Source organism: Flavobacterium sp. CF108 (assembly GCF_900129795.1).
GTDB lineage: Bacteria > Bacteroidota > Bacteroidia > Flavobacteriales > Flavobacteriaceae > Flavobacterium.
The window spans coordinates 1-57,671 of the sequence record NZ_FQWW01000012.1 but is presented as its reverse complement, the minus strand read 5'-3'; the positions used below and the strand labels follow the sequence as shown (position 1 = coordinate 57,671).

Sequence of the window (57,671 nt, the reverse complement as noted above, 5' to 3'; positions counted from 1 at the left end):
GTCATCAGCATCAGATACATCATCAAAATATAAATGATCGTTTAAAACGGTATAATTAACTTCGGCATTTAACCAAGGCGTATAAATATTTGCTCCTAATGTATTTATTTTTTCATTCTTAAAATCCTTAGACCAGTTGTATGATACATAACTGCTTTGGTACAAATTATAATTGTTGTTTGGCAGTTTATTAATGTTTCTGTATCTAAAATCAAACTGAATCTTGTCGTTTAATGTATAACGCAGTTTTGCATCAAGATCAGAAAGCGATTGATTGGTGATAGATCTTGTGTACAAAAATCTACCGTTCCATTTATTTTTTTGATATTCATACTGTCCGCCTACATTATTAATTTGTAGAAATAAATTATCCTGAATAATTCTGCCATCTTTAAAAACAATAATTTTATCGTATTGATAATTAGACCTGTAATCATCAACAAAGAAATTAAATTTTCCTAAAAGAGAATTTTCATAAGCTAATCCAACTTTATTGTAAAGTCTTTCAAAATGTGTTTGATCGTTTATATTACTCGTTACGTACGATTCACCAAAACGTTTTACCGGATCTTCGATTCCGTCAACTGCAGAAAGTACCGTTGGCTGGTTGTATTCGAAAAATTTGTTTTCGTAATTTAATTGATGGTTTACATATAAATTATTGTTTCCATGCGTAGGATTTATTCTAAAAGCGTGATCAAAAAACAAACGTCTTCCTTTTAAAAATGACTTGGCATCTGTTAAATAAACCTGCAGACGCTGACGGTTTTTAAAATCGGGATCGTCGCTTTCAAAATCTTCCGGAGTTGTAATTCCTCCGTTTTCTTCATTCGAATTATCCTGATACGTATAATGTGCATTCAATGCATACCTTCTGTTAGTAGTAGCGTAACTTGTTGTAAACCTAAAGTTTCCGGCGCTTACTAATTGGTTTATATAATCTCCTTCTGATCGTAAACCTCGGTATGCAATAGAAAAATTAAGGTTTTTAGACACATTCAGCGTGATGAACGAATCAACATTTTGTCCTTTATTGATAGTTGTATTAAAAAACAGTTCCGTAAAAGGTGTCGCTGCTGAGTAATATCTAACTTCGTCTGCTTGTATGTAATTAGAATGCATGGCACTAAAACCAATTTCCGGATACGGCGAAAAACTCGTTAAACTGTATTGCAATGTATTCAACGGCTGACCAATATTAGAAGATTCTAAAAGTCCAAAAAGATCTTTTCGCAGGTGATTTTGTTTGTAAGCACCTTTTATTGTCAGCGACGTATCGGCATAAATAGTATCGTGTTCCAGCGTAATAATTTGATATTGATCTATGGTTGCAATTTTTGCCTTCTTCTTTTTAACAGTGTCTGTTATACTAGAATATTGCGTATTCATATCTAAATTATTTTTAGAAGCTGGTTTAGGTTTTTCCTGAGAAAACAATAATGCTGGTACAATTAATAGATATAGAAAAATGAATATTCTCATTTGATGGCTTTATATGTAATTATTTCGACAAAATTTGTTGAGCAAAGGTAAAAGATAAATATGTATAAATAAAAAAACACTTCAATTTATACAATTACCTTGGCAGACAGTATGAAAACGAATATTTTTGTATAAAATTTTATGATATTTGCCTTTTAAAATTTCAAAAAAATGCTTGCAAAAAATTTCTCGGGATTTGTTTTAGAAACTGGAACTGATGAGGCCGGACGCGGCTGTCTTGCGGGACCTGTAACTGCCGCAGCTATAATCCTGCCTGAAGATTTTGAACACGAAATTTTAAATGACAGTAAACAATTGTCTGAAAAAATGAGGTTTTTTTTAAAACCAATTATCGAACAACATGCTGTTTGTTTTGCGGTAACACATTTATTTCCAGATGAAATTGACGAAATCAATATCCTGAATGCTTCGATGAAAGGAATGCAGGAATGTATTTTAAAATTAAAGCATGTTCCTGAATATATTATTGTGGATGGAAACCGCTCTATAAATGCAAAATTGGGCCTTAAAAACAGTTTTGGAAAACAATTTTCTAAAGAAGAGATTGCTTTACTAAAATCAATTCCGAATCAAAGTATTATAAAAGGCGATGCCAAATTCCTGAGTATTGCTGCCGCTTCTGTTTTGGCAAAAACGTACCGTGACGAATATATGGATCAAATTCACGAGGAATTCCCAATGTATAACTGGAAAAAAAATAAAGGTTATCCAACAAAAGAACATCGCGAAGCCATTAAAAAATATGGCCCAACAAAATACCATAGAATGAGTTTCAGGCTGTTGCCAGATCAATTAGAACTCAATTTTTTTGAAGAATAAAAAAAGGCTTATCTAAATTGATAAGCCTTTTTGGTTTTAAAAATCTGCCCCAACACATTCTTAACTAAAACTGAAATTTATATCCAAAATCTGGTGAAAAACCAATTTGATCTTTTTGGTTTACACTGTTTGTTAACCTATTATATTCTCTTGTAAACACGTTTGTATTATTGGTTACGTTTTGAAGATCAATATAAAACTGATGGAATCTCTTTTTGGTTTTGCTGTTTAATTTAATTCCGAATTTTACATCCAGTCTCAAATACGCATCGTATTGCTTGCCGAAAGCATTTGCATCGTCTCTAATTTCATAACCTGCATTGTTTGAAGCGACTAAATCAACAGGCGTATAATAACGTCCGCCGGCAGTTGTAAACTTGGTATCGATAGAAAATACATTTCTTTTTGCTTTTCCAACTTTAAACTCTTTTCCTCCTAAAAGATTGATTACATAACCATTATTAAAAGGAGAATTTCGTTCGATATTATCGCTTCCTTTATATTTACTTTCAAAAAGAGAAGTGGTAAACAAGGCATAATACCCTTCGCTAAAGAATTTTTCAACTGTAAATTCAATTCCCTGATTAAATCCCGTTCCTTTACTTAACAAAGAAGTTTTATCTATCGAATATCCAAAATCTGCGCCTTCTGTTAAAGAAGAATAACTGCTTGGAAACGATTCAACCGCAGCTTTGCTAATATCCTGATAATACAATTCGACTTTTCCGCGCCATTTATTGGCCAAACGAACATCATAACCTAAAACATAATGCTGACTTTGTACTAAATCCAGATTTTTATTGGTTTGAACCTGAACTCCGTTTACAAATTCATTCAAAAATAAAATAGGAACGGGAACACTTTGATGGTGAATTCCGAAACCAAAACTTACCGTGTTTTTAGGATTTAGGGCGTACGATAAAGCTGTTCTTGGTTCAAAAACAAACTGTTCATTGATCGAAAAATACTGCCCGTGAATTCCCGCGTTAAAAGTTAATTTTTCCGTCAAGCGGAATTGCCCCTGCACAAACGGCTGCACGACATTATAATTTCCGTTGTTATTAATTAACGGAACAAAATCTGGAAAACCGTCTCCGTCAGAATCCTGCTGTCTGTCTCTTGAAGACATTTTTGCATCGAGTGTATAATTTTCATACAATAATCCCGCTCTAAAAGTTATTTTTTTATTGATTTTAGAATTGAATAAAGTCGAAAACGTAAATCTATTTTCATCGTTTTTAATATCCGAAAACGGAAGTCTGTTTTCTGTTGGCGTACCATAATTGTAATAACGGAAATTTTTATACGAGTTATTGGCATTCGAATAACCCACAATTGTTTTTAAATATGATTTTGAGCCAATCTCTAAATTGTGTTTTAATCCAAAAGAAGCAAATCCAGAGGTTACATAACTGTCTTCATCCTGCGCTGCAAAAGGATCTTCTTTGTCAATTTTATCACCAAGAAAATCAATATCAGAAACGCCGTAAATTCCGAAAACAGAAAAATTCCCCAATTTGCTTTTCCCGAAATCGACATTAAAACTAATATCACTGTAATTGGGCTGTGCATCAGTTCCGGCCAATCCCGTAATGCCCACAAAACCATATCTTGCCGCGGCAACAAACGATCCGCCTTTTTTACCCAGCGGTCCTTCTGCCATAAATTCTAATCCCGGATAAGCTCCGGCACTAATCATATATTCGTATTCATCAGGATTTCCTTTTCTAAAACCTAAATCAAAAACACCTGCAATTGCATTTCCATATTCTGCCGGAAAAGCCGAAGTTAGGAAATCAGAATTTGCCAAAAGATTTGGATTTAATGCCGAAACCGGACCGCCTGTTGTTCCTAAAGTTGAAAAGTGATTCGGGCTTGGAACCGGCATTCCTTCAATTCTCCACAACATTCCCGATGGAGAATTTCCTCTCACAACAATATCATTTCGGCTGTCATCTCCGGTAGAAACGCCGGCGAAATTAGAAACCAAGCGCGCCACGTCGCTTCGTCCGCCCGCAAATCTGGTTACTTCTTCTGTAGTAAATTGTTTTGTCGAAACCAATGCCATTTTGTTTAACGGCTTTGCTTTGTTGGTTCCAGATGTTACGACGATTTCATCAAGTGTATTAAACTTTTCAATTAATGAAACAGTCAACAGATTATCTTTTCCGGTGGTTACATCTAGATCTGAAACTGAAGTGTTTTCATATCCTGTAAAACTTATATTGATACTCTGTCTCCCAAGCGGAATATTGATTAATCTAAAACTTCCTTCTGAATCTGATTCTGTTTGAATACTTTCATCTCCGGCTAAAGAAATAATAGCTCCTGCAATAGGTTTTTCAGATTGTTTGTCTATTATTTTTCCTCTCACAACGCCCGTTTGAGCGTAGGAAATCAAGCCCAAAAGACTTAAGACAATTGACATTATATTCTTCATTTTAATTTTGCTTTATTGGTTATAAAAGCAAAAATAGAATGCTGAGATTTCTTAAAAATTGACTTCGGTTAAGATTTGCTGCTTAAAGTAATTCGGGTTCGAATTCGACTTAAACTTTCCGGCTGAATTCCTAAATAACTGGCAATGTGTTTTAAGGAAACCCTTTCGACTACTTTTGGGCAGTATTTTAAAAAACGTAAATAACGTTCTTCCGGAGATAATAATGACATGGCCATATTTCTTCCTGTTAAACCTTTTATGGTGCGTTCCATCATAATTCGCAGAAAAGAATTAAAAACAGGATATTGTAAAACTAATTTTTCAAAATCTTCTTTGTAAGCCAAATAAACTACCGAATCTTCGAGGGCTTCAATGTTTAACAAAGAAGGTTTGCCGTATAAAAAACTTTCAAAGTCTGAATACCAATCGTTTTCAAAAAAGAAATTTCCGGTTGATTCTACACCGTCAACCAAATAATAATAACGAATACTGCCCTCAGCAATAAAAATTCCGAAATTACAAATATCTCCTTCTGCCAAAAGATGTTCGTTTTTTTTGACTGTTTTAAATCGGAGTATGCTTTCAAAAGCCAAGCTTTCTTCTTCATTAAATTCTATCATTCGGGATAAATCTGTAATAACACATTCCATATTATCAAGGTTTTAGAAATGAAATAGTTTTTGGTGGTTAAAATAAATAACTTAAACTATCGAAAAAAATTGCACTAAAAACTTTAATAAACAGAAACATAACATATTACACCGTTATTTAACTTCCTGTATGTTATTTTCTGCTTTTTAAGAATTCAGCAAATTGTTTAGTATCAAAATAAAATGGCCTGATTGCGGTAATTTTTCCGTTTTTCAAATCAAAATGTTCTGAAATGGGCATGGAAAGATATTTACCAGATTTTTTTGATTTGCATTTTATGGTAAAATAAATAATAACTTCATTTTTAGTTGCATCACTAAAATAAGTAGGTTCTTTTTCAATTTCTAAATCAAAAAACTCAGTAGATTTTGCATACATTTTGGTCCATTCGTTAAACCCAACATAAGTTCCGCCGTAAGGCAAACCTTCTGCTTGACTATAAATTGCTCCGTCTTCAATTAACGCCGCCATTTTTATAAAATCTCTGGTTTTAAAAAGGCAATCATAATATTGCGCTACAACTTTAAAATTATCGGCTTCAAGGTTTTGTAAAACTTCAGCATCAGACAAAGTAACTTCTGTATTCCAAAAACCAATAATTTTACTTACCTGACCTTTTCCATTTAATCTGGCAAAATCACGTCCGCCCATTATAGGCTCTTTTTTCTTGCCATCAATAATTTTCCACTCCCAGGTTACATAATTGTCTTTTACAACTTTTGCACCCGATGTCAATACAGCATCAGGAAACTTTTTATAAAACTCATTTATAACATTATTTAAGGCGGCTTGCCCTTTTATAGAAGCCGAAGGATCTTCAAAAGTACTGTCGTCCAGCCAGATCGATTTGATCAGTTTTAATCTTGCATCACTATTTTTTTCCTGCCAAACTTTTTCGTAAACCGCAATTGGATTTAATTTTTCTTTCTTTTGAGCAAAAAGACCATTAAGCATAAATAGGAAACATACAAAGTAGATTTTTCTCATAAGTTGTTAGATTAGATTTAGTTAAAAGCTTATAATTTAAGTGTAAAACCAAATTTACCATAAAAACATTAGAAAACCACGATAGTGCTGCAATTTACCATCAATTCAAAATCCTTAGCGTTTGCTGATCATTTTTAGATTTTTTGCAATTATTCTTTTGAAAAATAAATTTCTATTGAAAAACAGAAACTTCGTCAATCATTTTAAAAACATTTTTAAGTTCATTTTCCCATTCTAAAACGCTTTCTACCGAGGCTCTGTCTGCCTTGTCAAAATAAAAGTGCTGTTTGATTTCAAATCCGCAATATTTAAAAACTCCAATATCCGAAGTTAATTCCAAAGCTTTGTCCATTCCCATCGCTTCATACTCAGCATTCGATTTTCCATGAGAATTTACAATAATGGCTTGTTTTCCTGTCAGTAAACCTTTTTGAACGCCCTGATCGTATCGATACGCAAATCCGTAACTAAAAACACGGTCAATATAACCTTTCATAATAGCCGGCATTCCTGTCCACCAAATTGGGTAAACAAAAATAATTTGATCTGCCCACGAAATAAAATCCTGTTCTGTTTGGATATCTTCTGCAACTTGTCCCATTCTTTGTCCCTGCATGTCCTGCAAAGAAAGAACCGGATTAAAATTGATTTCGTTTAAATCACGGACCACAATTTCCTGTCCTGATTTTTCTAAAGATGATACAATTGTATTTTTGAAGAAATGGTTTAAACTTGCTTCGTTTGGATGTGCGTAAATAATTAAATTTTTCATGTTTTCTAGTTTTAAAGATTGAACATGACAAATGTATAACGCAGGTTTGGGCAGTAATTGTAAGAAAACGAAATCGGCTTTATTGCGGTTTTGAACTGCAGATATCGCTTTGAAATTTAAGAAATTTTGTTGGCGAAATATTCATGTAATATTTAAAGTCATGAATAAGCTGGCTTTGATCGTAATATCCGCATTGGTCAACAATCGTTAACCAATCTATTTTTAAGTCGTTTAGTATATTTTTCTGAATCTGATCAACGGCTTTTAAAAATCTTTCATAGCGATTGGCTTCTTTAACGGAATAACCAAAAACTTTCTTTTGATTGAGCTGAATATTTCTTTCGGTTTGGTTGATCTGTGAAGCAATCGCTTTTATGGGATTTAAATTCTGATCTTGAAAATCGTTTAAAAGGGTTGTAATTGCCGTTTGTTCCCGCAAATAAGGTTTGCAGAAATCTAAAATATAATCGACACATTCTTTTGGATCAGGAATATTTTGAAGTTCTTCCCATAAAACCGTAAAACAGTTTTCATTAATTAAATCATCGGGATGAATGGGCATCGAATCAAAAAGCGCATTGCCAAAGAATCTGTAAAAAGCATCTTCTTTAAAATTGGCAACTAAAATCTGTGAACCAGGTTCTAAAGTATAATCAAAAGCTTGTTTAATTGGTCCCAGAACAATACACTTTTCAACTTCTAAAAAAGTATTCTGCTGCGATTTTAAAGAGGATTTTGTTCCGAAGTTAAAAGCCAGAATGCTTTGAAAACTTGGCAATAAAGTTTTGGTTATGGGAAATTCTGTTTTGTTTTCGGCAAAGTAGAAATGCGAAAAAACAGTTTCAAATGCTGAAGGAACGGCAATTCTATAATTGTTATTTTCTTCAGCATTTTTCATACTATACTATTTTTAGAAGCTTATTTAATAAATTCCGCTTCAAACAAATTAGCTACATGTTTAATTATTTTAGACTTTACTTCTTCTTCGTCAACTTTTTCTACGCCAAGTTCTACGTTTAAAGAGGTAACCCCTTTTCCACGAATGCCGCACGGAATTATATTATCAAAATAACCTAAATCAACATTTACGTTTAAAGCAAATCCGTGCATGGTAACCCAACGTGAAGCGCGAACGCCCATTGCACAAATCTTGCGTGCAAACGGAGTTCCAACGCCAAGCCAGACTCCGGTTTCGCCTTCGCTTCTGCCCGACTCTAAACCGTATTCTGCTAAAGTTAAAATCATTGCTTCTTCCAGAAAACGCAGATATTTATGAATATCCGTAAAGAAATTTTCTAAATCCAGAATGGGATATCCAACAATTTGTCCCGGCCCGTGATACGTAATATCACCGCCGCGGTTGATTTTATAAAAACTTGCCCCTTTTGCTTCGAGCTGTTTTTCGTTTAATAATAAGTTCTCAAAATCACCGCTTTTGCCTAAAGTATAAACATGCGGATGTTCTACAAACAACAAATAATTTGGTGTTGGCAAGTCAAGTTCTTCTCTTCTGTTTTTGATTTTTAAGTCAACAATATCCTGAAAAAGTTCTTCCTGATATTCCCAAGTCGATTTATAATCTCGGTTTCCAAGATCTTGAAGTTGAATTTTTGTATTCATTTTAATTATTTTTCAAACTCAACATCAAAGTTGAGTTTGTCAGGATTCTCCATATAATCCGTGAAAGTGTATTGAATTGTAATTGATTTTCTATCGTCGCTGAATAAAGCATTCGGGTTCGATACTTTTTTTATTTTCTTCGGAAAGTGATATTTGATAATATAATTCGATGAAGCAAACATCATTTTAGACATATCTGCTGCCGAATCTTTTTTTACTTCTGCCAGTTTTTGCTGATCAATAGTGGCTTTTCTGGTAAATTTCTTTCCGTCGTAAGTATAACTTAGTTTGCTGTTATTGTTTCCAAAACCGCTTCCCATTGGACTTGCAGCTGCTGCTCCGCCTTCTAATTTTTGAAGTGTACTGGCAGTTTGCAAAATATCCTGAAGTTCGTTTACGCTTTTAAAATCAGTCTCTAAAGTCATTAAAAACTGTTTTTTCTCTGCGCTCATTTTAGTATGAACTACAAAATTTTCGAGTTTTTTAATTTCTTGCTGTGCTTCTGGAGACATTTTGGCGATGCTGTCTTTTTTATCGGCAAACAATTGTTTGAAGGTAAAAGTAGAATCAATGTCTTTTTTTGCGTTGGCTCCCATCTGGCTGCCAACTTGGTCGCCCGCCATTTCCATCAAGGCAGAACCATCCATGTCTACAGAGAATTTTCCGCTTCCGTTATCGTTAATGTAAATATTTTCAGTAAAAGTACAGCTTGTTAATGTCGCTATTAAAAAAGAAAAACTAAATAGTTTGTATAATTTCATCGTAGTATAATTTTTTATCAAATATACAAACTCTATTTTTAAAATTGACCACGGATTTTACGGATGAAACAGGTTTACACTGATTTCTTTTTTTACTGTAGGCAACTTTGTCAAAGTTTAAAACTTTGACAAAGTTCAGGCTAAACAATAACCTGTGCAAACCCGTTTCATCCGTTAAATCTGCGGGCCATAAAAACCTACTCTAAAACTACCTCTAAATTTGTCATTTCTGGATCACGCAAACAATCTGAGAGCTGAAATTCTAAGGTTATAGATTTTTTGTCAGGGCTGATAACCGCTTTTTCATTTGAAACTGATTTTATCTTTTGAGGAAAACTATATTTTAAAGTATAAGTCTGCGTTAATTTTAAGTTTCCATATTTAGATTCATAGTTTTTATATCCGTCTTTTGCTTTTTGGAGTTCTTCTGCATTGATAATTGAAACAAAACGTTTAAAAATTTTTCCGTTAAAATCATATGAGATTTTGTAATAATGGGTTTCGGCCGTTAACGCATAATTATTTTCAAGATCGTCTGCGTAATCTTCTGTTTTATACAAATCCGGAATTTCTGAAACTTTATTAAAATGAAGTGAAAAAATACTTCGAAATTCTTTCTCAAACGAACTCTTTTTGAGATGTACTTTTACATTAATATATTTTTGAAACAGCTTTTGCTCTTCGGGCGTATATTTTAAAAATGTTTCCTTGTATTTTTCAATATATTCCTTAAAAACATATGTGGTGTCTTGAAATACATTTTCACGTCCGTACGATTCTCCTGCCAATTGCATATAACTATTTTCTTCGCGAAGCTGCTCCATTTTAATATCTCCGCTTCCGTCAGGATTAATGGTTATGGTTTCGGTAATTTGACAGCTTGTTAATAGAATTAAAAATAAAAAGGCTGAGAGGTATTTCATTTTTTTTGGAAGGTTCTGAGGTTCTAAGCTGCTAAGATACTGTGTTTTTTGTTTAATTTCTTACAGAAATTTCGGCTTGTGTGTCTTTGCGAGGAACGAAGCAATCGCACGATCAAAATCAAAACAATCCACCCATTTCCCCATTCATTTTAAAGATTGAAATCCAATAAATTGCTATTGCAAAAAATCTAAAACCTGCATTCTAAAATCTACATTCTTTTCTTTATCTTTGCACACTTAAAAAAAGAGCACAAAATGGCATTATCAGAACAAGAAATCATCAGAAGAGAAAAACTTCAAAACTTACGCAGTCTGGGAATCAATCCTTATCCAGCTAATCTTTTTCCTGTAAATCATACTTCTAAGCAAATAAAGGAGTCATTTGAAGAAGGTAAGAAGGTTATCGTTGCGGGTCGTTTGATGAGCGTGAGAGATCAGGGAAAAGCTTGTTTTGCTGAATTGCAGGATAGCGAAGGACGTATTCAATTATATGTAAATCGTGATGTTTTGTGTGAAGGTGACGATAAAACTTTATACAATCAGGTATTTAAAAAATTAACTGATTTAGGTGACTTTATTGGTATTGAAGGAGAATTGTTTACTACACAAGTTGGTGCAAAATGTATCCGTGTAAACGGATTTACTTTCTTAAGTAAAACATTACGTCCGCTTCCTTTACCTAAAGTAGATGAAGAAGGAAACGTTCACGATGCCTTTAATGATGCAGAGTTACGTTACAGAATGCGTTATGTAGATTTAACAGTGAATCAACATGTTAAAGAAACTTTCATTAAACGTACTAAGTTATTCAGCGCTATGCGTGGGTACTTTAACGATGCAGGATATCTTGAAGTTGAAACTCCGGTTTTACAGCCAATCCCGGGTGGAGCTGCAGCGCGTCCGTTTATCACACACCATAATTCGCTTGATATTCCGCTTTACATGCGTATTGCAAACGAATTGTACTTAAAAAGATTAATTGTTGGTGGATTTGAAGGTGTTTATGAGTTCTCTAAAAACTTCCGTAATGAAGGAATGGACAGAACGCATAATCCTGAATTTACTGCAATGGAAATATATGTAGCTTACAAAGACTACAACTGGATGATGGAATTTGCTGAAGGATTGCTTGAACATTGTGCTATTGCCGTAAACGGAACAAGCGAAGTTACTTTTGGCGAACACCAAATCAACTTTAAAGCGCCTTATGCACGCGTTACAATGACTGATTCTATCAAACATTTTACTGGTTTTGACATTTCTGGAAAAACGGAAGAAGAATTATTTGAAGCTGCAAGAGGAATGGGAATCGAGGTTGATAAAACAATGGGTAAAGGAAAATTAATTGATGAAATTTTTGGAGCTAAATGCGAAGGAAACTACATTCAGCCCACTTTCATTACGGATTATCCTAAAGAAATGTCCCCTCTTTGTAAAGAACACCGCGACAATCCTGAACTTACAGAGCGTTTTGAATTAATGGTTTGTGGTAAAGAAATAGCAAATGCTTATTCTGAATTAAACGACCCAATTGATCAGCGTGAGCGTTTTGAAGATCAAATGCGCTTATCTGAAAAAGGTGATGATGAAGCAAACGGTGTTATTGATGAAGATTTCTTAAGAGCGCTTGAATACGGTATGCCTCCAACGTCTGGAATGGGAATTGGAATGGATCGTTTGATTATGTATTTAACAAACAACGCTTCGATTCAGGAAGTTTTATTGTTCCCGCAAATGCGTCCGGAGAAAAAACAAGCTCAAATTGAACTTTCTGATGAAGAAAAAGTAATCATTACTTTATTGAAAGGAAATGAAAATAAAATGGAATTAGGACAGCTAAAAGTTACTTCTGCTTTAAGCGGTAAAAAATGGGATGTGTCTATGAAAAACTTATCGAAACATGGTTTGACTAAAGTTGTCGTTGACGGCGAGTTTAAAACTGTGGAATTGGTGGAGTAAATTCTTTTGAAATAATATAAAATTTAAAAAGGAGCTTTTTATTGAAGCTCCTTTTTTTATTGTTTTTGGTTTTCTAAATAAACAACTAATTCATCTACATTAGTAAAAGGATTTAAATTAAAAACTTCTACCCCATCATTATTTTTAATAACAGTCAATCTAGTCTTTTCTGCATTTGATTTTGCAATAGCCGTTTTATCTTTTAGAATTGAATAATGTTTAAAGTTATTTTTTTCATAACTTTCCATTCCTGTACATTTTTTTAGTTCTTTTTCTAGCTCTGCTTCTGAAATAAAAGCTTTGGTCGAATTTTTAAAGTGTAACAAATACCAGGTTTCAAAACATATACTAGAAAAAATAACAACTGCATCTTTTTGAGAAGCAAGTTTGAAAACATCTCCTCTTTTTGGAAAATTATCATGATCAAAAACTACGAATATTTTTTCAAAACCATCTTTCTTTGCATTTTTTAAAATATCAGTTACATCTCCTTTACAATCAATTACATTTACTGCTATAGTTTTAGGTAAACCCAAATCTTCTTTCATTGCATTAAAATAATTTTTCTCGGTTAATCCTTCACAAAGAATTACAATTTTCTCTTTAAATGATCTTACTTTAAAATTATTTACTGGTCTTCTTTTAGCCATTCTTAAGAATTTATAAATTCAATTAATTCATGCCTAAAAGTTTCTTTTGCAATATTTGGCACCGCCCCTAACCTTCCTTCGATATACCATTTTTCAAAATTACCTTCTCTAACTCCTTTAATATCAGAAACAGTATATAATTCTGTTTCTCCTTTTATATTTTTTTCCACTAAATTAATCTGATCTCTTCTTAATTTATTTTCAGGACTTAATAAAGTAGTATCATGAGTAGCAAAAATAAATTGAGCACCCTTAATATTTATTTCCGGATCGTTAAACAATCTTAATATATATTGCGCAATTTCTGGATGCAAGCTTCTTTCAAATTCATCTACAATAAATATACCTCCATAACTTAAAGTTAGAAAAACTAATGGTATAAAAGCAATAACCCTTTGTGTTCCAGAAGACTCATCATCAAATTCAAATTCTATCTTTTGTCCATTCGTATCTAAATGAAATGTTTTAAGTTTTCCATTTTCTTCTTCAAAATCAACAACTTGGGTATCAATTTTTTGAATTAATGATTTAGATAACTTTAAAATTTCATCATCCAAAAAAATAGAGCTACTCTCTTTTTTATTAAAATCATCAGAATGAAGCGTATCAGTCGTAAGTGTAAGTATTTGGACTATTCCCCAATAAACTTTTCTCGCAATTTCATTGTTTTCTAAAGCTACTTTACCCAAAAACAATTGATTTTCTGTTGTACGCTGTCTTATAGACTCGAAAATTCCTTCATAACCATTCCCTTTAATAAATTCTTGACGAAACCTTTCAAAAACTTTAACTTTTAATCCCTTTGGGTAACTAAAAAGAGATTCATATAAAATCTCATCACGAGCAACTCTAATACTATAATTAAATAAAACATTCTCAATTAATAAATCAATTGAGAAAGATGATGGCTTATTAATATTCGTTTTATGAAGTTTAAATGGATTAAACAATGAAATAATATCATTAGGTTTATTATCTGTAGAAGTTCTCACGTACTCCTTAAATTCATATAAAGCCCTAATAATATTACTTTTTCCACTTGCATTTGGTCCATATATAGCTGCAGAAGTGAATGCATAATAATCTTTATTTTTGGTTGCTTCAGGATTTGTCTTCTTGATTACATTTGTTGGATTTTTTAAATCACTTGGTATCATAGACAATTCAACCGTTTCATTAATCGATCGGAAATTTGACACTCTAAAGTTTAAAAACATCAGATACAGGTTTAATTTGTAAATATTATACAAATATACACTTTATTTGAGCTCTAAACATTAAATACTTAAAATAGTTTTGTTTGTAATTTAAAACGAATACTTCTCCAACTTCTTATCATAAATATCCAAAACCTTAGTACTTTCTTTTGGAAGATCACCTTTCCATTTTTCTTCAGTAGAAGGATTTGTTGGATATTTCCCGTTTTTCATTTTTATAAGATGAAATAAACCACCGCTTTTCATTAAAAGATTATAGAATTTTTCAGTAGATGAAGTAGTTACATAAATTGGAAAATCAGTTACGGTGAAATGATTAATTACACTTCCGTCGTTATTTAAAATATATCCCGAACAGCCTCCGCTTCCACAGAAATAGGAATTGGAGAAACCAACAAAGTATTCGTTTTTCTTATCATTATTTAAATCAAAAGCTTCATAATAAAAGAATCTGTCTTCTTTTGCCATTGCGGGAATATCTTTCTTTAATAAAACATTCAATTGTTTCCGAATCAATTTGGCTGCTTTATCATCTTTTGCGGGAGCATTACTTACATCAGCAGTTCCTCCAATTGTTTTATACAATGTATCCTGAACAATCGTTTTAATAATGTTTTTTGATTCCGTTTTACTTTGACAAGAATACAATGCCAAAATTGCGATTAGAATTATAATTTTATTTTTCATAATCTGATATTTTAAATCTACATCTTCATTTTCAAGTAATTAAATTACGAAAAATATTCGACAAGCTAATTAAACCAGCAGCGTTGCTTTATTTTCGATATCATTATCCGTCAATAATGATTTTATATTATTAAAAGTTACCAAAGCAATCTGCGTTAAAGCTTCATTAGTAAAAAACGCCTGATGCGCCGTTACCAAAACATTTGGAAAACTCATTAAACGCTGAATCGCATCATCCTGAATAATATCGGCAGAAAGATCTCTAAAGAATAGTTTTTCTTCCTGTTCGTAAACGTCGATTCCCAAATAACCAATTTTACCTTCTTTCAAACCTTCGATAACACAGGCCGTTTCTATTAATCCGCCGCGGCTTGTATTGATAATCATAACGCTGTCTTTCATCAAAGCAATCGAATCTTTATTAATAACATGTTTCGTTTGATCGTTGAGCGGGCAGTGAAGTGAAATGATATCGCTCGATTTAAATATTTCTTCTAAACCAACAAAAGAAACTCCGTCTTTTATCATTTCATCATTGGTAACAATATCATACGCCAAAACTTTACAGCCAAATCCTAAAGCAATTTTCGCGAAAGCTTTTCCAATATTTCCAGTTCCAATAATTCCGATTGTTTTTCCAAACAAATCAAAACCTAATAATCCGTTTAAGGAAAAATTTTGTTCCCGAACTCTGTTGTAGGCTTTATGCGTTTTTCGGTTTAAAGTTAAAATCATGGCCATCGCATGTTCTGCAACAGCTTGTGGCGAATAAGCGGGAACACGGCAGACTTTTAAGTTGTATTTTTTAGCAGCTTCTAAATCAACATTATTAAACCCTGCACAACGTAGTGCAATGATTTTCATCTTTTTTTCAGCCAATTGTTTTATTACAGCTTCGTTGACGATGTCGTTTACAAAAACACAAACAATTTCTGCTTTTTCAATTAAAATTACAGTTTGCGGATTTAATTGTGTTTCGAAAAAATCCAGTTCAAAACCAAAACTGGCATTGTATTTATTGAAGAAAGTTTTATCGTAGGGCTGCGTTGAAAAGAAAGCAATTTTATAGTTTGATAAAGAAGAGTTCATGATAATTTGTTTTTGGATTGTATTTTATTGGTTTCCTAAAAATAAGAAAATATTTTCAATATGCAGGAAAGCCTCAACCTTAAATATTTACATTTCAAAAAGTTAAATAAACAGCAATTCAAACAATATTAATTAAACCTATTCAGTTTAATAAAGTCTAAACACTATAACCTTAAAAGAACAAATCATGAAAAAATTATTTATCGCAGCTATGCTATTGATCGGAATAGCAAGTTTTGCACAAGATGGCGACCAAAAACCGGCACGTGAACAAAAAGAAAAATTAACTCCCGAACAACGTAACGAAAAACAATTACAAAAGTTAACTACAGAATTAGGTTTAGACGCTAACCAACAAGCACAGGTAAAACAGCTACTGGCTGAAAGAAGTGCTAAAGCAGAAAAATTCAGAGAAACAAGAGAAGCAAGAAAAGACAGCGATGTAAAACCAACTGATGCTGAAAAAGAAGCTTTTAAAAATGAATTAAAAGCAGAAAAAGAAGGTAACGAAGCTAAAATGAAAGCAATCTTAACTGCGGATCAATATACGAAATGGCAATCTTTAAGAGAAAAAAATAAAGAGAAAGCTAAAGACAAAATGAAAGATTACAAAAAAGAAAACAACTAAATATAGTTTACAAAAAGAGGCCGCTGCGCCTCTTTTTTGTTTTCAGATCTTATTATGTTTTCCTTAATAGTTTCTGTTAATTAAAAGATAAATCTGACAATCTCATTAAACTTAATAAATCTGTTGATGTCTAATTGCTATAAACCTTTAAAAAAACGAAAAATGAAAAAATTATTTATCACAGCTTTATTATTCGTTGGAATAGTAAGTTTTGCGCAAGACATCAATCAGAAACCGGCACGCGATCAAAGAGAAAAATTAACTCCGGAACAGCGTAATGAAAAGCATTTACAAAAATTAACTTCTGATTTGAATTTAGATAAAAAGCAGCAGGAGGAAGTAAAACAGCTTTTGGCTGAAAGAAGTGCTAAAGCAGAAAAATTTAGAGACGACAGAAAAGACAGTAAAACAAAACCTACTGATGCGGAAAGAGAAGCTTTTAAAAAACAAATGAAAGCCGACAAAGAAGCCAATGATGCTAAAATGAAAGCCATTTTAAATGCGGATCAATACACAAAATGGACGGCTCTAAAAAAAGAACATGAAGGCCACAGCCGAAAAGGAGATCATAAAGATCACAAAACGCCGCAAGAACGCAATCAGTCACATTTGCAAAAGTTAACAACTGATTTAAACTTAAACGCTGATCAGCAAAAACAAGTAAGTGAACTTTTATCTGAAAGAAGTACCAAAATGGAAATGCTTAAAAAAAGCAGAAAAGATTCTGATGCAAAACCAACTGACGCTGAAAGAAAAGCCATAAAAAAACAAATGGAAGAAGATCACAAAGCTGCCGATGCAAAAATGAAATCTATTTTAAATGCAGATCAATACAAAAAATGGACTGCCATTAAAAAAGAGCATAAGGACAAAATGAAAGATCACCGAAAAGATAAAATGTAAGTTGAGATCAAAAAAAAGAGGCTTTAAAAAACCTCTTTCTTTTTTTTTATAAACACGGATTTCACAAATTGACACCAATTTGTTGTTGCAATAAATTCCACAAACTAGGCTAAATGAAAATTTGTGAAAATTCGTGAAATTCGTGTTATCCGTGGGCTTTTAAAACCTCTTTTTTATTATTTAAAATGTTTTCGAAACCTTGTCGATCGCATTAATGGTAAAGTCTAAATCTTCGTACGTTAAAGCATCTGTAATAAACCATGTTTCGTATGCAGATGGCGCAATATAAATTCCTTCCTGCAATAATCCGTGGAAGAATTTTTTAAACGTTTCATTATCTCCTTTTGCAGCAGTTTGGAAATCTGTAACCGGATTTGCATCAAAGTGAACAGAAATCATAGAACCTACTCTATTGATGGTAAAAACAACATTATTTGCTTTTAAAACTCTGTCAATTCCAGCTTCTAAATAAGCTGTTTTTTCTTCTAAACGAGTAAAAATTTCACGGTCAGTATCTAACGCTTTCAACATTGCATATCCAGCCGCCATTGCAAGCGGATTTCCAGATAATGTTCCTGCCTGATAAACTGGTCCAAGAGGTGCTAAATAATTCATGATTTCCTCACGCGCAGCAAAAGCTCCAACCGGAAGTCCTCCACCAATCACTTTTCCGAAAGTTACAATATCAGCATTGATATTATACAATTCCTGAACTCCTCCGCGGGCTAAACGGAAACCTGTCATAACCTCATCAAAAATCAATAAGATTCCATTTGCTGTACACAATTCTCTTAAACCTTCAAGGAAACCTTTTACAGGTGGAATACAGCCCATATTTCCGGCAACTGCTTCGATAATTATTGCCGCAATTTCACCTTTATTAGCTTCGATTAAAGTTTTTACATTCTCTAAATCATTATATTTTGCCAATAAGGTATCTTTTGCAGTTCCTTCTGTAACACCTGGGCTATTTGGCGATCCAAAAGTTACCGCGCCACTTCCTGCCTGAATTAAAAATGAATCAGAATGTCCGTGATAGCAGCCAGCAAATTTTATTATTTTATCTCTTTTTGTAAATCCACGAGCCAGACGAATCGCACTCATACAAGCTTCTGTTCCAGAATTTACAAATCGAATTTTATCAATATTCGGAACCATAGAAACCGCCAAAGCTGCGATTTCAGTTTCCAGTTCTGTTGGCATTCCAAACGAAGTTCCCAGTTTTGCTTTTTCGATTACGGCATCAACAACCGGCTGATAAGCGTGACCCAAGACCATTGGTCCCCAAGAGTTGATATAATCTATTAATTTGTTTCCGTCTTCATCATATAAATAAGCACCTTTGGCACTTTTTACAAAAATTGGAGTTCCGCCAACTGCCTTAAATGCTCTTACTGGTGAATTTACTCCTCCCGGAATTACTTTTTCTGCTTCAGCAAAAAGCTGACTACTTCTTTTATATAACATTCTTATTTTAGATTTTTGAATTCAGATTTTAGATTTTAGATTTTAGATTTTAGATTTAAACTGAAAACTTATTTTGGATTTTTAGATTATTTGAAAACTGAGACTGAACACTTAGTTACTTAACCTTCAACCTCTGTCCTATTGAAATCGCGTTATCGGTTAGATTGTTTTTTTGCTTTAAATCGTCAACCAATAAATTGAATTTTTTTGAAATCGAATATAACGTATCACCTTGTTGTACTTCATACAAATTAGGATCGTTTGAATTTGAATTTGTTTTAACCGGCGACGTACTTTTAGTTGGATTTGTAGTCGTTTTACTAATTGGCGTATAATTTTTTCCGGTTACCTGACAATCATATTGATGCAGATTATAACGCTCGATATAACTGATTAATTTATCGGGATAATTCGGATCTGTTGCATAACCTGCCGCTCGCAAACCTTTTGCCCACGATTTATAATCGTCTTTTTCGTAAGTAAATAAAGTTGCGTATCTGTTTTTTCCAACTAAAAATAAAGCGTGATCTCGATACGATTCTGCAGCTTCGGGATACTTTCTAAAACATTCCTGTGCCGAATCATCATCGTGACGAACACTTTCCCCAAGCCAGTCTTTATGGCATTTAATTCCGAAATGATTATTCGCTTCAAGTGCTAAATCTCCTTTTCCCGCACCCGATTCCAAGATTCCTTGCGCCAAAATAATACTTGCCGGAATTCCGTACGTTTTCATATTTCCCATTGCAATATCTTTGAACTGCAAAATGTAATTATTGATTAAATCGCTGGTTACAACTGTTTTTGAAGTAGATTGAATAACTTCAGTTGTATTATTTGTGGAAGGGTAATTTTTAACTGCTGGTTTGCTGTAAGCTGGTTTTTTCGTCGTCGCTACTCTTGGCTTTTGAACCGTCGTTTTTTTCGTCGCAGCGACAGCTGGTTTGCTTGACGAACAGCTTGCCAAAACTATTATTGTAAAGAGCAGTACAATTTTTTTAATCATTTTTTTTGAGTATTGGTAATTTTTTCTGCTTCAACTTTATATTCATTCCTTCAATTCCCTGTAATCCGCCGGTGTGAATGAGTAGTATTTTTGAATGTGCAGGAAAATAATTTTTGTTGATTAAATCTATAACGCCAAAAACCATCTTTCCCGTATAAATTGGATCTAAGGGCACTTTTGTTTCTTCAAAAAAACCATTAATAAATTCGATTAATTCTAAATTTATCTTGCCATAACCTCCAAAATGATAGTCAGAAATTAAATTCCAGTTATCTTTTTTTGCAAAAATACGAATTTCATCGTTTAAAAAGTCACCTTTTAACGCCGGAAAGCCCAAAATTTTCTGATTTTCCCTAGCACTATTTATTAATCCCGAAATTGTTCCGCCAGTTCCAACAGCACAGCAAACGTAATTAAAAACCGAATCTTCATCGGTTAAAATCTCTTCGCAGCCTTTTACAGCAAGTTCATTTGTTCCGCCTTCGGGAACTAAATAAAAATCGCCAAACTTGTCTTTTAGCTTTTCTATATAGGAAGTTTCATTTTTTAAACGATACTCTTCGCGAGAAACAAATTCAAATTTCATTCCGTTTTCCTGGGCAAATTTTAAAGTTGGATTTTCAACGATTTTATCAAAAAGTTCATCGCCGCGAATAATTCCGATCGTTTTAAAACCCTGCTCTTTTCCAGCAAAAGCTACTGCAGCAATATGATTGGAAAATGCACCGCCAAAAGTCAGTAAAGTATCTTTGTTTTCGGCTTTCGCCTGAAGTAAATTGTATTTTAATTTTCGGAATTTATTGCCCGAAACAAACGGATGAATTAAATCTTCTCGCTTTATTGTCAAAGAAATATCATTCGGAAAATCAATAAAAATATGTTGATTAAAAACTGGGTTCATCTTAATTTAATATAATGTCGAAACTGAAAAAAGGATCTGTTTTTCAGATAATTAAAATCGGTTTCTTTGGCGTAAGCTTCTCTTTCAAAACTGATATTTCGATACGCCAATTCTGCATTTTTATATTGAAGTAAACGAATTAAATATTCCAGAAAATACCAGACAAAAAACGGAATTACTAAAAGTTCTAACTGCTGTCGCAAATGTATTTTTTCATGATTAACGAAAACTGCATTTGCTTTATCAAAACCATATTTTACAATCACAAACGGAAATACAGCCATTCCGCGATATCCTTTCGGAATTAAATATTTGGCAACAATCAGAAACATTGGCTGTAAAATTTATAAATTTGTAGCTATAAAATTGTTCGATTTCAATAAAATCATAATCAAATATTTATATTTTTGATTTTTAAATTTACCGAAACACGAACGCGAAGCAGATTTATGAAAGAGCAAAGTAATGAAAATAAATTAATCGAAGGCGAAGATTTTTACTATACACCCGAAGGTTACAAATGCTTTACTGAAAAACATCATTTAAAAAGAGGTTATTGCTGTAAAAGCGGCTGCCGTCATTGTCCGTACGGTTTTGATAAACGAACAGGTGAAATAAGAAAGAAGGCGAATTAGATAATTAAAATAAATTCCAATTTTTAAAACTCCAAATTCCAATCTAAAATCTAAAATCAACAATCTAAAATATCATATGGATATCCATTCAAGAAAATTCAGGATTAAAATCCACAAGTCTTATCACAGGTCGGATATCCGTTATCCCTAGTTTTTTAATTAGAAAATGTGCCAATTTGAAAATTAGATAATTTTAAAAAAATCCAAATTCCAATTGCATTCAATTGAGTATTGGTGCATTTAAAGTTCCATTCGGACAACATAATTTAAAAAACAAAAAATTAATCTGTTGTTAATCTAACAAAACTAACTTAGCAACTCAGCATCTTAAAAAATGACTTTCAAAGAACAAATACAACAAGGAATTCCAAATATATTACCTCAAAAAGCAGCGTACAATCCGGCTATTAATCACGCTCCGAAAAGAAAAGAAATCCTTTCGGCAGAAGAAAAAAAGCTGGCTTTAAAAAATGCATTGCGTTATTTTGATCCAAAACATCACGCTGAATTAATTCCTGAATTTTCAGAAGAATTAGAAAAATACGGACGTATCTATATGTACCGCCTTCGTCCGGATTACAGAATGTACGCCCACCCTATTGATGAATATCCAGGGAAATCATTACAGGCAAAAGCGATTATGCACATGATTCAAAACAATTTGGATTATGCAGTGGCGCAGCATCCGCATGAATTGATTACGTATGGCGGAAACGGAGCGGTTTTTCAAAACTGGGCACAATATTTATTGACGATGCAGTATTTGTCTGAAATGACAGATGAGCAGACTTTAACGATGTATTCAGGACATCCGATGGGATTATTTCCTTCGCATAAAGAAGCGCCAAGAGTCGTGGTTACAAACGGAATGGTTATCCCAAATTATTCTAAACCGGACGATTGGGAAAAAATGAATGCACTTGGCGTTTCACAATACGGACAAATGACAGCAGGAAGTTATATGTACATTGGCCCACAGGGAATTGTACACGGAACTACAATCACCGTTTTGAATGGTTTCAGAAAAATAAAACAAAATCCTGAAGGAAGTTTATTTGTAACTTCTGGTCTTGGCGGAATGTCTGGCGCACAGCCAAAAGCCGGAAATATTGCCGGATGTATTACGGTTTGTGCCGAAGTAAATCCGAAAATTACTAAAATCCGTCACGAACAAGGATGGATTAATGAAGTCGTAACTTCTACAGATGAATTAGTTGCCAGAGTAGCTTTGGCGAAAGCAAATAAAGAAACGGTTTCGATTGCTTATTTAGGAAATGTGGTGGACGTTTGGGAGCGTTTTGATCAGGAAAATATCAAGATTGATTTAGGTTCAGATCAGACTTCACTTCACAATCCGTGGGCTGGAGGTTATTATCCGGTTGGAATTTCTTTTGAAGAAGCCAATCAATTAATGGCTGAAAATCCTGATTTATTTAAAGAAAAAGTTCAGGAAACATTACGTCGTCACGCAGCTGCGATTAACAAGCATACCGCAAAAGGAACTTACTTTTTTGATTACGGAAATGCATTTTTACTTGAGGCTTCACGCGCTGGTGCTGATGTAATGTCCGAAAATAATATCGATTTTAAATATCCTAGTTATGTTCAAGATATTATGGGACCAATGTGTTTTGATTACGGTTTTGGACCTTTTAGATGGGTTTGCACTTCTGGAAAACCGGAAGATTTACAAAAGACAGACACCATTGCAAGTCAGGTTTTAGAAGAATTAGCGAAGACTTCTCCAAGTGAAATTCAGCAGCAAATGCAGGATAACATTAAATGGATTAAAGGTGCGCAGGAAAATAAATTGGTTGTAGGTTCACAAGCCCGAATTCTTTATGCTGATGCCGAAGGCAGGATTAAAATCGCTGAAGCTTTTAACCAAGCTATTGCAAAAGGTGAAATTGGCGCTGTTGTTTTAGGACGCGATCACCATGACGTTTCTGGAACTGATTCGCCTTATAGAGAAACTTCAAACATTTATGACGGATCTCGTTTTACGGCCGATATGGCGATTCAAAACGTAATTGGAGACAGTTTTAGAGGAGCAACCTGGGTATCAATTCATAACGGAGGAGGAGTTGGCTGGGGAGAGGTTATAAACGGCGGATTTGGTATGGTTCTTGATGGCTCTAAAGAGGCTTCAAAGCGTTTAGCATCAATGCTTTTTTGGGATGTTAACAACGGAATTTCAAGAAGAAGCTGGGCCCGAAATGATGAAGCTATTTTTGCTATAAAAAGAGCGATGCAAGTCGAGCCTTTATTAAAAGTAACTTTACCTAATATTGTTGACGAAAGTTTACTTTAGTTAAAGTTCTTTTAAAAAGATTTTATCATAAACGCAATGTCATCCTGAGCGAAGTCGAAGGCTTGTAAGCAAAAAAGGGCTTCGACTTCGCTCAGCCTGACAAACGTAAAATTTGCTTTTATGATAAAATAAACCGAACAAGAACATTTAATTCTAATAATATGAAAACATTCAAGTTAGTTCCGATTTTTCTGCTTTTGATACTTTCATCCTGCAGCAGTGTTACTGTTTATTCTGATTACGACAAAAATGTCGATTTTGCGCCTTATAAAACTTATGCTTTCTTTAAGCCCGGAATTGACAAAGTTGAGATTTCAGATCTAGATAAAAGACGTATTCTTCATGCCATCGATAATGAAATGGCAGCAAAAGGTTTCACAAAAAGTGATAATCCTGATTTATTAGTAAACATTTTTACTAAATCGAGAGAACAGGTAAATGTAAACCAATTTAGTGCTGGCTGGGGTTACGGCTGGGGCTGGGGTTGGAATCCTTATATGATGTACGGCGGACAAACTACTGTTTCGACTTCTACAGAAGGAACTTTATACATTGATTTAATTGATGCTAAAAAGAAAGAAATGATCTGGCAAGGTGAAGGTTTAGGAACTTTGACTAAAAACGTTGATAAAAAAGACGAAAAAATTGGTGAGTTCGTAAACAAAATTTTAGCTCAATATCCGCCAGTTAAAAAATAGTATTCAGTTTTCAGTATTTAGCATTCAGTTTTTTTACAAAACGGCTGTTTATTACTTCGAAAAAAATAAGTACATTTGTTACTCTATCAGTTAAAAATGAAAAACTTTAATAACATTATTATCGCGATTATCAGCATTATTGCAATTCAGCAATGATGGCGAGGTGTTATATAAATAAGTAAAATATAATTTATAAAAACCTCCCACATCGGGAGGTTTTTTATTTTTAAGAATAATTAAAAAGCCGCCACGAATTACACGAATTGACACGAATTATTTTTCTTTGGGATAATAAAAATTCGTGCAAATTCGTGCAATTCGTGGCAAAAAAACAAACAAATTATGAGTTTATTTAACGAAGTACTTAACGCAAAAAAGCAGCTCGAAAATGTAGTTGCCGCGACGCCCCTTACACAAAATTTAAATCTTTCAGACGAGTTTAAATCGACTATTTTATTAAAAAGAGAAGATTTACAAATTGTTCGGTCGTATAAAATTAGAGGCGCGTACAATAAGATTTCTACGTTAAATGATAAAGAAAAAGCAAACGGAATTGTTTGTGCCAGCGCAGGAAATCATGCGCAGGGCGTTGCTTATTCCTGTAATTTGCTGCATATAAAAGGTAAAATTTATATGCCGAAAACAACTCCAAAACAAAAGGTAAAACAAGTACAATTGTTTGGAAAATCGTTTGTTGAAATTGTTTTAACCGGAGATACTTTTGATGACGCTTATGCATCGGCAACGGCAGATGCTATCAAAAATCATAAAACCTTTATTCATCCTTTTGATGATGAAAAAGTTATTGCCGGACAAGGAACGGTTGGACTTGAAATTTTGGAAAGTTATACAAAACCAATTGATTATGTTTTTGTTCCGATTGGCGGCGGCGGACTGGCTTCTGGTTTATCTGAAGTTTTCAGACATTTAAGCCCAAATACTAAAATTATTGGCGTTGAACCAAAAGGCGCTCCTTCGATGAAAACTTCAATTGAAGAAAATAAAAATACACCACTGAAAACAATCGACAAATTTGTTGATGGCGCGGCTGTAAAACAAGTGGGCGATAAAACTTTTGAAATCTGCCGTTATAATCTAGAAGATATTATTTTAGTTCCCGAAGGTAAAGTCTGCACGACCATTTTACGATTGTACAATGAAGAAGCCATGGTTGTGGAACCAGCGGGCGCTTTGACGATTGCTGCTCTAGATTTTTATAAAGATAAAATTAAAGGCAAAAATGTTGTCTGTGTTGTCAGCGGAAGTAATAACGATATCGAAAGAACGGCCGAAATAAAAGAACGCTCTTTACTTTACGAAGGTTTAATGCACTATTTTATGATTCAGTTTCCGCAGCGTCCCGGAGCTTTAAAAGAATTTGTAAATAACATTTTAGGGCCAGATGATGATATTACTTATTTTCAGTTTGCCAAGAAAAACAGCCGTGAAGTTGGTTCTGTTATTGTTGGTTTAGAATTGAAAAAGAAAAAAGATATTCTGCCTATCAAAATGAAAATGACCCAATACGGATTTGAATTTCAATACTTAAACGATAATCAGGATTTGTTTACACAACTAATTGGATAAAAAATAAAAGGCTGCCTAAAAATTAGACAGCCTTTTAAACATCAATATAAAATTACTAATTGAATTCTCGATTTGTAATTATTTCTTTAATATTTTTTTAGAATAAGATCCCTGACTATCGGTTACTCTTACTACATAAACTCCTTTTGGTAATCTTGAAATTTCGATTTCTGCCTGATTCCCTTTTACAAAGTTTACGTTCTTCTTCAAGATGCTTTGTCCCGCAATGTTAAATATTGCTACATCGGCGCTTCCTTCATGATTGGTATCAATTTTTAAATAATCGTTTGCCGAATTAATGAAGATTGCCATATCGTTTGTGCTTTCGGCTTCTTCCGTTATTGCCAAAGCTTTTTTCGCTGTCGACTCAACCTGAACAAACTGCCATTGCTGATTCAGTCCGCCCGTGTAATCCCAAACCTGAATATTAGCGCCATTTGCTGTAGAAACATTTTCAACATCAAGAGATTTGCTCGTATTTACATTGGTAACTTTATAATATCCACCCCCAAGACTTGCAACTGTCCATTTAAATTCATTAGAACTAGAGAACGTTTTTTGCTGTACTTTCAATCCATTTGCCGTTCCATTATTTTCAACTGCCAAATACATTCCGGTTGATTTTACAATTATGTAATAATTCCCTGCTCCGTCAGAAACAAATTTCCAGCGCTGGTTATTTCCGCCGCCGCCTGTTACATCATATTGCTGTATTCTTCCACCACTTGTAGTTGAATTATCTGCTACATCCAGTCCTTTATTACTGTTTCTTGAAATAATATTATAATACCCCGGAAAACCAGTTGGAGGTGGTGTTCCTGCTCCCCACGTAAAAGTAACTGCTGATGATCCCGGAACTGTATAATTAAATGCCGATGATCCCGAAACCACTTTTATAGTATTTGATCCTCCTGAGTTGTAAATTACAAGTGCAGTTGAGCCATCAGGATTTTTAAATCCAACAGATAAAATACTGCCGTTTGTACTTGAAGAACCAATTCTTACTGCACCCGGTTTTACGTATTTAGAGATTTGACCAATAATATAATAGGCCACATTTTTAGTATAACTTGTACTGTTATTAACTGTAATCGCTCCTAAACAAGTATTACATCCACCCGGAGTTCTTGGCCCTAAACTTGAATTGTTTGCAGCATTCCATTCTAAAACAGTTTTAGACCAGTTGTTTGTACTTCCGATAACTACGTTTTGCATGTGCCAGCCAAAATCTCCTCCAAAGTTTCCGCCTGAACCTGTATATTGTTCTGTAAAATAAACGTTTTTGTTTGTTTGAGTTTTTACAACTGACATATTCGAAATACTTCCTAAATATAAATGGAAAGCCGCTCCGTCAACATAACTGCTGTTGTTTAAAACATCAATTGGATAAGCTGTATTATCGCAATTATGATCAAAAGCAATAATTTTTACACCTCCATAACCAGCCGCGGCCAATTGAGGCCCAAGTTGTTGATTGATAAAATTCTTTTGTTCTGTAGAATTCATCAGCATACTTGGTTCATTGTGCGGGTTTTCAGGTTCGTTTTGCGGTGTGATTCCCCAAATTGGAATTCCCTGCGCCTGCATTGCTGCAATGTATTTTACAAAATATCTTGCATAAGCAGCATAATATTGTGTCTGCAGACTTCCGCCAATCCAGGAACCGTTGGTTTTCATCCATCGTGGCGCTGACCAAGGTGTTGCTAAAATTTTAATGTTCGGATTTATCAGCTGAATCTTTTTGATAATCGGAATTAGATACGTTAAATCCGGTCCGTTTAAACTGAAGTTATTCATGTTAGTATCTCCGGAAGTTTCGTTATAACTATACGAAGAGTTACTTAAATCTGAAGCTGCAATACTAATACGAATTACACTTGCGTTTAATCCTGTATTAGGATTATACAAATCATTCAATAATTGGTTTTGCTGCGTTGCTGCCATTCCGCTGATTACTTCGGCACTTCCTTCGGTAAGAGTGTAACCAAAGCCGTCCATTGTTTGGTACGTTGTTCCCGCATTAACTGTAACTGTAGAAGGATTTGTACCTGAGTTTGTTCCGAAACTTACAGTACCTTGTTGTTGTAATAATCTCGTTTGATCACCTGATGTTATAAAAGGTGTAACCGTCTGTGCGTTTGTTTTGGTAATAAATAAAAGCATTATAATAATGACTTGTGTCATAAAAGCTCTTACTCGGTTTGTAGGTTTTTGAGTAGTTTTGTGCATCTTTTTTGTGGTTTTTGTGGTTTGTTGATAGTTAAATTTTTCTCATTTTATTATGATTATTTTTATTAAAACGATTCAAAAATATATCAATTTTCACGAAATCGTTATAATTACAACTTTACAAATACACATCATTTGTAAATATTACCTTAACAAAAACACATCTTTATTTTTTACAAATAATTAAAAATCAATTATTTAAAATATTAAAAACCATAAAAAACTTACATTTAAATTTCAGCATTTACAAAATTTTAAAAATCAGTAATTAAATTATCGTTTTTAATCTAAAAATGAACTTATAATTATTTCATAAATGACAAATATCATGGAACGAACCTGAAGTTATATCGTATTTTTGCATTTCAATTTTATTAGAAAACATGGAAACGCTTAAAGATATTTCGACCATAGAAGATATTAAACAAATGGTGAACAGCTTTTATGATAATGTTAGAAAAGACGATCTTATTGGTCCTATTTTCAATGATAAATTACAAGATCGCTGGGAACCGCATTTACAAAAAATGTATGGTTTTTGGCAGACTATTTTATTTGATGTACGAGCTTATTCTGGAACACCTTTTCCTCCGCACAAACAATTACCGGTTGATAAAACTCATTTTGACCGCTGGATACAAATTTTCAATACTACAATCGATGCGCAATTTGCAGGAGTAATTACGGAAGAAGCAAAAATGCGTGCTACAAATATGGCTTTTATGTTCAATCACAAAATTGAGTATTTTAGAAATGCCGAAAATGAGTTACGAAATTCATCGGGTAAATCTTAAAAACATCTAACAAATTAAATTTGGATACTATTTTAAATTAAATAAATTTGATTGACCCAAAAGCTATCAAAAACCAATCAACTATTTAAAATGAAAAAAGTTATCCTGTTCTTTATAATCTGTTTCTCTTTTTTTAATCACTTAAACGCACAATCACAAGCTCCAGCTTTTAATTTATACAAAGGAACTGTCGATGGAAAAACTCCAATAACAGTTTATATTAAAACGGAAGAAAATCCATGTACTGCCGATTTGATGTATACGTCTATGTATCGATATGACAAATCAAAAAAATGGATTCAGCTTGATATTACTCAGAATAAAAAGAAAGAAAATGAATTTGTTTTAGTCGAACATGGTTTTAGCGGTGTATTAATTTTAAAGAAAACCGGAAATACTTTTACGGGATTATGGATTAGTTCTGATGCTAAAAAACAATTACCAGTTGACTTGAAAGAAGCCATAATGACGAAGAAAGAGCTGGAAAACTTCGAGAAAACATTGGATAAAGTTAATTATGAAAATAATGACTGCTAAAATTTAGTTTTCTGCCAAGTTCAAAAAATCTATAAAAACGCAATAAAAATCACTTTCGAATAAAAATTTTGTGATGAATAGCAAAAAATAGCGACCTAAATTCGTAATTTTACATTCTAATCTACAACGTTTTCGAAATGAATGCATCTATAGAAACCAATCCGTTATTAGAACGATTGCCAAAACATTTAAAGCAATTTATTAAGCCTCAGGATTATAGTGACTACACACCTATTAATCAAGCGGTTTGGCGATATGTTATGCGTAAAAATGTAGATTATCTTTCTAAGGTTGCACATCATTCGTATTTAGAAGGTTTACGTAAAACGGGAATCGAAATTGATTCTATTCCGAGTATGTACGGAATGAACCGTATTCTAACTGAAATTGGCTGGGCTGCAGTTGCTGTTGACGGATTTATTCCGCCAAATGCTTTTATGGAGTTTCAGGCTTATAATGTTTTGGTTATTGCATCAGATATCCGTCAATTAGAACATATTGAATATACACCCGCACCAGATATTATTCACGAAGGTGCCGGCCACGCCCCTATTATTGCCAATCCTGAATATGCGGAATATTTGAGACGTTTTGGTGAAATTGGCTGTAAAGCAATTTCGTCTCACAAAGATTATCAAATGTATGAAGCGATTCGTTTGCTTTCTATTTTAAAAGAAGCCGAAGATACGCCGCAGGATAAAATCGACGAAGCCGAAAAAGCAGTTGCCGATTTACAAAATGATATGGGCGAATTGTCTGAAATGGCTCAAATTAGAAACCTGCATTGGTGGACGGTTGAATACGGCTTGATTGGAACGGTTGAAGATCCAAAAATTTATGGTGCAGGATTACTTTCTTCGATTGGGGAAAGTGCTTGGTGCATGACAGATAACGTAAAGAAAATCCCTTATGATATTTCGGCAGCCAATCAGAATTTTGATATTACGCAGTTGCAGCCACAGCTTTATGTAACACCTAATTTTTCTTATTTAAGTTTGATTCTGGAAGAGTTTGCTAATAAAATGGCTTTGCGTACCGGAGGTCTTTCGGGAATTAAAAAACTAATTCAGTCGAATGCTTTAGGGACAATTGAATTGAGTACTGGTTTACAAGTTTCGGGAGTTTTCACGAATGTTATTGAAGAAGAAGGAAAACCAGTTTACATTCAAACAACCGGAAAAACAGCTTTATCGTATCGTGAAAAAGAATTAGTCGGCCACGGAACCTTAACACATCCACACGGATTTGGAAGTCCGATTGGGAAACTAAAAGGTTTTAATTTGGCGATTGAAGATATGAGTCCGAAGGATTTACAGGCTTACAGCATTGTTGAGAATGAAACGGTAAAACTGGAATTTGAAGGTAATATTATTGTTGAAGGTGAAATTATTACGGGCTCTAGAAACTTACACGGAGAAATTATTTTAATCAGTTTTAGAAATTGTACCGTAACCCACGGCGAAACTATTTTGTTTCAACCTGATTGGGGAAATTATGATATGGCAATTGGTAAAAAAGTGATTTCTGCTTTTTCCGGCCCAGCCGATGTCAATAGTTTTGACTTAATTAACATTGTTCCTTCTTCTAAAACTATAAAAGCGAAACATACTGATGAACGTGATGAATTGGAGAATTTATATGCGTCAGTTAGAGATATTAGAAAAAATAAAGGTTTTAAAACGGAACTAAAATCTATTTTTGAAAACCTGAAAAATAATCATTCAAACGATTGGTTATTATCTGTTGAAATTGCTGAGCTTTTAAAAGATTCAGAAGAAAAACAGCTTTTACAGGAAGTGTTGGTTTATTTAGATCAATTGAAAGAAAAACGTCCTGAAATTGCGCATTTAATTTCTGGCGGATTGGATTTGATATTTGATAGTTCGTTGCCACAAAGGCACTAAAACGCGAAGTTTTTTGCCCACAGATTTTACTGATTTAAACTGATATGTGCTGATTTTTTTTAATCTCGCAAAGCTTATTTATAATTACATGTAGGTTAGTTTTATTTTTGTAGCTCCATGTTTTTTATAACATTTTAAAAGGCTTTTTAATTGGTTTAATTCTGCCACAAATTTATTTGAGTTTAAATATCCATTATTATATGGATACTCGTGCAATGGGTTTTTCTCATACTCTTTCATTTTTTGCAGATTTTTTTCCATGTCTTTTTTATCAGAAGAATATATATAATCCTCATAAACAGGATTGTACTTTACTTTTCTAAAATAATTTGGATTTGCTTTTATTTTGAATAATAAATCGTCAATTGTTTTTTCAAAAACATTAATATTTTTCCAATATTTATTGGGCATTGTAGAATCTTCAAAATCATATTCCTGAAAAGTAGAAAGATCAATTTTTAGGATTTTCTCAACCTGACTAGCCATGCTTTTTTCTTCATAACCGCCAACTTGTTCAAAAAAGAAAGACAATCCAGAAGGAAAATCATCTTTGCACGGAGTTTTTACATTTGCTTCGATATAATAATCCATTCCAAAAAAATTGAAATTTAAAAAACAGATGAATAATAATAAAGTAGTTTTCACGCCTAATAATTATTTAAAATGTTTATTAAATTGAAGTAGTTTCAATATTTTCTTCTTTTTTGGTTTTGCAAAAAAAACAATCCAATAAACATTAGTAACGCAATAAATAAAATCACTAAATAATAGTAAACATAGCTCATCACTTTTTTATTAATCATTATCTCATATTCAGATGATTTATTAGCAACAGGTAAAAGAAAAGTCATTTTTACTAAAATTGCAAAAACATTAAGTAATATGAAAAAACCTAAAAACACTTTAGCTATAGTTTTGGAATATCTAAATTCAAAAAACAAAACTATAGGAATTATGATTGACAATAAAGTCAAAACCATGCTTGAATACCACTCCAATTGATACAATATATATAAGTTTTTACCTGAAATCGGAATAAATATTCCAAACAATTCGTATGATAAAATTTGTCCGAAATATGGAACTGTAAAGATATTATCACCAAAACTCACATAAGCTCCTTGCAATCTAATTGTTTGGTAAATATAATTTTTGAAATTTAAAAAGGAAAGTGTAAACCAAAGAAATGCTATTTTTCTTTGTAGAGTTATTTTCATACTATTTTGAGTTTTTAATTTGTTATAATAACCTCTAAACCTTTGTTAATCTGTCATTTAAACCTCAAAAATTATAACTTTAAATCCTGATTTAATTCGCTTTCAGATTCAATAGTTTTCCCGTTATATTGTAATTTCCAGCCCATAGAATTTGTCATAATTAAGATCTTAGACAATTCGCTTATTAATCGGTTTTGGGCATTTGTTTTTAGGGTTGATTTTTCGATTTTTTTTGCCAGATTGGCTTTTACCGATTTGTTGATTTTATTGTAATCGTCGCCCGTAAACGGATTCAGTTTACTTTGTTCGACATCATAAAACTGAATATCGGGATTGATTGTGATTTCTTCTTTTGGGATATTTAGAATCGTGATTGTTTTGTTTTTTTCGTCTATATCGTATTTCATTTTATGCAAATCGTAGGCAACGGTAACATTGGCATTGACCACAATAAGTGCCTTTTTTTCAAATGAAATCATATCCATCAGATACTTCTGCTGATTTTTATAAGTGATCACTTCAGAGAAATGACCTTCGGTAACAACCAATTTTCCAACATTTAAAATTTGCTGCTGAATTAAATTGGTATTATAATCGATTGTAGAGTCGTCATCTTTTTTAAACTGGCAGTATTTAAAAGCCAGAACAATGATTAAAATAGTAATACCGATACTAATAATTCTTTTGATCAAGTTTTGCATTCCTGTAAAATATTTAGACGAATTTACTTCTTTTTTTAGTTTTTTCGCCACGAATTTCACTAATTACACTAATTTTTTGGAATGCTTAAATTTGTGAAATATAAATAAACACAAAGCATAGAATTAGTGAAAATTCGCGAAATTCGTGGCAAAAAACAAAAAAACTAGAATGGATATCCAATAGCAATATTCAAAATCAGGTTATCTTTTCGCCATGTACTGCTTCCTAAATTAATATCGTCAATTACCCAGCGTTGTCCGTCTGGTAAGGAAGGATTTCGAAGCGGAATAGCTAAATCTGTTCTTAAAATCAGGAACGATAAATCAAAACGTAAACCTGCTCCTGCCCCAACTGCAATTTGTTTCATAAAATCTTTTGAAATTTCGGCTCCGGGTTTGTCTGGGTCGGCATTTAAAAGCCAAATATTTCCTGCATCGATAAATATTGCACCTCTTACGATACTAAATAATTTTGCACGATATTCTGTATTGAACTCCAGTTTTAAATCTGCCGATTGATCTGGTGTATAATTGTTGTTTGTTGTTGGCGGAATCACATAACTTCCCGGCCCTAAAGTTCTGGCTCTAAAGGCACGAATACTATTGGTTCCTCCTACTACAAATTGTTTCGATGTTGGCAGCGTATTCGAATTTCCGTAAGCAAATCCGGCACCAACAATTATTCGGCTGGCGAGTTCGCTTTCTTTTCCTAGTTTCAAATAATGCCTGAAATCTGTTTTGATTTTTACATACTGGCTAAACGGAACATCGAATATGGTTTTTACATTATCTTTATAATCTGCGCCTGTAACTAATCCGGTTATATTTCCGGCCAAATCTAATTCACCGTTAAAATAGATCGTATTTTTTCGGCGTTTCTGCATCGTATTGGTATACGTATAACTGTATGTCGGGCCAAAAATCAATTGCTTTTCAATTACCTTTTCTAATGCAGGATCATCCTGAATATCTTCTAAATATTCGGGCGTAACATGGTTTGGACTTACATACGTTATATCAATCACATTTAATTGGTGCTCTTTTCGAATATTTTCTTTCCATAAATATCCAAAAGACGCATTAAAGGAATTCAACGCATACAATTGTGTTCTTTTTTGATATTCATATCGCAGCGCTGCTTTAGTTCTTGGCACATATTCACTGTTTCCCTGAATACTAAAAGGCGATATAAATCTTGGCCAGGTTAGACTAACTTCTCCTCCAAGTTTATAAATATTTTTCCCTTTGTTTACTCCGCCAAGCTGGAAATCGGCACCGCCAAAAACAGAAACTGTAAATAGCTCCGCCCCTTTAAAAAAGTTTCGATTATTCCAGTTTAGATTAACTTCTGTTCCTGTATAACTCGCTGAATTTGTTTTTCCTAAAACCTCAACACGAATAAACTTTTTAGGTAGAAGCGTTAAGTAGTAATACGAATCTAAAGTTTTTGGGATACTGTCTGAAGGTTTAAATTCATTTTTCACAAAACTAAAAGTCCCCAGATTCACAAAACGGTTTAAGGTCAAATTATGATCTTTTCTGTTATACAAATCTCCTTTTTTAAAATATATTGTTCGATCATAAATCCTTGGTTTAAAGGTTTCTGTTGTGTCTATAATCGTAATATCTTTATATTGTGTAATATCTCTTTTTCTATAAACCACGCTGTCATTCGAAAGAGAATAATTCGGATACACATAAATATTATTGATTTTATAGGCTGTAAGGGCTTTTGGCGGCGTATCTGGTTTTATTACAATTCTAACTTTTACTTCGTGATCGCCTTTACTGCTATCTACTTGTGCCAAAAGATAATCGGGGTTAAAGTAAAAATAACCTTTCTCTTTAAGTCTGGCGTCAATTCGTTCCCTTTCGGCTTTTATAACGTCCAAATCATATGGTTTTCCCACTTTCAATAAACTTCTTCGGCTTGATCTTCCAATAATTCTGGACATTGCCAAAGAATCATCCGGAAAAGTCACACTTTTAATGATATATTGTTTTTTAGGAATAACGGTATATTCTGCCGTAACACGCTTATTTCTAACGGTCGAATCGGCACTGACACGGGTTTTAAAATAACCTCGGTTTTCAGTAAAATTTCTTAAAACTGAAGCATTATAATCTAAATCGACTTTACTGAAAAGTACTGGCGGCTCGCCTACTTTATTACGCAGCCAATATCTGGTTCCTTTTTGTTTTTTAGGTTCACCTGCAAGGTTGTATATCCATAATTTAGGACGTAATCCTAAAATTTGCTTATTCGGTTTTGGGCGTAATAAACCTTTTAATTCTTTTTCAAGTGCTTTTCGTTCTTTTTTCTTTATCAAAGAATCTTTGACTTTTACAGAACCACCAACGTAAAGTAAATCACCTTCCGTCAGATATTTTGTATTGCTGCATCCTAAAACAAAAAACAGGCAGAACAGTATAAAATACTTTACATATTGATTTTCTATATGACTATGTTTTTTGTTCATTTCCTTCAATTTGATTTTCCTGCTGCTCTTCTTCTAATTTTTCCTTTTCTTTTGCTTCTTTCATTTTTTGTTTTTCTTTCTCTTTACGAATTTTTTCTTCTCGAATCATTTGTTTTTCTTGTTCTGAACGATGAAAAAGTTCTCTGAATTTATTGTAACTCATCGTAATAATAAAAGCAACACCCGTTTCTACAACCTGACCTTCAACCGCTACCTGATATTGATTTTTTCTGTAAGCACGAACCATATAACGGCCGTCTTTTGTAAGTTGATAATCCAGCGCAACGTCTCCCGCAATATTGGTACTTTCTTCGTTGGCACGTTCTGCACCTTCAACTCCAAAACTGCTTCCTACGGTTACTTTTAATCTGTCATCGAGCAATTTTTTAGAAACGGCAACATTCAAATCGGTTCTGTTTTGCATCGTTCCGGAAGTATAATCTTCTGTAGATTCTAAATCAAAATTGACCTCAAATCCCGTAATTAATTCTCCGGCAAGATTGTTTAATTGCTGCGAAAGAATTTTGCTCACACTTTGTCTCGCCAAAGATTCGGCATTTGTACCGCCGCTTTCACTTGCAAAAGGATTTTCGCCCACAAATCGGTTTAATAATAAAAGGGCAAAAACCTGTTTGTTTAATTCTGCCGGATCTTGTTCTAATTGTTTCAGCTTTGTTTGTGTTAAAGTCACCACATCCGAAGCAACATCGTAATTACCATCTGGAAGTACAATTCCAAAAGAAATTTCCGGTTTCATTAATTCTCCTTTCATTTTCAATAAAGTCTGAAACGGAAGCTTTTGTTTGTATGTATTTCGTACTGCCGAATTGTCGGTTGGAAGCTGATTTCCCAGTAAATCAATTGGCGCCGCATTTACTTTATAAATTGCCGTAATATTTAAATTTGCCATTGTTGGTTCGCCATTCCAGGTAATAAAACTTCCTTTTTGAATATCAAATTTTCTTTTGATTCCGTTAAAGTTCATTTCATAAGCCCCATCTGTAAACTCATATTTTCCGGTCAAAGTTGTTTTTCCTGATTTATCGATTCCGCCAACTAATTCCGCTTCGCCTTTCAATTTCAAATAATCACCATTTGCCTTATCAATTAATAAAGTGAGTTCTGCTTCTTTATCAATCGAAATGGCGACATTTACATCCATTCCTTTTACTTCAGATTGATCGAGTTTATTTTGCAAATCAACCGTTTGTTTCAAATACATATTATCTTCATCGACAAACTCTACAATTCCTTCACGATCTGCAATTGAAGGATCTGACTGCGGCATTACAACCGTAAACTTGGTTTCTTTGTTAATTTTAATTGTTCCGTCGACAATTGGGCTTTCAAGGTTTCCTTTGATATTCAGTTTTGTATCCAAAAACATATCGCCATAAAACAAATCGTTATCAGCTTCTTTAGAATGTATGGCCCTAAAATCATCAGCTGTAACAACTAAATTAAAATTATAACTCTTGAAATCAGCAGACTGAATCGTTCCGTCTACAGATAATATATTGCCATTTTCATCGTGAAGCGTAAACTTATCAAAAGTGATTACATCATTATTAAAGGTGATTTTTTCATTATTCGTTTTGAAGAAAGAATTGAGCTGTGTGATTCTAAAACCGGTATCATTAAAATTTAATTCGCCCGAAACTTTTGGACTTGATGCATTTCCGAGAATTTTAAAGTTTCCTGATAAATATCCCGTTCCGTCTGTGACGTTGCCCATTGTAAAACCCTGAATACTTTTAACATACAATTTATTGATATCTAAATTTAAATCAAGGTTTCTGTCGTCCATTTTATAATTTCCGATCAGGTTTACTTCGTTTCCTTCTCCGGTTAATGCCACATTTGCATTTAGTAAATTATTGGTTTTATTATCCACTTTTATTTCAATGTCGCCAACTGCATCCCCTCTAAAAGCAAAATCATCAATTTTTAAATCAGAAGTAAAAGTTGGGTTTGTCATAACATTTTCAACAACAGCATTTCCGTTAATTAAACCCTGCATCAACAATTTATCTTTTTTAACCATGTTCATAATGGTTTCGGTTTTGAAGTTTACAAAATCGACTTGCAGCGGCGCATTGTCCTGTGTTTCCTGCGATTGAATTTTTAATTCATTTCCGTTATTGTTCAGGAAAAATTTATTGACATAAAGACGTTTATCTCCAAATTCAACTGCATTTTCAGGATCAATATTCCATTTATCATAATTTAAAATGAAGTTTTCGGCATCGATTTTAAATATGTTTTTTGAATCTTCTGCTTTAAATTCACCTGCTACAAAATATTGCTGTTTTTCTTTTGCATCCTGAACTTCAAGCGCATAAGTCAAAATATTATTTTCTACTTTTCCGGATAAACTAGTAAACGGAATTTTTAATGAACCGCTTTCAATAGTGGCAATAGAAACGGAATATTCTAAAACATTTTCTTTGGCTTCAATATTAATTTTTCCGTCTGAAATTGTATTGTCTGCGTACACAATTCTCGGAATTATTCCTCTTATTTCTAAAGAATCGGTTACGTTCTTGTATTTTCCGGTGATTTTAATGGGTTCTAAACCTGTCAGTTTCGGAATCAGTTTAAAAAGAATCGGGTCATTATCAACCGTTAAGGTGAAAGCCAAACGCTGCTCGTTAGATTCTCCGTTAGCTTTTGGAGTTTTCAAATCGATATATTTTGACAATGATTTTTTTATGGCCGCTGTCAATGTCGTCAATTTGTATTTTCCATCAACCTCAGCTTTTAAAAACTGAGAAGATATTTTAATATTTTTTCGGGTATTATCTGAAAAAGCAATGACACGAACAGAATCTAAAACGATTGGTTCTTTATCCTGCAAAATCTGAATGTTCGAAAGAAATACTTTTCCATTCAAAAAATCCGGATTACTGTTGGCAATATCAGCATCGACATTTCCGCGAAGTTTCATTGGTCCGGCATGAAGATTTAGTTTTTCAAGATCGGCAATATCCAGGTTCAGTTTTAATTTTATTGACGGATATTTTTCTTGCGTATTTCCGCTCGCAGTCAAATCAAAATTTAAATTTGGGTCTTGCATTCCAGATTTTACTGCGAATGAACCGTTTGCAATATTTCCTTTTAATGCTAAATCTCTGTAGGCATATCTGTTGAAAACTGCTTTTTGAACAATTCCGTCTAATTCTGCTTTTGCCGTTTTTGGGTCTAAACCATTTCCTTTGACTTTCGCTTTAAGCGTAATTTTTCCAATTGAATCGTTTTTGATTAATCTTCCTAAATCAAAATCAAGTAAATAAACTGTTGCATCGTATTTCTCTTTTTTCTTAACACGCTGATCGAATAAGGCGTCAACTTTTGCATTTCCGAAACTGCTGTTTAAAGCCAGATTGGTTTTAAAATTTTGTACAGAACCTTTGAATTTTCCCTGCAGATTTATTTGCGACGGAAGCTGAATGTTTTTTGGAATTGTTCCGGCTGGTACAAACGCATTTATGTCTTTAGAAGTCGTGGCTATTTTTTTGATATTCAAATCGTAATATGCTTTTTGAGCATCAGGCAGTCCAGTTATCTTCCCCGAAAGGGAAACTTTTGTTGTTCCAATTCCGCTCATTTCGAATTTCGGAATATTCAAATCTTTTACTTTTCCGCTCACACGGCTGTTTATGTATAAAATGGCATTTGGATTACTCTTAAACGGATTTGTTTTCTGCAAATCAGGAGCAAATAACAAAATGTCTTTAAATCCTATTTTTGAATCTTTTAAATTGGCATCGACAGCAAGATTTGCAATATCTTTTTGAAGTGCTGCAAGGGATTTATATTCAACCTTAATTTTATCTTTTACAAGTGTTTGCGGCGTTTTTAAATACAGATCATCTAAATAGGCATTTTTAGGACCGTAGAAAAAATCTGTTTTTAAAGACTGAATGTTCAAACCGCTTTTTTCTATTGCTGTGAGTGATTTTATATTTCCCGAAATGGTATCGTTACCATAATACAATTTCTCAGCTTCCAGATTGAATTTACTCAAATCTAAATGGCTGTAATCGATTCCTTTTGAAGTTGGTTTCGATTGCATATCATCAAATTTAAAAGCTGTATTTTGTATATTTACTTTATTAAGTTTTGCTTTCCAGCCGGCTTGTTTTATCGCTGTAGTATCTAGACTTGGCGTTTGAATTTGTTTGTCTTTTACGCCTAATCGTAGATTTCCGCTAAGATTTTTTAGTTCGAAAGTATCGAAATCCAAAAGCTGTTTGTTTAAGTCGATTTCATTTACAGACAAGTTTAAATTTCTGAGTTTTATTCCCGAGTCTAATTTTGAATCTTTATTATCGTACGCAATATCAATTTTTGATAAACTGATTTTACCTAGTTTTAATTTGAAGTCTTTTCGTTTTGAAATTGTATCGACAGTTTTAACCGAGACAACCGCAATTTGTTCTACAGCATCCTGATTTAAAACTAATTTTAATCCGTTTAAATCAATATTCGGAATATCAAAATCCATTTTATCCAAATCGAATTTATTGAATTTGGTGTCGAAATGTGTCAGTTTTACAGCAATGTCATTTTTAGAAAAATCGTCTTTAAAATTAAATTTGATGTTATCCAGATTTACTTTTACAACTGATATTTTAAATGGTTTGGCATTTGGATCTTCCACTTTGGGTTCTTTTGATTCGAATGCTTTTATGATATAATCGAAATTGAAAACTCCGTCTTTATTTCGGGAAATATTGGCTTTTACATTTTCAAACGAAACGGAATTGATTTCGAGTTCACTGCTTACGAGTTTAAAAAGGTCAACATCGACTTCTAAGCGTTTTCCTGCCAGAAGTGTATCTTTCTTTTGATCTTCAAAATAAAAACCTTCCAGAACTACATCTTTCGGAAATTTAATAGAAATATGATCTAAGGAAACTTTGGTTTTAATTTTTTTATGGAGATACGAAATCGCTTTGTCTTTGGCGAAATTCTGAACAGAAGGAACCTGAATTAAGATGATAAGAAGTAATAAAAGTGCCACTACAGAAACCACGCACCATAAGAGTACACGAAGTGTTTTTTTAAAATAATGAATGGGTTTCTTATTCATAGGTCAATAAAATACAGGATTTAATTGCTTCTGAAAAAAGCATAGTTACATATCTTACAAAAATGTAAAATTTAAACCTTTAACAATTTACATAATTATTGGGGATTATTCTAAAATTTTACTGTAAAATAGTTAATTTCTTACTTTTGTGTTTTGCCACAAAGGCGCTAGGGCGCAAAGTTTTTTTATGCCTATAATATTTTATAAGAATGTTTGTATTGTCGCATTAGTTAAAAGCAATGCTGGGTGGAAATTAAAATTTAATATGGGAAATCTTTTCTCCTAAAAGGTTCATTTTCTGCTGAAGTTTTGCTAAGAATTTTTGGTGTTGTTCTGATTCGGGATTGAAACTGCGATGGCGTAAGCTTTTTTGGATTTCGTCTACTTCCTGCATTGTTGAAATGCTTTCTTGTGCGATATAATTTTCGCTGAAAAGTTTCCAGATATAATCGATCGCGATTTGGTTGGGATGAAGCATATCTTCGTTATAAAAACGATAATCGCGAAGTTCGTCCATCATGATTTCATACGACGGAAAATAATTGTGAATTATAAATTGTGAATTGTGAATTTTTAAAACTTGGTGTAACGCTGTAAATAAATGCGATTTACTTAATTGATTTTCTACAAAACCATCTTTTATATGACGTACTGGCGAAATCGTGAAAATGAAATTGATATTTGGATTTAAAGCCTGAATTAAACCTATAGTGTTTTGAATGCTTTTTTGAATTACTTCTATTGATAATAATTCTTTTGAAAATTGCTTTTGAGGAACTTTATGGCAATTGGCTGTAATTTCATTGTTTTCAAGATTTCTGTAAATCCAGGAAGTTCCAAATGTGATAATGATGTGTGTGGCTTCCTTTATTTTTTTATTGGTTTCTGTAACGGCTTTGTTTAGTGTTTCTAATAATTCTTGTCGGTCAGCATTACTTAAATCGGAATGAACTTCGAAACTATGCCAGCGTTCGTTGTGAAAGAAAACATCTTTTTCTGTAAACAATTCTTCTTTACAAACTCTGCTAAATAACTTTTCAATCGAAACCGGATTGAATATAATTCCAAAAGGATTCGTTTCATTTTGAAACTTGAAATAATCAAATTTCTCCGCCATATTTTCTGCAAAACAAGAACCTACAGAAAGTATCTTCGAATTATAATCGATTGGATTGTTACTTTTTGAAATTGGAATTTGGGTTCTGAACTGCATGGCTTATTATTTAGACACGAATTTCACTAATTTTCACCAATAAAAAAACCAAACACAGAAGTATTTGGTTTTTATAAATTTTTCAAGTTTTAAAAACTAGTAAGTATATTTAATTTCATACTCAATTGATGTCCCGCTATTATCATATAATGTTGTTTTTGTTGGATATCCATTTTCATTATACATATAACTTTTTAAATAAACAGCTGGATTAGGAAATTCTGTTGATATTCTGGTAGTTTTTGTAATATTATTTTTTCCGAATCCATCTATTTCATTAAACAAAAGATCAAATCCTAAAACATTTCTTAATACATTAAATTTAGTATCATATTCATATGTCGTTGTACTTTTTGAGGTTCCAAAATTTCTAATTTCTTTGATGATATTCCCATCTTTTAATTCTAAACTGCCTTCTCCTTGTTTTATATTTGAAGCCGAATAATTAATGTAGCTAACTAAACTATTAGAGACATATGTATATACATTTTTATCTATCGATAAAGCTTCAGAATTGTTATCAGAAAATCCTTCCTTAAATACCCTTGTTTTTAATTTTCCATTTTCATAAGTATAGACAACCTCTTTGCTTTTCTCCTCATTTCCTTGCAAATCTAAATCAAACTGCTGTTGTTTTGTTATCATATTTCCCTCATAAGTGTATACAACTTTTAAATGTTCTCTAGTTAAGCTCACAATTTTATTACCATTATATACAAGAGTACCAGTACTATTTGTACCTAATTGTTCATTTGGAAAAATAAAAGAAATTGTTTTAGGTAAAATCGAAGTGTCTTCTTCTGAGGTAGAATTATCATCACTAGAACATGATGCAAAAATTAATGCTAAAGCACTAAAAAATAGTATTTTTTTCATATGTATGGTATTTTGAAGTGGCAAATATAAAATAAATTATAAATAAATATTGACAAAAGTCCATTGTACAAATTCTTCTTTTCAGCACTGTTTTCTAAAATATTTTATATTAAAAAATCTTCGAGATTCACAATTCATTCATTTCTTCAATTATATTTTTATCGCTTAAAAATATTAATTAAAAATTTACATTTTTAATAACAATAATCAAGTTCATCTAGACAAACATTTGCTTACTTTTGCATCTTCCATTTTTTTAAAATATCTATGAAATTATTATATTCTTATATAATCAAACACAAAATGCTTTTGCTTTTTGCGTTGATTATGGCCTCTATAAACATTTGTTTCAGTTTATCAGACTCTATTATTACCGGTAAATTAATGCAGGACTGCGGTGTTGGATTACACAAATACGAAGGAAATCCAGCTGGTTTTATCAAATCACTTTCTTTCTGGCTTGGGCTTTCGCTTGGTGCTGCGATGATTTCCAGAATTACCAAAAACTTTCAGGATTATTTCACTAATGTTGTGATCCAAAGAACCGGTGCCCAAATGTATACCGACGGAATTAAAAAATCCCTTGATTTACCTTACGCCGAATTTGAAGATCAGCGAAGCGGTGAAACTTTGAGTAAGCTAACCAAAGTGCGTTCTGACTCTGAAAAATTAATTACGCTTTCGATTTCTTTGATTTTTCAAACCGTTATCGGATTCATTTTTGTAATTCTGTATGTTGCCCGAATTGATTTTCGAATCTCACTTATCTTTTTAGTTACAGCGCCAATTATTGCTTTAGTAAGTTCTTATTTAGGTAAAAAAATCAAGATTGTTTCTAAGAAAATTGTCAATCAAACGAATGCTTTGGCGGGTTCTACAACAGAGAGTTTACGAAATATCGAATTAGTAAAAAGTCTTGGTTTAACGTATCAGGAAGAGAAACGTTTGAATTTAAACACTTTTAAAATTCTTCAATTAGAATTAGAAAAAATCCGTTTTATCCGAAGCTTAAGTTTTATTCAGGGAACAACAGTTCACTTTTTAAGAACCTGCGTAGTTTTCACTTTGTATTATTTCTTATTTGGAGGAAAAATTATTGTGGGTGATTTGCTGACAATGGTATTTTTTACTTTCTTCATTTTTGGTCCGCTTCAGGAACTTGGAAATTTCATTATTGCATTGAACGAAACCAAAGTATCAATGGAAAATTTTAAAACGTTATTAAGCGCTCCAAAAGAATTCCGTCCGAAAGATCCAAAACATGTTGGAGCTATTCAGTCATTATTATTTTCGAATGTAAGTTTTCAACATAAAACGGCAAAATTTAAAGCGGTTGAAAATATTAATTTTGAAATTAAACAAGGTCAAACTGTTGCGTTTGTCGGTCCGTCTGGTTCCGGAAAAACAACTTTAGTAAAACTATTAGTTGGATTATATACTCCGGCAGAAGGTCAGGTTTTATATAACGATATTGATTCGACTGAAATTGATTTACTTGATCTAAGAAAACAATTAGGTTTTGTAACGCAGGATGCGCAATTATTCTCTGGAACAATCCGTGAAAACTTATTGTTCGTTAAACCAAATGCAACCGACGAAGATTTATACGATGCTTTAAAAAGAGCCAGCTGTGATAAACTTCTTAAACGTGCCGAAGATGGTTTAAACACTACAATTGGTGAAGGCGGAATTAAAGTTTCGGGTGGAGAAAAACAACGTTTATCTATTGCCAGAGCGATTCTTAGAAATCCGAATTTATTGATTTTTGATGAAGCAACTTCTGCTTTAGATTCTATTACCGAAGAAGAAATTAATGCAACAATTAGAAATATATCTGATAAAAACAGAATCACGGTTTTAATTGCACACCGTTTATCAACTGTAATGCACGCTGATAGAATTTTTGTTTTAGAACAAGGTAAAATTATCGAGCAAGGTAAACATGATGATTTAATTGTGGAGAGAGGTTTGTATTATGCTATGTGGCGTCAGCAAATTGGGGAAAGAAAATAGTTAAGAAACTAAGATACCAAGGACTAAGATTTTAAGTTTTTAATAAATACATTAAACGTTTATTTGTCATTTATCCTTCGGCAAAAGGGCATAAAATGAGAAAATACTACAAATAAAAAACCCGACAGATTTTTAAATCTGTCGGGTTTATGTTTTATTTGATAAAATCAATTATAACATTTTGTACTTATTAATAAATGTATTCTGTGATTTTAAATCTTTCTGATACTTTTACAGGATATCCTTCTTCATTATAGACGTATTCTATGTTAGAAGAATTTGAATTTAAATAATTTCCATTCCATAAAACAGATGACATAGTTGTTTTAACTGCATTATTTACAAATACATCCTTCATTAATAAATCAAACCCTAAAATATTTTTAAAAGGCGTATTATTTGTATCATATTCATATAAATATTCTGTCGTGTCTGTATCAGAATAATTGATATACGAACCCCAACTAATCACCGAAACTCGTTTTGTCAAATTTCCATTGACAAAAGTAAGCTGATCAATATTACGCTCTAACTCGATATCTCCTAATTTCTCTGCTTCAAAAAATTCTAAATCTTTATAATATTTTTTCATTACAGCATTGCCATCAGCATTATATGTGTAAACGCTTCTCTCTTTATAGCTTCCATTTGGATATTTAGCAGTAAAATTTTTTGCATAAGTTGTAGAAACCAATTTGTTGTTTTCATAAGCATATGAATATTCTTCTTTCTTTACATCACTGCCACTTTGAGTATTATACTTGACTTCTTTTACAATAAAATCATCTTCATAAGTATAATCTGTTCTCTCATTTATACCAGTAATGCTCTTAATTCTATTTCCACTGTAAGTAAAATCAAATGAGTTAACTAACGAAGACCCTGTACTACTGTATTTTACAGTTTTTGGCAAAATGATTTCTGATCTACTTGTGCTCACTACAGTATCGTTAGAACAAGAAGTTAGCATTGGTAAAGCAATGGCTAAAAAATAAAATAAATTCTTTTTCATAATATTTTGGTTTTAAATTAACCCGCAAAATAATCTACTTTTCATTTTACTTATTACCCCTAAAAGCTATCAAAATAACATTTTAAGCCATCTCATGTAAATGCAAAAACCCGACAGGTTTTAAAAACCTGTCGGGTTTACTATAGGAATAAAAAACTTAGTCCCTTAGAATCTTAGCACCTCAGAACCTTATTTAACAAACTCAACCGCCTTAGCCAAAGCCTCAGCAATTCCAGCAGTATTTTTACCTTTTCCAGATGCGAAGAAAGGCTGTCCTCCTCCATTTCCGTCAATATATTTACCTAATTCTTTGATAACTGCATTTGCATTTAAGCTTTTGCTTGCAACCAATTCTTTAGCGATATAACAGTGAATATTTGGCAAACCATCTTCTACAGAAGCTAAAAACACAAACGAATCTGGTTTTGAACTTCCTAATGCAGAAGCCAAATCTTTTGTCGAAGCCATGCTTAAATCTACTTGTTTAGCAAGGAAATTTACTCCGTTTACCTCTTGGAAATCTTTTTCTAGTTCTGATTTTAACGAACCTACTTTCTCTTTCAGTAATTGCTCTACTTGTTTTTTCAACTTAGCATTATCATCCTGAAGTGAAGCAACAGATTTTAAAATATCCTGTGGATTTTTAAGCGTTTCTTTTATCTCTGCTAATGTATTTTCCTGATTCAGATAGAAGTTTTTCACCGCATCACCAGTAATTGCTTCGATACGACGAATTCCAGCTGCAACAGCACCTTCAGAAATAATTTTGAAATGCCAGATCTCTGCTGTGTTTTTTACGTGAATACCACCACATAATTCTTTACTATCACCAAATTCAATCATACGAACATTATCGCCGTATTTCTCACCAAATAAAGCCATTGCGCCTTTATCCAATGCTTCCTGAATTGGAATATTTCTATGTTCAACCAACTGTAATTGCGCTTCAATTTGAGCGTTTACAGAAGCTTCAACTTGTTTAATTTCTTCATCAGAAACTTTGCTGAAATGTGAGAAGTCAAAACGCAGGTAATTTGGATTTACTAACGATCCTTTTTGCTCCACATGCGTTCCTAAAATACTTCTTAAAGCTAAATGCATTAAATGCGTAGCAGAGTGATTTTTAGAAGTTGAAGTTCTTAAATCAGTATTTACTTTTGCCGCAAAACCTGCTTCTACGTTTTCCGGAAGTTGTTTTGCGAAATGTAAAATCAAGTTATTTTCTTTTTTGGTATCGATAATTTCAATCGTTTCGTTTGCCGAAACCAATGTTCCTTTATCACCAACTTGTCCCCCGCCTTCTGGATAAAATGGCGTATTATCTAAAACGATTTGGTACAAAATACCATCTTTTTTAGAATCAACTTTTCTAATACGAGTGATCTTTACTTCGTTTTCTGTTTTATCATAACCCACAAATGTTTCTACATTTCCAGGAATCAAAACATTCCAGTCTTCTGTTGAAACTTCAGAAGCTGCACGAGAACGTGTTTTTTGTTTTTGCAATTCAACTTCAAATTCTGCTTCATTATAAGAGAAACCTTTTTCTTTTAAAATTAAAGCTGTCAAATCTTTTGGAAAACCAAACGTATCATACAATTCAAAAACCTTAGCACCAGAAACTTCTTTTCCTGTAGTTTCTGTTACCACATTTTCTAACAATTGTAAACCTTGATCTAAAGTTCTTAAGAAAGAAGCTTCTTCTTCACGAATTACATTGGTAACTAATTGCTGCTGCGATTTAATTTCAGGGAAAAATTCTCCCATTTGGTTTGCCAGAACTTCTACCAATTTATTGATAAAAGGTTCTTTTGTATTTAAGAATGTGAATCCGTAACGAATTGCACGACGTAAAATTCTACGAATAACATATCCAGCTCCCGTGTTAGATGGTAATTGTCCGTCAGCAATTGCAAAAGCGACCGCACGAACGTGATCTACAATAACACGAATTGCAATATTGGTTTTATTTTGTTCTTCGCTGATGTTTTTTACTTCATCAGATGTATATTTTAAACCTGTAATTTGTTCTACTTTTTCAATAAGCGGTGTAAAAACATCTGTATCGTAATTTGATGTTTTTCCTTGTAAAGCCATACACAAACGCTCAAATCCCATTCCGGTATCAACGTGTTGTGCAGGAAGTTTTTCAAGAGACCCGTCAGCTTTACGGTTGAATTCCATGAATACATTATTCCAGATTTCAACTACTTGCGGGTGATCGTTGTTTACCAAACTTTTTCCTGTAACCAAAGCTTTTTCAGCTTCCGGACGTAAATCAACGTGAATTTCAGAACAAGGTCCGCAAGGTCCCTGATCTCCCATTTCCCAGAAATTGTCTTTTTTATTTCCCAGAATAATTCGGTCTTCATCAATTAAAGTTTTCCAGATATCCCAAGCTTCCTGATCAAAAGGAACATTATCTTCTTTGCTTCCTTCAAAAACAGAAACATAAAGATTTTCTTTTGGAATTTTATAAACTTCTGTCAAAAGCTGCCAAGCCCAGTTGATCGCTTCTTTTTTGAAGTAATCTCCAAAAGACCAGTTTCCTAACATCTCAAACATAGTATGATGATACGTATCAAAACCTACATCTTCAAGGTCATTATGTTTTCCTGAAACACGAAGACATTTTTGCGTATCGGCTATTCTTGGACTTTTTGGAGTTCCGTTCCCTAAGAAAAATTCTTTAAACTGGGCCATTCCCGAGTTATTGAACATTAAGGTTGGATCGTCTTTAAGAACGATTGGAGCCGATGGAACAATAAGGTGTCCATTGCTTTTAAAAAAGTCTAAAAATTGCTTACGTACGTCTTGTGATTTCATATTTAAATTAGAAAATGTATCTGTTTACAAATGTGTCAATTTGATAATGTGATAATTAGAAATAATCTTAAATTAATAATACGTTAATTTTAAAATCGAAAATTAAAACTTATGCTTTTCAACAATAAATTCCCTATTTTGCGCATTATATAATTATGTAATTCCCCAAATTATCAAATTATTTTGTTCTTGTAAAAAAGTCGTCAACAACTGAAACATTTAGCACTTTTGTTCGACTAATTGATTTTACAAGCTGCAAAAATAGCGTATTTTAAAATATGGCGAAAGTAAAATATTATTACGACTCAGAAAATCTGGCTTATACAAAAATAAAAACCAGAAAAAGAATCAAAATCGGTTATGCTTTACTGTTTTTAGTGGCTTCGGCATTGTTTGGATTTTTAGTTTTTGTACTTTTAATTAACACTCCGTATTTTGAAACGCCGAAAGATCGTTTACAGGCACGTGAAATTGAAAATTTAAAGCTGCAATATTCAATTCTGAATAAAAAACTGGACGAAATCGACGCTGCCGCAGAGGCTTTAGAGGAACGTGACAATAATATTTACAGAGTATATTTTAATAAAGCTGAAATTCCGGATTCTATTAGAAAAGCAGGCTTTAGAAACCCTGAAAGATATAAGATTTTAGAAGGTTACAACAATTCGCAGCTGGTTTTGAATACGACAAAAAGAATAGATAAACTTTCAAAAGAATTGGCCATTCAGTCGAAATCATTAGATGAAATATTGAAATTAGCCGGCGCAAAAGAGAATTTGTTATTAGCGATTCCGGCAATTCAGCCCGTACGAAATGAAAATTTAAAACGTATTGCATCTGGATTTGGATACAGGATCGATCCTTTCACGAAAGTGCGAAAAATGCACAACGGAATGGATTTTACTGCCAACACCGGAGCGCCTGTTTATGCCACTGGAGATGGTGTTGTGGCAAGGGCTGACAACACGGCTTCGGGCTTTGGGAACCATATAGTGATCAGGCATGGTTTTGGATATGAGAGTTTGTACGCGCATTTAAGCAAATATAACTGCAGACCCGGACAACATGTCAAACGCGGTGACGTAATTGGTTATGTAGGAAGTACAGGAAGATCTGAAGGGCCGCATTGTCATTATGAAGTACACAAAGATGGAAAAGTGGTGAACCCTCTAAACTTCTATTACGGCAATATTTCGGCAGCAGAATACGTGGCAATTTCGAAAATGGCAAACCAGGAAAATCAGTCATTAGATTAATACTACAAAAAGTATTATTTTTGAAATAAATTAGAAACAAAAAAACATGCATATTGAGCTTTCAAAAGATAAAAGATATTACAGCATTGGCGAAGTTGCCAAAGCTTTTAATGTCAATGCATCCTTGATACGATTTTGGGACAGCGAATTTGATATTCTGAAACCAAAAAAGAACGCCAAAGGCAACAGAATGTTTACTCCAGAGGATGTAACCAATCTGCAATTGATTTATCATTTAGTTAAAGAAAGAGGTTTTACGCTTGAAGGAGCCAAAACACATTTAAAAGAAGGTCAGAAGAAAACATTAGATAAATTCGAAATAATACGTAAATTAGAGACCATAAAAACGCAATTGAACGACATCAAAAACGAATTGTAATTAAAAATAGAAATAAACTTAAATCAAAACAAATATGAAAAAGTGGTTAATCCCTGTAGGAATTATTATCGCATTTATTGCTATTATCGCATTTTGGTCGATTGGAATTAAAAATACTGCTTTACAACACAGTCAGGCTGTAAATAAAGAATGGGGTAACGTACAAACAGCTTACCAAAGAAGAAATGACCTTATCGGGAATTTAGTAAACACGGTTAAAGGTGCTGCCGATTTTGAAAAATCAACTTTAACAGCAGTAATCGAAGCTCGTGCAAAAGCAACTTCTGTAACTATTGATCCAAGTAATGTAACTCCAGAGCAATTGGCACAATTCAATCAGGCTCAAAGTGGTGTAACTTCATCTTTATCAAAATTATTGGTTTCTGTGGAGCAATATCCAACATTGAAAGCAAACGAGAATTTCTTGAAATTGCAAGATGAATTAGCAAGTACAGAAAATCAGATTTTAACAGCTAGAACTCGTTTTAATGAATCTGTACAAACTTATAATGGGTATGTTTTAAAGATCCCAAACAACTGGTTCCTGAGCGAATACAAAGAAAAACCATACTTCGAAGCTTCTACCGGAGCAGACAAACCAGTTGAAGTAAAATTCTAAGAATTTAATATTTTTAGAAAATAATCTAAAATCATAAATCTAAACTCTAAAATTATCGACATGTCAAAAGTAGAAGATTTTTTAACCAAAGCAGAAGAGCAGGAAATTGTTGAAGCTATTCGCATGGCCGAAAATAATACTTCTGGCGAAATTAGGGTCCATATAGAAAAAACAACTTCTAAAGCTCATTATGACCGAGCTTTAGAAGTTTTTCATGAATTACGAATGCATGAAACTAAACTGAAAAATGGTGTCTTACTCTATTTTGCAGTCGATGATAAAAACTTCGTGATTTGCGGCGACAAAGGAATCGATGATTTGGTTCCTGATGATTTTTGGGATTGTACCAAAGACATTATGACCAATCATTTTAAATCTGGTAACTTTAAACAGGGAATTGTTGATGGTATTTTGAATGCCGGCGAACAGCTAAAAAAGCATTTCCCTTCATTAGCAGACGATACAAACGAATTATCTAACGAAATCTCAAAAGGATAAATAATGAAAAATTCCAATAATAAAATTTTAAATTCCAATAGAATTTTTCAGTTTACTCTTTTGTTTATCACGCTTTTTATCAGCAATAGCATTTTTGCTCAATTCGATATTCCAAAAAAACCGGATTTTCAAACTTCTGTTTATGACTACGCTAATGTTTTAAGTGCTTCTGAAAAAACACAGTTAGAAGAAAAATTAGTTCGTTATTCTGATTCAACTTCCACTCAAATTGTAGTAATTACTATCGAAAGCTTAAAAGGCGAAGATATTGGAATTCTTACTCCAAAATGGGCTCAGGAATGGGGAATTGGACAGGCAAAAGAAGATAACGGGGTTTTGATTTTATTGGCTAAAGCCGAAAGAAGAATCTGGATTTCGCCTGGTTATGGATTAGAAGATCGTTTAACGGCAGGAATTGGAGGAGAAATTACCCGAAACATTATTATCCCGGAATTTAAAGCAGGAAGTTATTATCGCGGACTTGATAAAGGTGCCGATGCGCTTTTTGATGTTTTTAAAGGCAAATACAAAGGCGAACGCAAGCAGTCTAAAGGAAAAGACTTTCCTATACTTCCATTTATCGTTATTGTTGTAATTGTTTTAATTTTACTTTCCCGCGGCAAAAGAGGAGGTGGAAATTCTGGCAGCAGTGGCGGTGGTCCAAGCTTAATGGATGTAATCCTTTTAAGCAGTCTTGGCAGAAGCAGCGGTGGTGGATTTGGAGGTTTTGGCGGAGGATCATCTGGCGGTGGCGGCTTCGGCGGTGGATTTGGCGGAGGCGGATTCTCTGGAGGAGGTTCTGGCGGAAGCTGGTAGAAACTTTTGTTTCAAGTTTTCCTTGTTTCAGGTTTCAAGTTAGGATTCATGTTTAAAAAATCTTATTTTTACAATTTACAATTCAATATAGATGTTATCACATAAAGCAAAATACGCCCTTAAGGCCTTACTTTATTTAGCAGAACAAGACGAAAATCACATTTCTAGAACTATAGAAATAGCTGATGGCGCTAACATTCCTAAAAAGTTTTTAGAACAGATTCTTTTAGATCTAAAACGAGGACGTTTTGTGAGCAGTAAGCAGGGAAAATTTGGCGGATATTACCTGATAAAATCAAAAAATGACATCACTTTGGCAGAAATTCACCGATTATTTGACGGTGCAATTGCACTTTTGCCATGTGCTTCTTTAAATTTTTACGAGCCTTGCTCTGATTGTAAAACCGAGTCTGAATGCAGTCTGCGTCACGGTTTAATGCTTATTAGAGATAAAACTTTAAAGGCTATGGAAGGGATCACAATCGCTTCATTAGTAAATAAATAAAAAAATATTTTCTAATTCCTAGTAAATCTATAGAATTAATATTTATATTTGCACAAAATAATTAACTAACCATTTACAAAATTTTTAACATGAAAGTACATTTTAGTCCATCGGGTGTATCAAAATTTTTGCAAAATAAACAAACAAAGCTTTCTGCTCCTGTAAAGAGAAATTCATCTATGATGTGTATATGTTGTTGATTTAAAAAAATTTTATTTTAAATTCTACTAATTATATATACTTACTATAAAACATGAAAAATTCTACAAAAAATATATTTACAATTTTATTCTTTTTAACCTTCACTATATCATTTGCACAAAACATTGAAGGTGTTGTTACAACAAGCGAAAACATCCCTTTAGAAGCCGTAAACGTGGTAATTAAAGGAACCACAAATAGTACCGTTACAGATAACAGCGGTAAATTTATAATCGATTCAAAAGGACGATTACCATTAACACTTTTAATTCAGTATGTAGGTTATACAACTTCTGAAATTGAAATTACTTCAATCCCTGTAAATCCTATTCAGGTGCTACTTAAAGAAGAAAACGAACTTATTGAAGTTGTCGTTTCTTCAAGAAGAAGAATTGAAAAAGTTCAGGATGTGCCAATTGCAATTTCTGTTATTACAGGAAAACAAGCAGAACAAACCGGAGCTTTTAACGTAAATCGTATTAAAGAATTAGTTCCTTCAGTTCAGCTTTATTCTTCAAACCCAAGAAATACAGGAATCAATATTAGAAGTTTAGGTTCTCCATTTGGTTTAACAAATGACGGTATCGATCCGGGAGTTGGATTTTATGTTGACGGTGTTTACTACGCTCGTCCGGCTGCAACAACTCTTGACTTTATCGACGTAGAACAAATTGAGGTTTTACGTGGGCCACAAGGTTCTTTATTCGGAAAAAATACAACTTCTGGAGCATTCAATATTACAACTCGTAAACCAAGTTTTACATCAGGTGCTGACTTTGAAGTGAGCTACGGAAATTATTCTTTCCTGCAGGCTAAGGCTTCTGTTACTGGTGCTTTAGGCAGCAAAGTTGCAGGTAGATTATCTTTCTCTGGTACATCACGTGATGGTTTAGTGGATAATGTTGCAACTGGAAGATCTACCAATACATTAAACAATCAAGGTATTAGAGGTCAATTACTTTGGACTCCAACTGTAAATACGAATGTTATATTTGCTGCAGATATTACAACGCAGCGTCCTGATGGATATGCACAAGTTGTTGCTGGTGTTGCTCCTACTCAAAGAGCTGCTTACCGTCAATTTGATGCTATTATTAAAGATTTAAATTATCAGCTTCCAAGCCAAAATGCTTTTGATCGTAGAATCGATCAGGATACACCTTGGCGTTCTAATCAGGATATGGGAGGTTTATCTTTAAATGTTGATACAAAAATTGGAGGCGGAACCCTTACTTCAACAACTGCATGGCGCTTTTGGAACTGGGATCCATCAAATGATAGAGATTTTACAGGATTGCAAGTATTGGCTAAATCTCAAAACCCAACAAGACAAACTCAAATTACACAAGAGGTTCGTTACGCAGGACAGTTAACATCAAAAATTAGTGGTGTTGCCGGAGTATTCTTTATCGATCAAACATCTCAAACTGATGGTACTGAAGAATCTGGAAATGCACAATGGAGATTTGCGCAAAGTTCAACAAGTACTTTATGGAAAACTCCGGGTCTTTTTGAAGGATACGGAATTAAAACTGATGCCAATATCAGAGCATCTAGTGCTGCGGTATTTGGACAAATTGACTGGGCAATTACAGATTGGTTACACGTTTTACCAGGTTTAAGATATAACTTTGATAAAAAAGACGCGCACTACGCTCGTACAACTTATGGAGGTTTACAAACAACAGATCCAGCATTACTTGCTTTGAAAAAACAAGTTTATTCTGATCAGGCATTTGATTCTGCCATTGATAACACAGACTTTTCTGGAAACATTACAGTTACTTTTAAAGCTTCGGATAAAATCAATGCTTACGGAACTTTTGCAAAAAGCTACAAACCAGTTGGTGTAAACGTGGCCGGGCTTCCAACAAACTCAGCCGGACAGCCATTACTTGAACTTGCTGTTATCAAACCCGAAAAAGTATATCATTATGAAGTTGGAGTAAAAACTTCTCCTTTCAAAAATTCAATCTTCAATATTGCTGCCTTTAAAACAGATATTAAAGATTTTCAAACTAACGTTCAGGCTGCTGAATTGGGTGTAAACCGTGGTTATCTTGCTAATGCAGATAAAGTACGTGTACAAGGTGTTGAATTAGATGCAAGTTTTGTGGTAAGTTCTCATTTAACAATAAATGGTGCTGCAACTTATACAGATGCTATTTATGAAAAATTCACTAATGCACCGCTTCCGTTAGAAGAAACTGGAGCTCCGGTATCTTTTAAAGATGTTTCCGGAACTAATCTTCCTGGAGCTTCAAGATGGGCAGGATCTTTAGGCGGTGAACTTTCTGATAGTGCCAGGTTCTTTGGAAACGCAGGAAAAGTTTTCCTTGCTCTTGATTCTTATGCTCGTTCTGAATTTTCTTCAAGCCCTTCGGCTTCAAAATATTTAGTTGTTCCGGGTTATGCGATTTTTAATGCTCGTTTAGGTTTCCGTGCATCACAAGGTTTATCTGTTCACTTTTGGGGACGTAACCTTTTAAATAAAGATTATTATGAGCAGTTATTGCCTGCAGGAGGTAACGCAGGACAATATGCTGGTGTATTAGGTGATCAAAGAACTTACGGAATCACATTGAAATACAACTTATAAGAATTAATTAAAGATTTAAAATTAAAACTAAAAACTGAATTAACGGGATGCGTTTAAAAACGTATCTCGTTTTTTTTACATAATATTTTTCAAAAGCATAAATTACCTTAAACTGTTATTTTAAAAACTTATAAAGGCTTTCATTTTGGTCTCAAACAATGAATTTAGTATTTCGTAGCAATGATTTTTCTTCTAGCTAAAAGATAATCAGCAATATAAAGAAAACACTAAATGCAGAATTACTATAATTTTACAGTTTCAGCGAGTCAAATATCATACAATCCTTATTGGTATGTAAAATCAAATATCATTTTAAAATGTATATCAGGAATTTTAGTTTTGGCTTCTGGGTTTGTTTTATCACATTTGAGTGATTTCAAAATCGGATTTATTATCTCTATTCTCATAAGTACTGTTTTAATTTTTAATGGCATTTATAAATTCATGATTAAAAATAAAACGACATTTATTTTTGATAAAGCAGATAATGCTTTGTACAAAATTACGTTGTGGGGTAATAAAAAAATAACTTCATTGAACAATGTTATAGATATTGTTTCAAAATCCAGAGTAATGAGTTATCATTATGTTCTTACTTGTAAGGGCAATGAAAAAATTAAAAAGATCAAATTAACAGCCAGTATTAAAAACGAAAATAAATCCAATCCGGAAGTACGTTTTTTAGAAATGGAAATCATACCGCAGCTTGAATCGTTTTTAAACTTAGATAATAAAACTGCTATCGTTTTTGATGCTAAATATTGTTCTTCTATTTAATACTTAACCAAAACAATCACAAAATCAATAAAAAGTACAATAAAAAATAATTCTTGTTTGTATATATTCGCATCCTCGATTAGGCAAATGAAGATTTATAAATTAATTATTGTTTTAGGTTTTACAAGTTCTATTTTATCAGCACAGAATCTAAAAAAAACAGATCAGCAAACGCTGACCTGGATTCGCTATTATAATATTTTTCCTTTAACCGAAAAATGGGCTTTACATTCTGAATTTGATAACCGTAGTTTTGTGAATCCAATTCATCAAAATTTATTTGTTATACGATTACAAGGTCGATACCGAGCCACAAAAACTATTGATTTGGGTGGTGGTTTTGCTTACTTCAACGTAAATACGCAGGATCCAATTGCTGATCCCGATTTTTCGATTCCTGAATATCGCACACAGCAGGATATTACTTTTATCAACGATATTGCAAAAATTACTTTTCATAATCGATTTCAGCTTGAAGAACGTTTTATGCAGAAAGCAACAAGAACAGAACTGCTTAATGATTTCTCTTTTGCATTCCGATTTCGTTATAGGTTACAGTCGACTTTTGATCTTTGGAAAAAGGAAAAACAAAGCTTAAAAGGAACAATTTCTGATGAAATTTTATTGAATTACGGAAAAGATAATAAACGAAATACATTTGATCAAAATCGTCTTTACGCCGCACTTCGCTATCATATTAATTCTAATATCGGCTTAGAATTAGGTTATCTAAAAAGCTTTCAAAGGCGTGCCAGCGGTGTAGATTTTTATGACCGTGATATTATCAGGTTTACTTTTTATCATAAGATTGATAGATTTTAGATTTTAGATTTTAGATTTTAGATTTTAGATTTTAGATTTTAGATTTTAGATTTTAGATTTTAGATTTTAGATTTTAGATTTTAGATTT

Annotated in this window: 48 protein-coding genes (1 of these 48 running past the window's edge); 21 read left to right on the top strand and 27 right to left on the bottom strand. The window is 33.0% G+C overall.

Features of this window, described 5'->3' with window-relative positions; all coding sequences use genetic code 11:
* Window positions 1-1,482 carry the 5' portion of a putative porin gene (locus tag BUE10_RS23100; RefSeq protein ID WP_073489438.1) on the bottom strand. The gene continues 498 nt to the left of window position 1, outside the view, so only the first 1,482 of its 1,980 coding nucleotides appear in the window; it begins with the start codon at window positions 1,480-1,482; its stop codon lies beyond the left edge, outside the window.
* Window positions 1,483-1,653: 171 nt separating this feature from the next.
* Between BUE10_RS23100 and BUE10_RS23095 the strand changes: the two genes are divergently transcribed.
* Complete coding sequence (locus tag BUE10_RS23095) at window positions 1,654-2,322, top strand: ribonuclease HII (protein WP_073489436.1); 669 nt, start codon at window positions 1,654-1,656, stop codon at window positions 2,320-2,322.
* Window positions 2,323-2,386: 64 nt separating this feature from the next.
* Here BUE10_RS23095 and BUE10_RS23090 read toward each other — a convergent pair whose 3' ends face one another.
* From BUE10_RS23090 to BUE10_RS23055, 8 genes are all read right to left on the bottom strand, one after another.
* Entirely contained in the window at window positions 2,387-4,750 is a 2,364-nt protein-coding gene (locus tag BUE10_RS23090; protein ID WP_234984800.1) for a TonB-dependent receptor, read from the bottom strand.
* 80 nt (window positions 4,751-4,830) lie between these two features.
* Window positions 4,831-5,412: a Crp/Fnr family transcriptional regulator gene (locus BUE10_RS23085; protein ID WP_073489432.1), complete on the bottom strand. Its 582-nt coding sequence runs from the start codon at window positions 5,410-5,412 to the stop codon at window positions 4,831-4,833.
* Between the two features lie 133 nt (window positions 5,413-5,545).
* Complete coding sequence (locus tag BUE10_RS23080) at window positions 5,546-6,400, bottom strand: nuclear transport factor 2 family protein (RefSeq protein ID WP_143056012.1); 855 nt, start codon at window positions 6,398-6,400, stop codon at window positions 5,546-5,548.
* Window positions 6,401-6,572: 172 nt separating this feature from the next.
* Window positions 6,573-7,172 carry an NAD(P)H-dependent oxidoreductase gene (locus tag BUE10_RS23075; protein ID WP_073489429.1) on the bottom strand — a complete coding sequence of 200 codons (600 nt, stop codon included), beginning with the start codon at window positions 7,170-7,172 and terminating at the stop codon, window positions 6,573-6,575.
* Window positions 7,173-7,251: 79 nt separating this feature from the next.
* Window positions 7,252-8,070 carry an AraC family transcriptional regulator gene (locus tag BUE10_RS23070; protein ID WP_073489427.1) on the bottom strand — a complete coding sequence of 273 codons (819 nt, stop codon included), beginning with the start codon at window positions 8,068-8,070 and terminating at the stop codon, window positions 7,252-7,254.
* A gap of 20 nt (window positions 8,071-8,090) precedes the next feature.
* Window positions 8,091-8,792: a lipoyl(octanoyl) transferase LipB gene (gene lipB, locus BUE10_RS23065; RefSeq protein ID WP_073489425.1), complete on the bottom strand. Its 702-nt coding sequence runs from the start codon at window positions 8,790-8,792 to the stop codon at window positions 8,091-8,093.
* 5 nt (window positions 8,793-8,797) lie between these two features.
* Window positions 8,798-9,553, bottom strand: a complete 756-nt coding sequence (locus BUE10_RS23060; protein WP_073489423.1) for a hypothetical protein — start codon at window positions 9,551-9,553, stop codon at window positions 8,798-8,800.
* A gap of 197 nt (window positions 9,554-9,750) precedes the next feature.
* Complete coding sequence (locus BUE10_RS23055; protein WP_073489421.1) at window positions 9,751-10,476, bottom strand: hypothetical protein; 726 nt, start codon at window positions 10,474-10,476, stop codon at window positions 9,751-9,753.
* A 255-nt stretch (window positions 10,477-10,731) separates the two neighbouring features.
* On the opposite strand from BUE10_RS23055, the gene lysS reads away from it, so the two are divergent.
* Window positions 10,732-12,435 (top strand): lysine--tRNA ligase, encoded by a 1,704-nt coding sequence (gene lysS, locus BUE10_RS23050; protein ID WP_073489419.1) that lies wholly within the window; start codon window positions 10,732-10,734, stop codon window positions 12,433-12,435.
* A gap of 56 nt (window positions 12,436-12,491) precedes the next feature.
* On the opposite strand, the gene BUE10_RS23045 is transcribed toward lysS, so the two are convergent.
* From BUE10_RS23045 to BUE10_RS23030, 4 genes are all read right to left on the bottom strand, one after another.
* Complete coding sequence (locus tag BUE10_RS23045) at window positions 12,492-13,085, bottom strand: RloB family protein (protein ID WP_073489417.1); 594 nt, start codon at window positions 13,083-13,085, stop codon at window positions 12,492-12,494.
* A 2-nt stretch (window positions 13,086-13,087) separates the two neighbouring features.
* Window positions 13,088-14,242 (bottom strand): AAA family ATPase, encoded by a 1,155-nt coding sequence (locus BUE10_RS23040; RefSeq protein ID WP_234984798.1) that lies wholly within the window; start codon window positions 14,240-14,242, stop codon window positions 13,088-13,090.
* Between the two features lie 150 nt (window positions 14,243-14,392).
* Window positions 14,393-14,989 carry a hypothetical protein gene (locus BUE10_RS23035; RefSeq protein WP_073489413.1) on the bottom strand — a complete coding sequence of 199 codons (597 nt, stop codon included), beginning with the start codon at window positions 14,987-14,989 and terminating at the stop codon, window positions 14,393-14,395.
* Window positions 14,990-15,058: 69 nt separating this feature from the next.
* On the bottom strand, window positions 15,059-16,078 hold the full coding sequence (locus tag BUE10_RS23030; protein ID WP_073489411.1) for a 2-hydroxyacid dehydrogenase: 1,020 nt from the start codon (window positions 16,076-16,078) through the stop codon (window positions 15,059-15,061).
* A 187-nt stretch (window positions 16,079-16,265) separates the two neighbouring features.
* On the opposite strand from BUE10_RS23030, the gene BUE10_RS23025 reads away from it, so the two are divergent.
* Both BUE10_RS23025 and BUE10_RS24325 read left to right on the top strand, forming a co-directional pair.
* Window positions 16,266-16,706, top strand: coding sequence for an SPFH domain-containing protein (locus tag BUE10_RS23025; protein WP_073489409.1), 441 nt, complete (start codon window positions 16,266-16,268; stop codon window positions 16,704-16,706).
* Window positions 16,707-16,868: 162 nt separating this feature from the next.
* Window positions 16,869-17,609, top strand: a complete 741-nt coding sequence (locus BUE10_RS24325; protein ID WP_234984797.1) for a hypothetical protein — start codon at window positions 16,869-16,871, stop codon at window positions 17,607-17,609.
* A 180-nt stretch (window positions 17,610-17,789) separates the two neighbouring features.
* Here the strand turns inward: BUE10_RS24325 and hemL are convergent, their stop codons facing one another.
* The 4 genes from hemL to BUE10_RS23000 all read right to left on the bottom strand — a co-directional run bounded on the left by hemL (window position 17,790) and on the right by BUE10_RS23000 (window position 21,315).
* Entirely contained in the window at window positions 17,790-19,076 is a 1,287-nt protein-coding gene (gene hemL / locus BUE10_RS23015) for a glutamate-1-semialdehyde 2,1-aminomutase (RefSeq protein ID WP_073489407.1), read from the bottom strand.
* Window positions 19,077-19,191: 115 nt separating this feature from the next.
* The gene (locus BUE10_RS23010) at window positions 19,192-20,082 is read right to left on the bottom strand and encodes a glucosaminidase domain-containing protein (protein ID WP_073489405.1); all 891 of its coding nucleotides are present in this window, start codon (window positions 20,080-20,082) and stop codon (window positions 19,192-19,194) included.
* Window positions 20,075-20,983 (bottom strand): 1-aminocyclopropane-1-carboxylate deaminase/D-cysteine desulfhydrase, encoded by a 909-nt coding sequence (locus BUE10_RS23005; RefSeq protein ID WP_073489403.1) that lies wholly within the window; start codon window positions 20,981-20,983, stop codon window positions 20,075-20,077. The genes BUE10_RS23010 and BUE10_RS23005 overlap by 8 nt, the downstream gene beginning before the upstream one ends.
* Window positions 20,980-21,315 (bottom strand): hypothetical protein, encoded by a 336-nt coding sequence (locus BUE10_RS23000; protein ID WP_073489401.1) that lies wholly within the window; start codon window positions 21,313-21,315, stop codon window positions 20,980-20,982. The genes BUE10_RS23005 and BUE10_RS23000 overlap by 4 nt, the downstream gene beginning before the upstream one ends.
* A gap of 117 nt (window positions 21,316-21,432) precedes the next feature.
* On the opposite strand from BUE10_RS23000, the gene BUE10_RS22995 reads away from it, so the two are divergent.
* The 4 genes from BUE10_RS22995 to ilvA all read left to right on the top strand — a co-directional run bounded on the left by BUE10_RS22995 (window position 21,433) and on the right by ilvA (window position 26,214).
* Window positions 21,433-21,618, top strand: coding sequence for a DUF5522 domain-containing protein (locus BUE10_RS22995; RefSeq protein WP_073418076.1), 186 nt, complete (start codon window positions 21,433-21,435; stop codon window positions 21,616-21,618).
* 334 nt (window positions 21,619-21,952) lie between these two features.
* Entirely contained in the window at window positions 21,953-23,929 is a 1,977-nt protein-coding gene (locus BUE10_RS22990) for a urocanate hydratase (RefSeq protein ID WP_073489399.1), read from the top strand.
* 161 nt (window positions 23,930-24,090) lie between these two features.
* On the top strand, window positions 24,091-24,627 hold the full coding sequence (locus BUE10_RS22985; protein ID WP_073489397.1) for a DUF4136 domain-containing protein: 537 nt from the start codon (window positions 24,091-24,093) through the stop codon (window positions 24,625-24,627).
* Between the two features lie 342 nt (window positions 24,628-24,969).
* Window positions 24,970-26,214, top strand: a complete 1,245-nt coding sequence (gene ilvA / locus BUE10_RS22975) for a threonine ammonia-lyase IlvA (protein WP_073489394.1) — start codon at window positions 24,970-24,972, stop codon at window positions 26,212-26,214.
* 78 nt (window positions 26,215-26,292) lie between these two features.
* Here ilvA and BUE10_RS22970 read toward each other — a convergent pair whose 3' ends face one another.
* Complete coding sequence (locus BUE10_RS22970) at window positions 26,293-28,443, bottom strand: RICIN domain-containing protein (protein WP_073489393.1); 2,151 nt, start codon at window positions 28,441-28,443, stop codon at window positions 26,293-26,295.
* Window positions 28,444-28,826: 383 nt separating this feature from the next.
* Here BUE10_RS22970 and BUE10_RS22965 point away from each other — a divergent pair, with 383 nt between their 5' ends.
* The 3 genes from BUE10_RS22965 to BUE10_RS22955 all read left to right on the top strand — a co-directional run bounded on the left by BUE10_RS22965 (window position 28,827) and on the right by BUE10_RS22955 (window position 31,678).
* On the top strand, window positions 28,827-29,237 hold the full coding sequence (locus BUE10_RS22965) for a group III truncated hemoglobin (protein ID WP_053470525.1): 411 nt from the start codon (window positions 28,827-28,829) through the stop codon (window positions 29,235-29,237).
* Between the two features lie 90 nt (window positions 29,238-29,327).
* Window positions 29,328-29,774, top strand: a complete 447-nt coding sequence (locus BUE10_RS22960) for a hypothetical protein (protein WP_073489392.1) — start codon at window positions 29,328-29,330, stop codon at window positions 29,772-29,774.
* A gap of 137 nt (window positions 29,775-29,911) precedes the next feature.
* Window positions 29,912-31,678, top strand: coding sequence for an aromatic amino acid hydroxylase (locus BUE10_RS22955; protein WP_073489391.1), 1,767 nt, complete (start codon window positions 29,912-29,914; stop codon window positions 31,676-31,678).
* Window positions 31,679-31,762: 84 nt separating this feature from the next.
* Here the strand turns inward: BUE10_RS22955 and BUE10_RS22950 are convergent, their stop codons facing one another.
* From BUE10_RS22950 to BUE10_RS22920, 7 genes are all read right to left on the bottom strand, one after another.
* Window positions 31,763-32,269, bottom strand: coding sequence for a hypothetical protein (locus tag BUE10_RS22950; protein WP_143056013.1), 507 nt, complete (start codon window positions 32,267-32,269; stop codon window positions 31,763-31,765).
* A gap of 95 nt (window positions 32,270-32,364) precedes the next feature.
* The gene (locus BUE10_RS22945; RefSeq protein ID WP_073489389.1) at window positions 32,365-32,895 is read right to left on the bottom strand and encodes a hypothetical protein; all 531 of its coding nucleotides are present in this window, start codon (window positions 32,893-32,895) and stop codon (window positions 32,365-32,367) included.
* 71 nt (window positions 32,896-32,966) lie between these two features.
* Window positions 32,967-33,596 carry a DUF4230 domain-containing protein gene (locus BUE10_RS22940; RefSeq protein WP_073489525.1) on the bottom strand — a complete coding sequence of 210 codons (630 nt, stop codon included), beginning with the start codon at window positions 33,594-33,596 and terminating at the stop codon, window positions 32,967-32,969.
* Window positions 33,597-33,760: 164 nt separating this feature from the next.
* Window positions 33,761-36,076, bottom strand: a complete 2,316-nt coding sequence (locus BUE10_RS22935; RefSeq protein WP_083598275.1) for a translocation and assembly module lipoprotein TamL — start codon at window positions 36,074-36,076, stop codon at window positions 33,761-33,763.
* Complete coding sequence (locus BUE10_RS22930; RefSeq protein WP_073489388.1) at window positions 36,060-41,171, bottom strand: translocation/assembly module TamB domain-containing protein; 5,112 nt, start codon at window positions 41,169-41,171, stop codon at window positions 36,060-36,062. Before BUE10_RS22930 ends, BUE10_RS22935 begins: the two co-directional genes overlap by 17 nt.
* Window positions 41,172-41,424: 253 nt before the next feature.
* Complete coding sequence (locus BUE10_RS22925; RefSeq protein ID WP_073489387.1) at window positions 41,425-42,384, bottom strand: GSCFA domain-containing protein; 960 nt, start codon at window positions 42,382-42,384, stop codon at window positions 41,425-41,427.
* A 96-nt stretch (window positions 42,385-42,480) separates the two neighbouring features.
* A complete protein-coding gene (locus tag BUE10_RS22920) occupies window positions 42,481-43,260 on the bottom strand; it encodes a hypothetical protein (RefSeq protein ID WP_073489386.1) in 780 nt (259 codons plus the stop codon).
* 267 nt (window positions 43,261-43,527) lie between these two features.
* Here BUE10_RS22920 and BUE10_RS22915 point away from each other — a divergent pair, with 267 nt between their 5' ends.
* On the top strand, window positions 43,528-45,273 hold the full coding sequence (locus tag BUE10_RS22915; protein WP_073489385.1) for an ABC transporter ATP-binding protein: 1,746 nt from the start codon (window positions 43,528-43,530) through the stop codon (window positions 45,271-45,273).
* A gap of 190 nt (window positions 45,274-45,463) precedes the next feature.
* Here the strand turns inward: BUE10_RS22915 and BUE10_RS22910 are convergent, their stop codons facing one another.
* Entirely contained in the window at window positions 45,464-46,285 is an 822-nt protein-coding gene (locus BUE10_RS22910; protein WP_073489384.1) for a hypothetical protein, read from the bottom strand.
* Window positions 46,286-46,474: 189 nt separating this feature from the next.
* On the bottom strand, window positions 46,475-49,111 hold the full coding sequence (gene alaS, locus BUE10_RS22905; RefSeq protein ID WP_073489383.1) for an alanine--tRNA ligase: 2,637 nt from the start codon (window positions 49,109-49,111) through the stop codon (window positions 46,475-46,477).
* A 278-nt stretch (window positions 49,112-49,389) separates the two neighbouring features.
* Between alaS and BUE10_RS22900 the strand changes: the two genes are divergently transcribed.
* From BUE10_RS22900 to BUE10_RS22860, 9 genes are all read left to right on the top strand, one after another.
* The gene (locus tag BUE10_RS22900; RefSeq protein ID WP_073489381.1) at window positions 49,390-50,367 is read left to right on the top strand and encodes a peptidoglycan DD-metalloendopeptidase family protein; all 978 of its coding nucleotides are present in this window, start codon (window positions 49,390-49,392) and stop codon (window positions 50,365-50,367) included.
* 46 nt (window positions 50,368-50,413) lie between these two features.
* Window positions 50,414-50,746, top strand: a complete 333-nt coding sequence (locus BUE10_RS22895) for a MerR family transcriptional regulator (protein WP_053470537.1) — start codon at window positions 50,414-50,416, stop codon at window positions 50,744-50,746.
* Window positions 50,747-50,780: 34 nt separating this feature from the next.
* The gene (locus tag BUE10_RS22890) at window positions 50,781-51,365 is read left to right on the top strand and encodes a LemA family protein (RefSeq protein ID WP_073489379.1); all 585 of its coding nucleotides are present in this window, start codon (window positions 50,781-50,783) and stop codon (window positions 51,363-51,365) included.
* Window positions 51,366-51,425: 60 nt separating this feature from the next.
* Window positions 51,426-51,863, top strand: coding sequence for a TPM domain-containing protein (locus tag BUE10_RS22885; protein WP_073489377.1), 438 nt, complete (start codon window positions 51,426-51,428; stop codon window positions 51,861-51,863).
* A gap of 3 nt (window positions 51,864-51,866) precedes the next feature.
* Window positions 51,867-52,679, top strand: a complete 813-nt coding sequence (locus BUE10_RS22880) for a TPM domain-containing protein (RefSeq protein ID WP_073489375.1) — start codon at window positions 51,867-51,869, stop codon at window positions 52,677-52,679.
* A gap of 91 nt (window positions 52,680-52,770) precedes the next feature.
* Window positions 52,771-53,184, top strand: coding sequence for an RrF2 family transcriptional regulator (locus BUE10_RS22875; RefSeq protein ID WP_053470541.1), 414 nt, complete (start codon window positions 52,771-52,773; stop codon window positions 53,182-53,184).
* 253 nt (window positions 53,185-53,437) lie between these two features.
* The gene (locus tag BUE10_RS22870) at window positions 53,438-55,984 is read left to right on the top strand and encodes a TonB-dependent receptor (RefSeq protein WP_073489373.1); all 2,547 of its coding nucleotides are present in this window, start codon (window positions 53,438-53,440) and stop codon (window positions 55,982-55,984) included.
* Between the two features lie 231 nt (window positions 55,985-56,215).
* Window positions 56,216-56,761 (top strand): hypothetical protein, encoded by a 546-nt coding sequence (locus BUE10_RS22865; protein ID WP_073489371.1) that lies wholly within the window; start codon window positions 56,216-56,218, stop codon window positions 56,759-56,761.
* A gap of 87 nt (window positions 56,762-56,848) precedes the next feature.
* Window positions 56,849-57,583: a DUF2490 domain-containing protein gene (locus BUE10_RS22860; RefSeq protein ID WP_073489369.1), complete on the top strand. Its 735-nt coding sequence runs from the start codon at window positions 56,849-56,851 to the stop codon at window positions 57,581-57,583.
* The last annotated feature ends 88 nt before the right edge of the window (window positions 57,584-57,671 follow it).

Excerpts from the sequence above, each read along its gene's own strand:
- BUE10_RS23010 (WP_073489405.1), bottom strand. The coding sequence starts at position 20,082 with ATGATTAAAAAAATTGTACTGCTCTTTACAATAATAGTTTTGGCAAGC.
- BUE10_RS22970 (WP_073489393.1), bottom strand. The coding sequence starts at position 28,443 with ATGCACAAAACTACTCAAAAACCTACAAACCGAGTAAGAGCTTTTATG.
- BUE10_RS22995 (WP_073418076.1), top strand. The coding sequence starts at position 21,433 with ATGAAAGAGCAAAGTAATGAAAATAAATTAATCGAAGGCGAAGATTTT.
- hemL (WP_073489407.1), bottom strand. The coding sequence starts at position 19,076 with ATGTTATATAAAAGAAGTAGTCAGCTTTTTGCTGAAGCAGAAAAAGTA.
- BUE10_RS22940 (WP_073489525.1), bottom strand. The coding sequence starts at position 33,596 with ATGCAAAACTTGATCAAAAGAATTATTAGTATCGGTATTACTATTTTA.
- BUE10_RS22935 (WP_083598275.1), bottom strand. The coding sequence starts at position 36,076 with ATGAACAAAAAACATAGTCATATAGAAAATCAATATGTAAAGTATTTT.
- BUE10_RS22910 (WP_073489384.1), bottom strand. The coding sequence starts at position 46,285 with ATGAAAAAGAATTTATTTTATTTTTTAGCCATTGCTTTACCAATGCTA.
- BUE10_RS23085 (WP_073489432.1), bottom strand. The coding sequence starts at position 5,412 with ATGGAATGTGTTATTACAGATTTATCCCGAATGATAGAATTTAATGAA.
- BUE10_RS22930 (WP_073489388.1), bottom strand. The coding sequence starts at position 41,171 with ATGAATAAGAAACCCATTCATTATTTTAAAAAAACACTTCGTGTACTC.
- lysS (WP_073489419.1), top strand. The coding sequence starts at position 10,732 with ATGGCATTATCAGAACAAGAAATCATCAGAAGAGAAAAACTTCAAAAC.
- BUE10_RS22885 (WP_073489377.1), top strand. The coding sequence starts at position 51,426 with ATGTCAAAAGTAGAAGATTTTTTAACCAAAGCAGAAGAGCAGGAAATT.
- lipB (WP_073489425.1), bottom strand. The coding sequence starts at position 8,792 with ATGAATACAAAAATTCAACTTCAAGATCTTGGAAACCGAGATTATAAA.
- BUE10_RS22945 (WP_073489389.1), bottom strand. The coding sequence starts at position 32,895 with ATGAAAATAACTCTACAAAGAAAAATAGCATTTCTTTGGTTTACACTT.
- BUE10_RS22890 (WP_073489379.1), top strand. The coding sequence starts at position 50,781 with ATGAAAAAGTGGTTAATCCCTGTAGGAATTATTATCGCATTTATTGCT.
- BUE10_RS22865 (WP_073489371.1), top strand. The coding sequence starts at position 56,216 with ATGCAGAATTACTATAATTTTACAGTTTCAGCGAGTCAAATATCATAC.
- BUE10_RS24325 (WP_234984797.1), top strand. The coding sequence starts at position 16,869 with ATGAAAAAATTATTTATCACAGCTTTATTATTCGTTGGAATAGTAAGT.
- BUE10_RS22925 (WP_073489387.1), bottom strand. The coding sequence starts at position 42,384 with ATGCAGTTCAGAACCCAAATTCCAATTTCAAAAAGTAACAATCCAATC.
- BUE10_RS22915 (WP_073489385.1), top strand. The coding sequence starts at position 43,528 with ATGAAATTATTATATTCTTATATAATCAAACACAAAATGCTTTTGCTT.
- BUE10_RS22875 (WP_053470541.1), top strand. The coding sequence starts at position 52,771 with ATGTTATCACATAAAGCAAAATACGCCCTTAAGGCCTTACTTTATTTA.
- BUE10_RS22955 (WP_073489391.1), top strand. The coding sequence starts at position 29,912 with ATGAATGCATCTATAGAAACCAATCCGTTATTAGAACGATTGCCAAAA.
- alaS (WP_073489383.1), bottom strand. The coding sequence starts at position 49,111 with ATGAAATCACAAGACGTACGTAAGCAATTTTTAGACTTTTTTAAAAGC.
- BUE10_RS22950 (WP_143056013.1), bottom strand. The coding sequence starts at position 32,269 with ATGGATTATTATATCGAAGCAAATGTAAAAACTCCGTGCAAAGATGAT.
- BUE10_RS23045 (WP_073489417.1), bottom strand. The coding sequence starts at position 13,085 with ATGGCTAAAAGAAGACCAGTAAATAATTTTAAAGTAAGATCATTTAAA.
- BUE10_RS23005 (WP_073489403.1), bottom strand. The coding sequence starts at position 20,983 with ATGAACCCAGTTTTTAATCAACATATTTTTATTGATTTTCCGAATGAT.
- BUE10_RS22990 (WP_073489399.1), top strand. The coding sequence starts at position 21,953 with ATGACTTTCAAAGAACAAATACAACAAGGAATTCCAAATATATTACCT.
- BUE10_RS23025 (WP_073489409.1), top strand. The coding sequence starts at position 16,266 with ATGAAAAAATTATTTATCGCAGCTATGCTATTGATCGGAATAGCAAGT.
- BUE10_RS22960 (WP_073489392.1), top strand. The coding sequence starts at position 29,328 with ATGAAAAAAGTTATCCTGTTCTTTATAATCTGTTTCTCTTTTTTTAAT.
- BUE10_RS22870 (WP_073489373.1), top strand. The coding sequence starts at position 53,438 with ATGAAAAATTCTACAAAAAATATATTTACAATTTTATTCTTTTTAACC.
- BUE10_RS23000 (WP_073489401.1), bottom strand. The coding sequence starts at position 21,315 with ATGTTTCTGATTGTTGCCAAATATTTAATTCCGAAAGGATATCGCGGA.
- BUE10_RS23040 (WP_234984798.1), bottom strand. The coding sequence starts at position 14,242 with ATGATACCAAGTGATTTAAAAAATCCAACAAATGTAATCAAGAAGACA.
- BUE10_RS23090 (WP_234984800.1), bottom strand. The coding sequence starts at position 4,750 with ATGTCAATTGTCTTAAGTCTTTTGGGCTTGATTTCCTACGCTCAAACG.
- BUE10_RS22920 (WP_073489386.1), bottom strand. The coding sequence starts at position 43,260 with ATGAAAAAAATACTATTTTTTAGTGCTTTAGCATTAATTTTTGCATCA.
- BUE10_RS22895 (WP_053470537.1), top strand. The coding sequence starts at position 50,414 with ATGCATATTGAGCTTTCAAAAGATAAAAGATATTACAGCATTGGCGAA.
- BUE10_RS23075 (WP_073489429.1), bottom strand. The coding sequence starts at position 7,172 with ATGAAAAATTTAATTATTTACGCACATCCAAACGAAGCAAGTTTAAAC.
- BUE10_RS22900 (WP_073489381.1), top strand. The coding sequence starts at position 49,390 with ATGGCGAAAGTAAAATATTATTACGACTCAGAAAATCTGGCTTATACA.
- BUE10_RS23035 (WP_073489413.1), bottom strand. The coding sequence starts at position 14,989 with ATGAAAAATAAAATTATAATTCTAATCGCAATTTTGGCATTGTATTCT.
- BUE10_RS22965 (WP_053470525.1), top strand. The coding sequence starts at position 28,827 with ATGGAAACGCTTAAAGATATTTCGACCATAGAAGATATTAAACAAATG.
- BUE10_RS22985 (WP_073489397.1), top strand. The coding sequence starts at position 24,091 with ATGAAAACATTCAAGTTAGTTCCGATTTTTCTGCTTTTGATACTTTCA.
- BUE10_RS22860 (WP_073489369.1), top strand. The coding sequence starts at position 56,849 with ATGAAGATTTATAAATTAATTATTGTTTTAGGTTTTACAAGTTCTATT.
- BUE10_RS23095 (WP_073489436.1), top strand. The coding sequence starts at position 1,654 with ATGCTTGCAAAAAATTTCTCGGGATTTGTTTTAGAAACTGGAACTGAT.
- BUE10_RS23030 (WP_073489411.1), bottom strand. The coding sequence starts at position 16,078 with ATGAACTCTTCTTTATCAAACTATAAAATTGCTTTCTTTTCAACGCAG.
- BUE10_RS23070 (WP_073489427.1), bottom strand. The coding sequence starts at position 8,070 with ATGAAAAATGCTGAAGAAAATAACAATTATAGAATTGCCGTTCCTTCA.
- BUE10_RS22880 (WP_073489375.1), top strand. The coding sequence starts at position 51,867 with ATGAAAAATTCCAATAATAAAATTTTAAATTCCAATAGAATTTTTCAG.
- BUE10_RS23080 (WP_143056012.1), bottom strand. The coding sequence starts at position 6,400 with ATGAGAAAAATCTACTTTGTATGTTTCCTATTTATGCTTAATGGTCTT.
- BUE10_RS23060 (WP_073489423.1), bottom strand. The coding sequence starts at position 9,553 with ATGAAATTATACAAACTATTTAGTTTTTCTTTTTTAATAGCGACATTA.
- BUE10_RS23055 (WP_073489421.1), bottom strand. The coding sequence starts at position 10,476 with ATGAAATACCTCTCAGCCTTTTTATTTTTAATTCTATTAACAAGCTGT.
- ilvA (WP_073489394.1), top strand. The coding sequence starts at position 24,970 with ATGAGTTTATTTAACGAAGTACTTAACGCAAAAAAGCAGCTCGAAAAT.